Origin of the sequence: uncultured Sphingosinicella sp., assembly GCF_963974575.1 — a bacterium.
Lineage (GTDB): Bacteria > Pseudomonadota > Alphaproteobacteria > Sphingomonadales > Sphingomonadaceae > Sphingosinicella.
Genome location: NZ_CAXBBQ010000009.1, coordinates 55327 through 112997 on the forward strand (window position 1 = coordinate 55327; position 57671 = coordinate 112997).

Consider the following 57671-nt stretch of genomic DNA (forward strand, 5'->3'; position numbering starts at 1 on the left):
TCATTGCAAGGTTGCTCATGGGGGATAACCCAAAGCCGTTCCGGCATGGGCTTCGACTATGGGGGATCACCCAACATTTGGCTTGGACCGGCGGCCGATCGCCCCGACTATTGTTCGCGGATACTCGTTCGCAAGTATCGGTTGCACATAAAAAGGGGGAATATGATGGATACCGTACGAACGCGGATTCTGGCGGCCGTTGCGGTGGCCGGCCTGCTTGTCGCCGCCACGCCGGTCGTCGCTGCCGAGCACGAGCAGAGCGAAATTGTCATCACGGCACGCAAGCGCGCGGAAAGCCAGATCGAGGTTCCCGACGCCGTCACCGTGTTCACGGCGCAGACCATCGAGAACGCCGGCATCAACGACGTCACGGACTTCGCCAATCTCACGCCCAACATGTTCTTCACGCCGACCTTCAGACCGGCGGAAATGCAGATGACGATCCGCGGTATCCCGACGGCGCAGGGAGGAGAGGCGCCTGTCGCAGTCGTGATCGACGGTGTGCAGGTCTCGCATCCCACCTTCGTAAACCAGGAACTGCTGGATATCGAGCAGATCGAGGTGCTGCGCGGTCCGCAGGGCTCGCTCTACGGCCGCAATGCCATCGGCGGCGCGCTCAACATCACGACGCGGCGCCCGACCAACGAACTCGAAGGCATGGTCCGCGCCTCCTACGCCAGCGGCAACGACATTCGCGTCGGCGGTGCCATCTCGGGTCCGCTCGTCAAGGACAAGCTGCTGTTCCGCCTCGCCGCTTCGATGCGCGACTACGAGGGGCAATTGCGCGACCAGACCGCGCGCGACGGCGACCGCAAGGCGGATTACGACGAGAGCTATCTCGTGAAGGCCGGTCTCATCTTCACGCCGACCGACCGGCTGGAGATTAACCTCAGGGGCAATTACCTGCATCAGCGCGCTGGCGCCCCGTCGCTCGAGATCGTCGGCAACGCCAATTTCGACGACTACGATGCGTCGCTCATCAATCGCAATGTCCTGACATTCGATAAGCGCGAAATCTACGATCTTTCGCTGAAGGCCGACTATGATTTCGGCGCCGCGATGCTCACATGGATCACCGGCTACAGCCGCAGCGACGCGCGTCTATTCGGCGATGCGGACTTCTCGCCGACACCGTTCCTGCTCCAGGATCTCGATCTGACCGTAAAGGCGTTCACGCAGGAGCTGCGGCTGTCTTCGCAGGGTGATGGCTGGCTGCGGTGGCTCGTCGGCCTCTATTATCAGAAGCGCGATACAGACAACTTCCTGCTCATTCCCTTCGACGATGGCACGGGCCAATCGAACGGCACCTTCGCCATCCAGAGCTTCGATGCGGGTACAAGCAAGTCGATCGCGGCGTTCGGTTCGGTGAGCGCGGATGTCTCCGATGACCTCGAACTGACGCTTGGTATGCGCTACGATCGCGACAAGCGCCGGTCTGTGGATACGGCGATCGGCGCGGCCTCGGAGGCTGGCGATACGTTCGAGGCCGTTCAGCCGAAGCTGCAGCTGAAATACAAGGTCGCCGACGATCTCAACGTCTTCGCGAGTTACGGGCGCGGCTTCCGGTCCGGCGGCTTCAATGCATTCTTTGCCGCCGGCGCTGATCGCCAGTTCAGCAAGGAAACCTCTGACAGCTTCGAAATCGGCATGAAGGGTGATTTCCTGGATCGCCGCCTGACGTTCTCTGCATCGGCATTCCACATCAAGTTCGACAATCAGCAGTTCTTCTTCATCACTGTCAGTCCGCCGTCGCAGAACGTCGTGAACATCGGCAAGGTGGATATTTCCGGCCTCGAAGTTGAACTGGCTGCCCGCCCGACGTCACAGCTTACCATCAACGCGGGCTTTGGTCTTTCGGATGCGACGATCAAGCGGTTCAGCGATGCCGCGCCCGCGCTTTACAAGGACAATCGCGCCCCGCAGAGTCCAGCGTACACGGCGAGCCTCAGCATGGATTATGTGATCCCGCTGGCGGATGAATTCGACGTTCGCTTCAACGGCAGCTTCGTACGGCGCGGCTCGATCATGTGGGATGCCGCCAACACGCTGCGGACGCCCGCGAAGAACCTCATCAACGCCCGTCTGTTCGTCGAGCGCAGCGGGTTTTCGATCGGTGCTTACGTCGATAACCTTACGAACGCGCGATATCCGACGCAGGCACTCGCCAATTCCTTCGGAGACGGCTTGCATTCACGCATTCCGAGCCCGAAGCGGCAGTTCGGTGTTCAGGGTTCCTACAAGTTCTGATTTCCAGGCCCGATCATGGTGCCTTCGCTGCAAGCGTGGCGGAGGCACCATTCGTTTCCACCGGATGCGGAAGGTTCCTTGACCATGCATGAGGGCCGGGACGTCCGCATTTTCGGCGCGGACGATGTGTGGTCACATCTTACCTACGAAGCCTGTATCGCGGCGATGCGAGATGCCATGGTGGCGTTCTCCGAAGGGCGTACGCCCAGTGTGCCGCGTACCTTTCTCGATCTTGCGGGCGGCAACATGTTCGGCGCGATGGTGGGCAGCCTTGGCGAAGGTGACATGTTCGGCGCCAAGCTGATCAACCTGTTTCCCGGCAACGTCAGACATGGCAAGCCCTCACACCTTGGCCTCGTCGCATTGTTCGATCCTGCTGACGGTAGCCTCTCCAGCCTCATCGACGCTGCGGCGCTCACGGCGATCAGGACGGCTTCGGCGAGCGCTGCCGCAACCGACGCTCTCGCCCGGCCGGATGCCCGAACGCTTGCGGTGCTGGGATACGGTGAGCAGGCCGAGACGCATATCCGCGCGATCCTCACCGTGCGTCCGATCGAGCGCGTCCGCGCGTGGGGCCGTGATCCGGAACGCTGCGCGCGCTTTTCCGACCGCATCGCGGCGTGCGGTGTTTCGTGCACGCCCGTTGTCGATATCGCGGGCGCCGTTGCCGGCGCAGATATCGTCTGCACGACCACGGCGGCGGTCGAACCCATCCTCTACGGCCGCTGGATCGTGCCCGGCACCCACATCAATGTCGTCGGCTTTGCTGGAAGTGATGCGGCGGAGATCGATGCGGATCTTGTGCTCCGCGCGCGCTATATCGCCGATAGCCGCGCGTCCGTTTTCGCCGAAGCTGGCGAATTCCGTTCGCTGCTCCGAAACGGCGTGATCACGGACGCGCACATCGTTGCCGAGATCGGCGACGTTTATTCGGGCCGCGCGACAGGCAGAATATGTGATGACGATATCACCCTGTATCGCTCGCTGGGCCACATCGTTCAGGATCTCGCGGCGGCACGCGCGCTTGTTGATCTGGCGAGCGGGACGGCGCTTCGAAGCGTCCGTCTGTGAAGGCTGATGCGAAGGCGCCTATACCTGCCATTCAAGATGCAGCGCCGTCGGCTGCCGGAATTCGAAGCCGCGAACTTCGGCAAGGTGATCAGCCGAAAGGCGGATATCCGGGCAACGTTCCAGGATATGCCGGATGGCGGTGATGGCTTCGAGGCGTGCGAGATTCGATCCCAGGCAGAAATGCGGGCCGAGTGCGAAGCCCAGATGCTTCCGCACGTTCGTCCGGTCCAGCCGGTACGCGGTGGGCTCATCGAAAACGCGCGCATCTTGATTGGCCGCGCCGAGCATACAGTTGACGATGTCGCCTGCGCGAAAGGTAGATTCGCCGAGCGTGAAATCCCGAACGACGTGGCGCGTGGCGGATTGTACCGGCGAAAGCCAGCGCAGCGTTTCCTCGATAGCTTGTGGAATGAGGGCCGGGTCTCGGCGCACGCTGGCGAGCGCATCGGGATGCGTGCACAGGGCATAGAGACAGTTGAGGACAACGGCTTCCACTGTCGAGATACCGCCGAAGAAGATGATGGACGCGTTCCGGCAAATCTCTGCGTCATCCAGCCGGTCGTCGCTCAGGTCGTTGACGACCTGGCTGAGCAGGCTGTCGTCGGGCGCTGCCCGTACCCGCGCGATGTGGTGCCGGATGAGCGCATGGAACTCGCCGACGTAACCCTGCGCCCGCGCTCGAACGTCCTCGCGCCACGCAAAATTCGAAAGTGCCCCTTCGAAGCCATCATACCAGAGGCGCAGTTTCGCTTCCTCTTCGAAAGGGATGTCGAACAGCGAAAGGATCGAGAGCACGGGCAGCCGGCTGGCGTAGGCGGCATGAAACTCGGCTTTGCCGTCGTTCACGAAGCGGTCGATGAGCAAACGCGAACACGCATCCGTCCTCTCCTCCATGGAAGCACGGATGCGAGCCGGGCCGAACGCCCCACGGAACCGGGATTTGAATCGTTCATGCTGTTCCCCTTCGGCAGTCAGCATGTGTTCGCCGAACGTGTCGAAAATCAGCGAATCCCGCGTTCCGGTCACGAAATCGTCTGTGTTGCGAAGGATGGTCTCCACGTCCCGGTAACCGGCGACGAGCCACATGCTGAGATCCGGCACCCAGCCCACGGACGACCCCGACTGCAGCGTCCGGAAGGTCGGATACGGATCGCGATCCAACGCTTCCGCCGTGATCTCAAGGCAGGGTGTTCGATCGTATGTCATCGCGGTGTGTGGTCCTCATCCCGTTGTTTCAGTGAGATTAGGAGGCATGGATTGAAGAGTCTCGCCAGATATGCCATGATTTTTTTACATTTCGGATAGTTTGGATCAAGTAAGTCTCATAAATGACGAAAATGACCATAACGCTCGACGTGCGTGACCGGAAAATTCTGCGGGAGCTGCAGCGGAATGCGCGGCTCAGCAATATCGACCTTGCAGCGCGCGTCGGCATGTCCCCGTCCACGTGCCTGCGCCGCACACGCGCACTCGAAGAGGCGGGGATCATCAGCGCCTATGTTGCGGTCGTCGATCCGGCCGCGCTCGGCCCCAGCATTTCGCTCTACATCATGATCGATCTCGATCAGCGCATCGAAACCGACGCCAGGATGTTCTTTGACAGGATCGCCCGCGACGATCGCATTGTCGAATGCGTTGCGCTTACCGGAAACCACGACATACTGGTCCGAGCGGTGGTCCGCGACATGGCAGACATGGCCCAGTTGACGATGGATACGTTGCTGAAGCTACCGAGTGTGCGGAGTCTCACGTCGAGCATCGTGATGCGGTCGATCAAACGGGCAGCACCGCGCTCGCCGTGAAGGGGGAGGAATGACGATCCATGGCGCGTTTGGCACCAACCGACGCCCCGGCGGCATGAAATTCCTGCCGCTCGGAACCGCTTCGGATGCGGTTGAGAGAATGCGGCTGATCGAACTTGCACTGCGGGGTGCACCGGCAGCGGCCGGCTCCACGATCATCACGGCACCGGCGGGATACGGCAAGACGACGCTGCTCGTGCAGATCAGAGACGAGCTTCAGCCGTTGGGCTTTCACTCCGCGTGGCTCAACTGCACCGCTGATCATGTTCAACCTGCGGCGTTTCTGGTCGACCTCGCGGCGAGTTTTCAGCGTGCTGGCATGTTTCCGTCGATGTCGGAATTTGGCCTCAGCGACATTGTCTCATCGATTTCCGGTTGTGGCCCTGTCTCGATCTTCATCGATGAGTATGAGTGCGCGAGTTCGGATGAGACCGACAATTTTCTTGAACTCTTCATCCGTATGCTGCCGCCGAACTGCAAGCTGTTCGTGGCGACTCGCGAGCTTCCAAAGATCAGCCTTTCAAAGCTACTCGTCGATGCACGAACGCGGCTTCTGAAAGCAAATGAGTTGCAGTTCAACCCGGAGGAAACCCGCCTTCTCATGGCCGACACGGGAGACATGGATCAATACGGAGGTCTGCTGGAGCAATGTGATGGTTGGCCGGTGATCCTGCAGCTGCTGCGCCTTGAAGGGCAGTCATTGCAGAAAACGGGTATACCGCCGATCGCGGGTCAGCATCGGGCCAGTATCTTCAATTACATTGCCGAGCAGGTGCTGGCGCGACAGGAGCAGGAGCTGCAGGAATTCCTGTTGCAGATATCGATCCTTTGGGATGTCGATGTGGCGTCCGCGTGCGCCGTTACGCAGAACGAGACCTCGGAGAGAGTCCTGCGCGCCGCGCTCAATCTCAGCCCCATCGTCACCCCGCTTTCCGAAGCACCGCTTTCGCTGCGCCTGCACCCGCTGTTCAGGGATTTCCTGCGTCAGGAACTCGCCGTCAGGATGCCGTCCGCGCCCAACGCGCTGCACGAAAGAGCCGCGGTTCATTTCGCCGCTGCGCACGATCTGCAAAGGGCGGTACACCACGCAAGCCTGTCGGGTCAGAACGATTTGACCGTCAAGATTCTGGAGGACGCAGGGGGTACGCTTCTCGTGATCAGCGAGGGGATTGCCGCGGCTGGAGCGTTTCTCGCTACACTTCCTGCGAATGTGGTGACGGCACGGCCCAAGCTGCGTCAGTTGCGTGTGATACAGCAAGCGATGGAAGGTACTTCCGCCGACTGGCTTGGCGATTTCGAGCGGTTGGACTGTCTCTGCGGGGCCACGCACGCTGCGTTTGCGGACGATACGTACGTGTTCATCACGGACCTCATAAGGGCGATCCGCAACTGCTCTGAAACACGTTACGCCGTACTCAGCGCACCTTGGGCAGAACTCGCGAAGCTCAGGGAAAAGTGCCTGGCCTTGCGATATGAGGAACCTCGCTATCTCGGCATCTGCCTGCCTGCGGAGCAAATTCTGCTCTGCGACTATGGGTCGGTCAGCCTCGCCGAAAGACGGACGCAGGAATTGCAGGCGCTTTTCGAAACCGAGCATTATGCGCCCAACACGGTATGGATCACCAATCACCTGTCTTTCATCGCCGTCACCAAAGGGCAATCCCGCGACGCGGAGCATTACTCGCGTGTCGTTCTGGAGCGCCTCGCGGACGCCGGCGAGATGCGCAACACCTTCATGCGGCGGCATTGCACGGCCATTCTCGGCCAGAGCTTTTTCGAGCAGAACATGGTCGATGTCGCGCTGGCCCACTTTGATGCGGTGCCGAGGCAGATAGCCTATTCGCTGCTGAGCACGCAGGTGTACGCAATCTGTACGCGCGCGCGCTGCCTCGTTCTTGCTGGCGAGATTGATCAGGCACTCTCTGATCTCGACGATGACTATCAGTATGCGCTGGAGGAGGCCCTGCCGCACATGTCCGTCATCGCGCCAGCTGTGGGTGCGGAGTTGCGGCTGGCGGCGGGGGATATGAGTGGGTGCGAGCAGCTGATAAGGTCTGCGAAGCTTGATGCTCTGCTTGATCAGCACCGCACATGGTTTGTCCGCCCATGGCTGGAAACGGAATCGCTGGTGCGGCTGTTCTCCCGCTATTGGCTGCGGACGGACGAAGCCGACCGTGCCTATAATCTTGCGCATGAATTCGCCGTGCGCGCATCGCAAAGCGGGCGTCTTCTGATGGGGGCCGGCGGGTTCCTGGACGCCGCCGCCGCCGCGCTGGCCGCTGGCCATCGTGGCAGAGCTGATGCCGCGATCGGTCAGGCCGTGAAGCAGGTGGAAGGGAGCGGCGCAGTTCGGCTCTTCCTTGATGCCCATGAAGATGTTCAGGCCTTGCTTCAGGAGAAACTGCAGAATGAACGGGGGCATGAAATCCTCAGCCTCCTCTCCGCGCGCGTCGCTCAGGATGTCGACCGCGGCGGTCTCGCCAAGCTTCTTAGCCCGCGCGAACAGGAGGTGATGGCCGAACTCTGCCTCGGGCACCCCACCAAGCTCGCCGCCCGGCATCTCAATCTTTCGTACGAGACCGTGCGGCATCATCTGAAACGAATCTACACCAAGCTGCACGTCCACACCCGGCAACAGGCTGTCGAAGCCTGGAAGCGGCAAGCCGATACCCCTTGAGCGGAGAACCGCGACGTTCAGGTCTCGTTGGGGGTAATGGTGGAGGGGGCTGGATTCGAACCAGCGTACGCTATGCGGGCAGATTTACAGTCTGCTGCCTTTAACCACTCGGCCACCCCTCCACAGGGCGGGCGGCCCGGCAGTGGAGCCGGGCGCGGCAAGGCGGGCTAGATGGCGAATGGCTGCGGCGATGTCAACGCGTGATGTGCAGCTTCACGCAACGAGTCCCGAAGCCCAGCGGGCGAAGGCGAGCCAGCTCTCGGTTTCCCAGATGAGGACACGCAGGATTTGCGAGCTCACGAGCAGCAGCCCGCCCCACAAGGTGGCGCGGTGGACGCGGCCCATGGTCATCAGGTCGAACAGCACGAGCGCGAACAGAAAGAGGTCCGGCAGCACGAAGATCGCCACCGGGCCCACGAAGGGCGGGGGCAGAGGCATCCGTCCGATCGCGGGGCTCATCATGCCGATCATCGCGATGAACATCAGCCGCTTGTGCATCTGGGGCGTGCGGCGGTTGGCGAGCGCCCCGCCGATCAGCAGCGCGAACACCGGAATGTCGAGTAGCGGCACAGCAAGGAAGGTGAGCGGCGGGATCATCGGCGGACCGGCTGCGCGGTGGACGCTATGGAGCGCGGAAACCGTCGCGATCACGATCATCGCCGGCAGCATCACGAAGCCGATCATGCCGAGCAGGCGGTGCAGATCGGTGCGCCGCCACGCCACAAGCTGCGTCTGCAGAACGAACAGCAGCATCCAGCCTGAAAAGAGCAAGGCGTGGACGTGAACGAGCGTCGTTGCAGGTTTCAGCCCCGGTGGCGGCTCCACGATCCCGGAAAGATAGTAGCTCGGTGCAAAGCCGATGAAGACGAGCCCAAGCATCAGGAGCGCCGTCGATGAAAAGAACCAGCGGTCGGCGTGGGCGGCCGGGTGCCGCGATGCCAATGTTGCCATGGAAGCCCCCATCCCTTTGACGCGCCGAACATACCGCAATCCGTCGACACCGAACAGAGGGTTGGAGTGGGGAGACGCGCGGGCTAAGGAGCCGCAAGGACGCGCGCAGCGTCGCGGTGAAACGGGAAGACGGCGATGGGTAGACGGGGCAAATCCGGCAAGGCGAAGGGCGGCGGTGCATTCAAGTACCCGCGCTTCTATGGAAAGCACGCGGTTGAGGCGGCGCTCGGCAACCCGGACCGTGTTCCGCGCAAGCTGTGGGTGACGAGCGACATCGCGCAGAAGTTCCACCTGCCTGAGGGCCTTCCGGTGGAGATCGGGCAGGCAGCGGACCTCGCGCGGCTTGTGCCCGCCGATGCGCCGCATCAGGGGCTGGTGCTGGAGGTGGAGCCGCTCGACGACCTTCATATAGAGGATGTAGTCGGTCTCGATGGGCCGATTCTTGTGCTCGATCAGGTGACGGACCCGCACAATGTAGGCGCCATACTGCGCTCTGCGGCGGCGTTCGGCGCGGCGGCGGTGGTGACGCAGGACCGCCATGCGCCGCCTGAATCGGGTGCTTTGGCGAAGGCGGCATCGGGTGCGCTGGAAGTGGTCCCCTGGGTGCGGGTGACGAACCTGTCACGGGCGCTCGAGGAGCTGGCGAAGGCGGGCTACTGGCGGATCGGGCTCACCGGCGATGCGGACAAGGTGCTCGCGGATACGCTCGCCGACATGCCGATGGTGCTCGTGCTCGGGGCCGAAGGGCCGGGGATGCGCCAAAACGTCGGCGCGCATTGCGATGTGCTCGCGAAACTGCCGATCTCGAATCGTGTCGAGAGCCTCAACGTCTCGAACGCGGCGGCCGTGGCGCTTTATGCGGTGACGTCGCGCTGATCAGCGCACGCGCTTGATGAAGACGGTGCCGTCCTCGCGGCGCTCGGTGACGAAATTCGGTACGGCCTCGACCAGCTCCGAGAGCCGCTTGAAGCCATAGTTGCGCACGTCGAAGGACGATCGATTGCCAGCGATCTTGCCGACCTCGGCAAGGCGCGCATAGCCCTGCTCGTCGCGCTTCACGGCGTTGTAGGCATCGATCAACAGGTCGATGAGCTGGTCATCGACCTCGCCTTTCGGCGCCTTGTCCGCAACCGGCATCAGCGCATCGACATCGATGAAGCGTGTGCACGCCTGCCGGAACGACTCGGGCGTGCTGGCGCGGCCGAAGCCGTAAACGGGCAGCCCGTTCTGCCGGATGCGCATGGCGAGCGGCATGAAGTCGCTGTCCGACGACATCAGGCCGAAGCCGTCCACGCGGCCGGAATAGAGCAGGTCCATCGCATCGATCGCCATCGCCATGTCGGTGGCGTTCTTGCGCTTGGCGATATCGAACTGCTGCATCGGCATGATCGCGTAGGAATGGAAGACTGGTTCCCACGTGCCGAGTTCGGGCTTCGACCAATTGCCGTAGGCGCGGCGGATGTTCACCGTGCCGAGTTCGGCGAGCACGGTGAGCACCGCATCGAGATATTTCTGGCCGCCCTGATCTGCGTCGATCAGGAGCGCGATGTTGAGGCTGCGTTCATAGCCGTTTGCCGCCATGCTCAGTCCTTCGCGAACAGGTTTTGGGGCGCGCGCATCGCCTTGAATTCGAGCGCATTGCCGCTGGGATCAAAGAAAAACATCGTCGCCTGCTCGCCGACTTCGCCCGCGAAGCGGATGTGCGGCGCAATCTCGAAGTGGACACCAGCGCCGCCGAGCCTTTCGGCAAGCGCATGAAAACTGTTCCAATCCAGAACGATGCCGAAATGCGGCACGGGCACCTGGTCGCCATCCACGGGATTGCGGTGGATGCTGCCCGGCGGGGCGAGGTGTGCGACGATCTGGTGGCCGAAGAAGTCGAAATCCACCCAGCTGTCGGACGAGCGCCCCTCGGGACAGCCCATCAGATCGCCGTAGAAGCGGCGGGCGGCGGCAAGATCATCGACGGGAAAGGCCAGATGAAACGGCTGAAGGGTCATGGGCGCGACAGTGGCAAGCCCCTGCCGGGCACGCAAGGCCCTAGAAGGAACGCTCCAGCCGCCCGAGCAGCGCGCGTGCCGGGGAGAGCGGCACTTCGGTGGCGAACTGGTCGTCGAGGCGCTTCACGCGCTCGTAGAGGTCGCGACTCGCCTCGATGATTTCGCGGGCGCGTGGGGGAAGCTGCCCGAGACGGGTGGAATCGAGCTCGGTGTCACCGGCGCGGCCGAGTCGGCGTTCGGGCGCCTCGCCTTCGGCCTCGGTCATTTCGCCTGCCGCCACGGCCTTGCGGACGAGGAGCCATGAAACGACATGCATCAGCCGTGTCGTTACGCGCAGAGACTCGCACGAATACGCGACGCGCAGCACAGGATCGAGCGCTGCGCGCTCCAGCTGACCTTCGGAATCGAAGTAGCTGCGTGCCTCGTCTGCAAGCAGCATCGCCTCCGTATAGAGGGCAGCCACCAGCTTCGCTGTGATCGGCGTGTGTTCGTTCATCATCGTTGCCGCGAGTGAATCGCGCCTTGTCGTTCCCGGGTCAACGGACATCTTGAAACAAAAGGGGTTAACAACCACCTCATCAGCGCCGGCGAAGGGATGCCCGAGATGGGGTCCGAGCGTCCGGCAAGGCCCAGCCATATGGTGGGCTGAAGGAACGCATATTGCTTTGAATTGAAAGGATATGGACATGCGTACATTCGATCTGACCCCGCTGCTTCGCTCGTCGATCGGCTTCGAAAACCTCAGCCGGCTCGCGGAATTCGCCGCGCGCGGCGACGAGGGCGGCGGATACCCCCCCTACAACATCGAAAAGACCGGCGAGAGCCAGTACCGCATCCAGATGGCGGTGGCGGGCTTCGCGGAGAGCGAACTCGACATCACCGTTCAGGAAAACACGCTGATCGTGACGGGCAAGACCGCGGAGACGGAGAACGGCGACCGCCAGTTCCTGCACCGCGGCATCGCCAAACGCGCGTTCGAGCGGCGTTTCCAGCTCGCCGACGTCATCAAGGTGACGGGCGCGAACTACGAGCACGGCCTCCTCAACATCGATCTCGTCCGCGAGATTCCCGAGGAGAAGAAGCCGCGCAAGGTCGTGATCGGCGGCGGTGAGGCGCCGCAGGTAATCGAAGGCGTGCGCAGCGCCGCCTGAAGCGCCTGAGGACTGAAACGAAGGGCCGGAGGTTCGCCTCCGGCCCTTTTTTCATGCAGCGGCGCGCGCCGCCGGATCGCTGAGGGCGGCCACGAAATCGTCGCGCCAGGCAATGACATCCTCGTCGCGGACCGACCGGATCATGCCCTGCCAGCGGCGGATGCGCTCCTCCCTCGGCATCTCGAGCGCGGCGGCGATCGCCTCGCCCACCTCCTCGCTGCTGTGCGGGTTGACGAGCAGCGCATCGGAAAGCTGCAGCGCGGCGCCTGCGAAGCGCGACAGGATGAGAACGCCGGGGTCCTCCGGGTCCTGCGCCGCGACATATTCCTTGGCGACGAGGTTCATGCCGTCGCGCAGCGGCGTGACGAGCCCCACGCGCGCGGCGCGGTAGAAGCCCGCCAGCTCGGCGCGCGAATAGCCCTGGTTCACATAGCGGATCGGCACCCAGTCGATATCGGCATGGGCGCCGTTGATGTGCCCCGCCGAACGCTCCAGCGCGTTGCGGATATCCTGATAGGCGTGGACGTCCTCCCGCGAGGGTGGCGCGATCTGGAGCAGCACGACATCCTTCGCCGCCTCCGGGTGGTCGGTGAGGAAGCGGTGGTAGGAATCGAAGCGCTCGACGAGGCCCTTCGAATAATCGAGGCGGTCGACGCCGATGATGACCTTCTTGCCGTCGGCGCTGGCGCGGAGGCGATCGTGCGCGCGGTGCGCCACGTCCGTCTGCCCGGCCGCCGTGAATTCGGCGTAGTCGATGCCGATGGGGAAAGCGCGGGTAACGATGCTGCGGCCTTCCCATTCGACGGTGCCGCCGTCCGCCGCGACGCGGCCGCCAAGTTCCTTCTCGACATAATGGCAGAAGGATTCGTGCCACTCGCGCGACTGGAAGCCGATGACATCGTAGTGGAGCATGTGCTCGACCAGCCGCTCGTGGAAGGGCAGCGACACGAACAGGCGTGTCGGCGGCCACGGGATGTGCAGGAACAGGCCGATGCGGTTGCGGATGCCCTTGTCCTGCAGGAATTTGCCGAGCGGCAGCAGGTGATAATCGTGGACCCAGACGAGGTCGCCCGGCTCGATCAGCGGCGTGACGCTGTCGGCGAAGCGGCGGTTCACGCGCTCATAGCCCTCGCCGAAGCTGCGCTCATATTCGGTGAGGTCGACGCGGTGGTGGAACAGCGGCCACAGCGTGCGATTGGCGTAGCCGTTGTAATATTCGTCGATGTCCTGCGGTTCGAGATCGATGGTGGCGGTGGTGACGCCGTGCTGGCGCTGCATGTCGAGATGGCCGGTGAAGGTCTCCGTTTCGTTGCCCGACCAGCCGAACCAGATGCCGCGATGCTCGCGCAGCGCAGCACTTAGCGCGACGGCGAGGCCGCCCTGCGCGCCGCTGCCGTTTTCCGCTTTCGGTACCGAAACGCGGTTCGAAATGACGATCAACCGGCTCATCGAATCGTGCTCCACGGGCGGGATAACAATCCAGCGCAGTTAATGATCCCGACAAGCGAATAGGTCTGCGGATAGTTGCCCCAAAGCTCGCCCGTTTCGAAATCCATGTCTTCGGAGAGCAGGCCGGCCTGCGTGGCGTGGCCGAGCATACGCTCGAACAGCGCGCGCGCCTCCTCGCTGCGCCCTGCGACCTGCAGCGCCTCGATCAGCCAGAAGGTGCAGATGTTGAAGGCCGTCTCCGGCCTGCCGAAATCGTCCTCGCTGGCGTAGCGCAGCATGTGCTCGCCGCGCCGCAGCGCCTTCTCGACCGCGGCGAAGGTGGCGACCATGCGCGGGTCGTCGGCGGGCAGGAAACGCAGATCGACGAGTTGGAGCAGACTGGCGTCAAGCTCCTCGCCGCCGAAGGATGCGCCGAAATGGCCGACGTTCTCCGACCATGCGCGGGTCTCGATCGCCTCGCGGATGGCGGCGGCGCGGCCCGCCCAGTACCGCTCGCGCTCCTCGAGGCCGAGGATGCGTGCGGCGTTTTCCAGCCGGTCGCACGCGGCCCAGCTCATCACCGCGCTGTAGGTGTGGACGGCGGTGCGGGTGCGGAACTCCCAGAGGCCGGCATCGGGCTTGTCGTGCATACGCCACGCCATTTCGCCGATCGCCTCCAGGCTGTGGAAATCGTCGAGATTGGCCATGCGCAGCAGGCGCCGGTCGATGAAGGCCTGAATGTTGGGCAGCACGATCTGGCCGTAGACATCGTGCTGGACCTGAAGATAGGCGGCGTTGCCGACTCGCACCGGGCCCATGCCGCGATAGCCGGCGAGGCCGTCCGCGACGGATTCATCGAGCGCGCGCGCGCCCGACACGGCATAGAGAGGCTGAAGGCTGCCATCGGCGTCGTCGACGATGTTGCGCAGATAGGCGAGATATTTTTCAAGGACGTCGAGCGCGCCGAGCCGGTTCAGCGCCTGCACCGTATAATAAGCGTCGCGGATCCAGCAGTAGCGATAATCCCAGTTCCGGCCCGAATTGGCGGCTTCCGGGATCGAGGTGGTGAGCGCGGCGACGATGGCGCCCGTCTCCTCGTGCTGGCAAAGCTTCAGCGTGATGGCGGCGCGGATCACCTGATCCTGCCATTCGAGCGGCGTGGCAAGGCCGCGCACCCAGTGTTGCCAATAGCTCTCGGTACGTTCGAGCATGGTGGCGACCTCGCGCGACACATTGCCGGCGAAGGGTTCGTCGGGGCCGAGGAAGAAATGCGCGGGACGCTCCAGCCGGAACGGCCGGCTGTCGATGACGTGGCCGACGGGCGCGTCCGTGGTGAGCCGCAGCGTCTGGTCGCCGAGCAGGAAGCGGATGTGGTTGGTGCCGTTGGTGCGCGGCGCCACCTCGCGGCCGTAGCCGCGCATCGGCGCGAGGTGGACGCGAAGGCGCGGCGAGCCCGACACGGGCTGCACAATGCGCACCCACGCCACCGGGCGGTACATGCGGCCGGTGCGTTCGAAGCGCGGGCAGAAGTCGATGACATCGACCGCGCCGCCCTCCGCATCCTCCAGCCGGGTGACGAGGATGGGCGTGTTGCGGCGGTAGGCCTGACGCGCCGAGACCTGGCCTTCCAGCGAGACCATCCAGGCGCCGGGCACCGGGCCGCCATCGTCGTTGTTCAGCAGCGCGCAGAACACCGGGTCGCCATCAACACGCGGCGCGCAGCCCCAGACGAGGCGGGCTTCAGTATCGATGAGGCCGCTGACCTGGCAATTGCCAATCGGCCAGAGTTCGAGCGAACTCACAGTGCGCCGAGCCAGGCATGGACCGCCGCGACATCGGGCAGGGCGGCCCCTGCAGCGGTGGGGCGGTGGGCGCCGACGAGCACGCCGAAGCCGCCGGCGGCGGACGCGGCGCCGAAGCCGTCCTCGTCGGTGACGTCGTCGCCGATGAAGACGGGGGTGGTGTTCCGGAATGCGGGCATGGCCATGAGTGTTGCTACGATCTTTCCTTTATCGATGCCTGGCGGCATCAGTTCGGTCACCATCTTGCCGGTCTTGACGGCAAGGCCGTGGCGGCCGCCGAGCGTGTCGGCGAAGGCCTGCACGGCGCCGCCGGCATCGGGGGCCTGCCGGTAATGAAGCGCGAAGCCGAGCGGCTTGGCTTCGACAAAAACGCCGTGCGCGGCGGCGAAGGCCAGCGCCTCCAGATGCGCGGCCTTGGGGAATGTCGCGGCCGACGGCGCGTTCGCGGGGGCCGCGGCGAGGCGGAGTTCGCCGCCGTGCGAGCCGGACAGCGTGAGCGCGGGGGCGGGGAGATAATGATCGAGATCGGCGAGGGCGCGGCCGCTGACGATGGCGAGGCGGCCCTGAAGACGCCGGCCGACGCTTTCCAGCAGGGAGATGAGATGCGGAGCGACCCGGATGGCATCGGGCTGCGGCGCCAGATCGACGAGCGTGCCGTCGAAATCGAGGAAGAGGGAAGGGTGATCCATCGTCGCCAGCGATGGGGGCGGCGGCAGCGACGGCGTGCGCGCTCGATCCGCGGTCTGGAAAGAATCGGGGTCCATGCGATGTGTGATATCAACGTCTCCCGATTGTCTCCGGTTCCGCCCTTGTGCCCGGATGCAGCGCCCCGGATCAACCCCGGATCAAGCCGCGCGAGCCCGCCAACGATAGGACTTGCACCGCCAAAGGCCCCCGATTATAGACGCGGCTCCCGGGCTCTAGGAGTGTAGCTCAGTTGGTAGAGCATCGGTCTCCAAAACCGAGGGCCGTGGGTTCGAGTCCCTCCACTCCTGCCAGTCTTCGATAGGCGAGCGGTTTTGGGGCTCGGGAACGAGTAGAGGTTCACCAGTCAACCGGCGCCGCCCGGAAGAAAAGGGCGCTGCCGGTCGGCTGTTTTTGTTTGGGAATTGAGCGCGTTAGATGGCTAAGATGACCAATCCGGGCACGTTCGTGCGGCAAGTGCGTCAGGAGACCGCGAAGGTGTCCTGGCCGACGCGTCGCGAAACGATCGTGACCACGATCATGGTGCTCATCATGACCACCATCCTGTCGCTGTTCTTCCTGGGCGTTGACCAGGTGCTGGGCCGAATCGTCCAGTTCCTGCTCGACATCGCGAAATAACGGGAAGGTTCGAAACAGGCATGGCCGCGCGCTGGTACATCATTCACGCCTACTCGAACTTCGAGAACAAGGTCCGCGATTCGATCCTCGACGAGGCGAAGCGCCTGGGTCTTGAGGCGCTCGTCGAGGAGGTCGAGGTGCCCACCGAGACCGTGACCGAGATCCGTCGCGGCAAGAAGGTGCAGGCCGAGCGGAAGTACTTCCCCGGCTATGTGCTCGCCAAGCTGCACATGACTGACGACGTGTTCCACCTTGTGAAGAACACGCCGAAGGTGACGGGTTTCCTCGGCGCGAGCGGCAAGCCCTCGCCGATCAGCGAGGCGGAAGCCGCGCGCATCCTTTCGACCAAGGGTCACCACATCGAAGCGCCGAAGGCGAAGATGAAGGTGAACTTCGAGATCGGCGACGAGGTTCGCGTGCTCGACGGTCCGTTCGCCAGCTTCAACGGCCTCGTGGAAGAGATCGATTACGATCGCGCCCGCGTGAAGGTTTCGGTGTCGATCTTCGGGCGCGCGACGCCTGTCGAGCTCGACTTCGAGCAGGTCGAGCGGACGAAGTAGTTTTTTACCCCTCGCCGTTACGGGGAGGGGCGTTGCCTGCGGGAGGCTGCCTTCGGGTGGCCGTCTGGACCGCTAAACTTGAAAGAGAGTGAGACCAATGGCCAAGAAGATTACCGGCTATATCAAGCTGCAGGTGCCGGCTGCCGCCGCCACCCCGTCGCCGCCCCTCGGGCCGGCGCTCGGTCAGCGCGGCGTCAACATCATGGAATTCTGCAAGGCGTTCAACGCCCAGACGCAGGAAATGGAAAAGGGCGCTCCGGTGCCGACGGTGATCACCGTCTATGCCGACCGCAGCTTCTCCTTCGTCACCAAGACACCGCCCGCCACCTTCCTTCTGAAGAAGGCCGCGAACCTCAAGTCCGGCTCCAAGACGCCGGGCAAGGCGAGCGCCGGAACGATCAAGCGTTCCGCCGTTCGTGAGATCGCGCAGGCGAAGATGGTCGATCTGTCGGCGAACGACATCGACGCGGCAATGAAGATCATCGAAGGCTCCGCCCGCTCGATGGGTCTCGAAGTGGTGGAGGGCTGAACATGGCCAAGCTGACGAAGAAGGCCAAGGCGCTGGCCGGCAAGGTCGACCGTGAGAAGCTCTACGGTGTCGATGAAGCCATTGCGCTCGTGAAGAGCCTCGCAAGCTCCAAGTTCGACGAGACCGTCGAGGTCGCGCTGAACCTTGGCGTCGATCCGCGTCACGCCGACCAGATGGTGCGCGGCGTCGTCCGCCTGCCGAGCGGCACGGGCAAGGACGTTCGCGTCGCGGTGTTCGCACGCGGTGACAAGGCCGAGGATGCTCGCAAGGCGGGTGCCGAGGTTGTCGGCGCCGAAGACCTGATGGAAGAAATCCAGGGCGGCCGCAGCGATTTCGACCGCGTCATCGCGACGCCCGACATGATGGGCATCGTCGGACGCCTCGGCAAGGTGCTCGGCCCCAAGGGCCTGATGCCGAACCCGAAGCTCGGGACCGTCACGCCGAACGTCGCCGAAGCCGTGGAAGCGGCCAAGGGCGGCCAGGTGGAGTTCCGCGTCGAAAAGGCCGGCATCATCCACAGCGGCATCGGCAAGGCGAGCTTCGACGACGCGGCGCTGCGGGCGAACTTCGACGCCTTCGTCGACGCCATCGTCAAGGCGAAGCCGTCGGGCGCCAAGGGCAAGTACGTTCGCAAGATCGCCATCAGCTCCACGATGGGGCCGGGCGTGAAGATCGATACGGCGACCGCAGGCGCGGCCGCCTAAACAGCATCGCGGGGCGGGCCGGAAACGGGTCGCCCCAAGATACCGTCCGAGATTGCAGGCGTTTCCGAGAGGAAACTCAAAACGCCAGCCTGCATGAGACGGGGACAAGTTTTACCGGTTGCAGCCGTGCGATGGCGAACCGGGTCTGCCGAAGGGCTCCTTTCGCCCGCACGCAGACGACGACCCCGCGGACGGGCCGAGACCCCCGGAATGGTCCGGGATTTCGGCTCAACCGTTCCGAAGGCGAGTGATCGCCCAAGGGACAAACCAGGAGTGAAGCATGGATCGCGCTGAAAAAAAGGCGCTCGTCGCATCGCTCAACCGCGTCTTCTCGGAGACCGGGGTTGTCGTCATTACGCGCAACCACGGCCTTACCGTCGCCCAGGTGACGGCTCTCCGCGGCAAGATGCGCGATGCGGGCGCGGGCTATAAAGTCGCGAAGAACAAGCTCGCCCGGATCGCACTGGAAGGTACGCCGTACACGGGGATCAGCGACATGCTGGTCGGTCCGACGGCGCTGGCAACGTCGAGTGATCCCGTTGCCGCCGCCAAGGCTGCCGTCGATTTCGCGAAGACCAACGAGAAGTTGGAAATCGTCGGCGGTGCCATGGGGGATACCATCCTCGATGCGAACGGCATCAAGCAACTGGCAACGCTGCCGTCGCTTGACGAACTGCGCGCCAAGATCATCGGCCTCATCAATGCGCCGGCGACCAAGGTGGTTCAGATCGTCCAGGCGCCCGCGGCCCAGCTTGCGCGTGTCATGGGTGCTTATGCGGCCAAGGACGCCGCCTGAGCCTCATCCGGACAGGTTCTTTCTCGATACACACATGATGATGGGCCGACGTGCCCGAATGGAGACTTAAAATGGCAGACCTTCAGAAGATTGTAGACGACCTTTCGGCGCTCACCGTTCTCGAAGCCGCGGAGCTTTCCAAGCTCCTCGAAGAGAAGTGGGGCGTTTCGGCCGCCGCCGCGGTTGCGGTTGCGGCAGCTCCGGGTGGCGGCGGCGACGCCGCTCCGGCCGCTGAAGAGAAGACCGAGTTCGACGTGATCCTCACCGGCGACGGTGGCAAGAAGATCAACGTCATCAAGGAAGTCCGCGCCATCACCAGCCTCGGCCTCGGCGAAGCCAAAGCGCTCGTCGAAGGCGCTCCGAAGGCGGTGAAGGAAGGCGTGAACAAGGAAGAAGCCGAGAAGATCAAGAAGCAGCTTGAAGAAGCCGGCGCGACCGTCGAGATCAAGTAAGCTTCACGGCTTTACGAATGAAGGGGCGGTTCCGAAAGGAGCCGCCCTTTTTTCATGCGCGCATAAGCGGCTGATTCCAAAGCCGTGCGTTTGATGTATGGTGCGAGCGAAAAGGCCGGACGGCAGCCATGCGGAAGATCGAAGACAGAACCTTTCTCGCCCTCATCGTTGTCGTCTCGCTGGCATTTGCATGGGTGCTGCTGCCGTTCTTCGGCGCGATCCTGTGGGCGCTCATTGCCGGCATCCTGTTCGAGCCCTTGAACCGGCGCGTGCTTGCGCGGTTCCCGGGGCATCCGAACCTCGCCGCGCTCCTGACGCTGCTGGTCATCGTTGCGATGGTGATTCTGCCTGCGATCACCATCGGGATTTTCCTGCTGCAGGAAGCGACCGCGATCTATGCGCGCATCGAGGGCGGGCAGATCGACGTCGGCGGCTATTTCCGGCAGGTGCAGGCGTTGCTGCCGGACTGGGCAATTTCGATTCTGCGCCGGCTCGGGCTCAGCAATATCGGCGCCATCCGCGAGAAGATCGCGGACGGCGTCGCCGACAGCTTTCAGGTGCTCGCCGCGCAGACCGTCGTGATCGGGCAGCGGACCTTCGGCTTCCTCGTCGGGCTCGGCGTGATGCTGTACCTGATCTTCTTTTTCCTTCGCGACGGCGACGCGCTCGTCGACAAGCTGCGCGGTTCGATTCCCCTGCATCCGGCGCAGCGCAACGCGCTCATTGCCAAGTTCGTGACGGTGATCCGCGCGACTGTGAAAGGCAGCATCGTCGTCGCCATCCTTCAGGGCGCGGTCGGCGGGGTCGTATTCTGGAGCCTCGGCATCCACGGCGCGCTGCTGTGGGGCGTGCTCATGGGCTTCCTGTCGCTGCTTCCGGCGGTGGGCACGGGGCTCGTGTGGGTGCCGGTCGCCATCTATCTGCTCGTCACCGGCTCGATATGGCAGGGTGTCGTGCTGGTGTTCTGCGGTTTCTTCGTCATCGGGCTCATCGACAACATCCTGCGCCCGATCCTCGTCGGCCGCGACGCGCGGATGCCCGACTATATCGTGCTTGTCTCCACACTCGGCGGCATCGAGCTGTTCGGTCTGAACGGCATCGTCATCGGACCCGTCATCGCAGCGCTGTTCATGGCGGTGTGGGAGATCGTCGCGGCGGGCCGCCGGTCCGGCTGGACCACGGCATGACGCTTCAATCTTCCAGAATGCGGCTGTGCGTGCGCGTGTCGCGCATCCGGAGGTACACAATCAGCGAAAGGCCGATCATCACGGTCACGTACCAGTAGAAGCCCTGTTCCATGCCTTCCGCCTTGAACCAGAGCGCGACATATTCGGCGGTGCCCCCGAAGATCGTGTTGGCGAGCGCGTAGGGCAAGGCGACGCCGAGCGCGCGGACGTGCGCCGGGAACAGCTCCGCCTTCACCACGGCATTGATCGAGGTGTAGCCGGTGACGATGATGAGCGCGCCGAGCACGAGCGCGAAGGCGACGAGCGGGTCGCGCGTCGTCTCCAGCGCCGAGAAGATCGGATAGGTGAAGAGCACGCCCGCGATCCCGAAGCCGACCATCAGCGGCTTGCGCCCGATCCGGTCCGACAGCGCGCCCGCGAGCGGCTGCAGCAGCATGAACACAAAGAGCGTCCCGGCGTTGATCTGCGATGCGACCTCGCGGCTGAAACCCGAGGTGTTGACCAGGAACTTCTGCATGTAGATCGAGTAGGCATAGAAAGCGAGCGTCCCCCCGGCGGTGAGCAGCATCACCACTGCCGCCTCGCGCGGATGACGCAGGAACAGCTCGCCGAGGCCGGAAACGGCGATGCCTTCCTTTTTGGCGTTCGTGAAGCTCTCGGTCTCGGCAAGGCCGCGCCGGATGTAGAACACGACGATGGCCAGCACGCCGCCGATCGCGAAGGGGATGCGCCAGCCCCATTCATCGAGCGCGGCTTCCGGCATCACGTTCTGAAGCACCAGAAGCACGCAGATGGCGAGGAGTTGCCCGGAAATCAGCGTCACATACTGAAAGCTGGAGAAGAAGCCGCGGCGCTGCTTCCCCGCCATCTCGGAAAGATAGGTCGCGCTCGCGCCATATTCGCCGCCCACGGAAAGCCCCTGCAACATGCGGGCGAGGACGAGAAGGGCGGGGGCGAACACGCCGATCGCCTCATAGTCGGGCGTCACTGCGATCAACAGCGAGCCCGCGCACATCAGCGTGACGGAGAGGGTAAGCCCCGCCTTGCGGCCGTGCCGATCGGCATAGATGCCCATGATCCACGCCCCGACCGGCCGCATCAGGAAACCGACCGCGAAAACGGCCGCGCTGTTCATCAGCTGCGCGGTGCGGTCGCCCTCGGGGAAGAAGTGCGGCGCGAAATAGAGCGCGAAGGCGGCGTAGACATACCAGTCGTACCACTCGACGAGGTTGCCTGTGGCCCCGCCGATGATGGATTTCAGGCGGTGGCGGCTGTCTGCGGCCTTCGGATCGGTCATGCGGCTGTTGTCTCCCCCTCTACGATGCCGCATCTGTTAGGGGAGCGAGGCGCAGACCGAAAGGGACTCTTGCGACAGGGGTTTGACAGCGCCGCCTGCGGCTCCTATATCCCGCTTCCTTCCACAGCCGTTCGGGAAATGATGTGCCTTCGCGCAGCGCATCGCAAGAATGGATCGGCTGCGGTTTGATGCGGAAAGCTGCGGTTCTCCCGGATGCGGGGGAGCCTGCGGCTTTTTTCGCGTCAGCGCCTGACGAATTTTGAAGAGCAAGGGCGACAAACAGCATGGCCACCCAGGCGAAATCCTTCACCGGTAAAAAGCGTATCCGCAAGGTCTTCGGGCACATCACCGAAGTCGTGCAGATGCCGAACCTCATCGAGGTGCAGCGCGAATCGTACGAGCAGTTCCTGCGCTCCGATCCCTCGCGCAATTATGTTTCGGGCCTCGAGAAGACGCTGCGGTCGGTGTTCCCGATCCGCGACTTCGCCGGCACCGCCGAGCTGGATTTCGTGAACTACGAGCTGGAAGCGCCCAAGTACGACACCGATGAGTGTCGCCAGCGCGGCATGACCTACGCAGCGCCGATGCGCGTGACGCTGCGCCTGATCGTGTTCGAAATCGACCCCGATACGGAAAGCCGCTCCGTGCTCGATATCAAGGAGCAGGACGTTTACATGGGCGACATGCCGCTCATGACCGAGAACGGCACGTTCATCGTGAACGGCACCGAGCGCGTGATCGTTTCGCAGATGCACCGTTCGCCGGGCGTGTTCTTCGATCACGACCGCGGCAAGACGCACAGCTCTGGCAAGTTCCTGTTCGCCGCGCGCGTCATTCCGTACCGCGGCTCGTGGCTCGACTTCGAGTTCGACGCCAAGGACATCGTGAACGTCCGTATCGACCGCAAGCGCAAGCTGCCGGTGACGACGCTGCTCTACGCGCTCGGCATGAACAGCGAGGACATCCTCAACCAGTTCTACGGCCGCGTGACCTACAAGCGCGCCGAGGGCGGCTGGAAGGTGCCGTTCCTGGCCGATCAATGGCGCGGCAACAAGCCGATGTTCGACATCGTCGACGCCAAGTCCGGCGAGATCGTCTTCGAGCAGGGCAAGAAGATCACGCCGCGCGCCGCCAAGAAGGCGGAGAACGACGGCCTTTCCGAGCTGCTGATCCCGACCGAGGAAATCTTCGGCCGCTATTCGGCGTTCGACCTTGTCAACGACAAGACCGGCGAGATCTACATCGAGGCCGGTGACGAGGTGACGGAGGAAAATCTCGCCAAACTCGACGGCGCGAATATCTCCGACATCGACCTGCTCGACATCGATCACGTCAATATCGGCGCATGGATGCGCAACACGCTGATGGCGGACAAGGTCGAGGAGCGCGATCACGCGCTCGCCGAGATCTACCGCGTCATGCGCCCCGGCGAGCCGCCGACGCGCGAGACCGCCGAAGGCATGTTCGCGGGCCTGTTCTTCGATCCCGAGCGCTACGACCTTTCGGCCGTGGGCCGCGTGAAGATGAACATGCGCCTCGACCTCGATGCCGAGGACACGGTGACGACGCTCCGCAACGAAGACATTCTTGCGGTTGTGAAGACGCTCGTGGAGCTGAAGGACGGCAAGGGCGACATCGACGACATCGACAATCTCGGCAACCGCCGTGTGCGTTCGGTCGGCGAGCTTCTGGAAAACCAGTACCGCGTCGGCCTGCTCCGCATGGAGCGCGCCGTGAAGGAGCGCATGTCGTCGGTCGATATCGAAACGACGATGCCGAACGACCTCATCAACGCGAAGCCGGCGGTTGCGGCGGTGCGTGAGTTCTTCGGGTCCTCGCAGCTCTCGCAGTTCATGGACCAGACGAACCCGCTCTCCGAAGTGACGCACAAGCGCCGCGTTTCGGCGCTCGGGCCGGGCGGTCTCACCCGCGAGCGCGCGGGCTTCGAGGTTCGCGACGTTCACCCGACGCACTATGGCCGTATCTGCCCGATCGAAACGCCGGAAGGCCCGAACATCGGTCTGATCAACAGCCTCGCGACGTTCAGCCGCGTCAACAAGTACGGCTTCATCGAAACGCCGTACCGCAAGGTCGTGGACAACAAGGTGACGAACGACGTCATCTATCTGTCGGCGATGGAAGAAGCGAAGCATACGATCGCGCAGGCGAACGCCGAGCTGAACGACGAGCGCGGTTTCGTGGAAGAACTGGTTTCAGCCCGCGAGGCCGGCGAGTTCCTGATGGCGCCGCGCAATCATATCACGCTGATGGACGTGAGCCCCAAGCAGCTCGTTTCGGTCGCCGCATCGCTCATTCCGTTCCTGGAAAACGATGACGCCAACCGCGCGCTCATGGGATCGAACATGCAGCGTCAGGCCGTGCCGCTGCTCCGCGCCGAGGCGCCGTTCGTCGGCACCGGCATGGAAGGCACCGTGGCGCGCGATTCGGGCGCCGCGATTGCTGCACGCCGCACGGGCATCATCGATCAGGTCGACGCGACCCGTATCGTTATCCGTGCGACGGAAGAGAGCGACGCCGGCAAGTCGGGCGTTGATATCTATACGCTGCAGAAGTTCCAGCGTTCGAACCAGAACACCTGCATCAACCAGCGTCCGCTGGTGAAGGTGGGCGACATTGTCCAGCGCGGCGACATCATCGCCGACGGTCCTTCGACGCAGCTTGGTGAGCTGGCTTTGGGCCGGAACGTGCTCGTCGCGTTCATGCCGTGGAACGGCTACAACTACGAGGACTCCATCCTCATCTCCGAGCGGATCGTGAAGGACGACGTCTTCACCTCGATCCACATCGAAGAGTTCGAGGTGATGGCCCGCGACACCAAGCTCGGGCCGGAGGACATCACGCGCGATATCCCGAACGTCGGTGAGGAAGCGCTCCGCAACCTCGACGAGGCGGGCATCGTCTACATCGGTGCCGAGGTCGAGCCGGGCGACATTCTCGTCGGCAAGATCACGCCGAAGGGCGAAAGCCCGATGACGCCGGAAGAAAAGCTGCTCCGCGCCATCTTCGGCGAAAAGGCGTCGGACGTGCGCGACACTTCGCTCAAGCTGCCGCCGGGCGTTGCCGGCACGGTCGTCGAGGTGCGCGTGTTCAACCGTCACGGCATCGACAAGGACGAGCGCGCGCTCCAGATCGAGCGCGAGGAGATCGAGCGTCTCGAGAAGGACCGCGACGACGAACGCGCCATTCTCGATCGTGCGACCTACGCGCGCCTGAAGGACATGCTCATCGGCCAGACCGTTGCGGCGGGCCCGAAGGGCGTCAAGAAGGGCGCCGTCATCGACGATGCGATGCTCGCCGAGCAGCCGCGCCGCGAATGGTGGAAGTTCGCCGTGGAGGAGGACAAGCTCCAGTCCGATCTCGAAGCCGTCAAGGGGACGTGGGAAGAGGCGCTGAAGAGCCTCGACCGCCGTTTCGCGGAGAAGGTCGAGAAGCTGCAGCGCGGTGACGAGATGCTGCCGGGCGTGCTCAAGATGGTGAAGGTCTTCGTCGCGGTGAAGCGCAAGCTGCAGCCGGGCGACAAGATGGCCGGCCGTCACGGCAACAAGGGCGTCATCAGCCGCATCCTGCCGATCGAGGACATGCCGTTCCTCGACGACGGCACGCATGTGGATATCGTGCTCAATCCGCTCGGCGTGCCTTCGCGCATGAACGTCGGTCAGATTTTCGAAACCCACCTCGGCTGGGCCGCGCGCGGTCTCGGACGTCAGATCAGCGCCATGCTGGAAGACATCCATGCCAAGGCGCAGGGTCTCGACAAGGAAGACGCCAAGGGTTTGCGCGACAAGCTGAAGGCCATCTATGGCCAGCAGTACAATGCGGAGATCGACGGCCAGTCCGACGACGAGCTCATGGAGCTTGCCACCAACCTCGCTTCGGGCGTGCCGATGGCGACGCCGGTGTTCGACGGCGCCCGCGAGGCGGACGTGTCGAACATGCTGGAACTCGCCGGTCTCGACCGGTCGGGCCAGGTGGAGCTGTACGACGGCCGCACCGGCGAGATGTTCGATCGCAAGGTGACTGTCGGCTACATCTACATGCTGAAGCTGCACCACCTTGTGGACGACAAGATCCACGCGCGTTCGATCGGGCCGTACAGCCTCGTCACCCAGCAGCCGCTGGGCGGTAAGGCGCAGTTCGGCGGTCAGCGCTTCGGTGAGATGGAAGTGTGGGCGCTGCAGGCTTACGGCGCGGCGTACACGCTGCAGGAAATGCTGACGGTGAAGTCGGACGACGTCGCCGGCCGCACCAAGGTCTACGAGGCGATCGTCAAGGGCGACGACACGTTCGAGGCCGGCATCCCCGAAAGCTTCAACGTGCTCGTCAAGGAAATGCGTTCGCTCGGCCTCAACGTCGAACTGCGCAACAGCGAGGACGACGAAGCCGAGGCGAAAGCCATTGCGGCGGAATGAATGATCTCTCCCTCTCCCGCGTGCGGGAGAGGGTCGTGAGGACCGGAAGCGGTATCCTCATCCGCCTGCGCCGGTTGGCGCGGGGCAGAAATTCGGAGGCGGTATGAACCACGAACTGATGAACTTCTACAACCCGGCGGCGAAGCCGGAGACCTTCGACCAGATCCGCATCGGTCTGGCGAGCCCGGAGCGGATCCGCTCGTGGTCGTTCGGCGAGATCAAGAAGCCGGAGACGATCAACTACCGGACGTTCAAGCCCGAGCGCGACGGCCTGTTCTGCGCCCGCATCTTCGGTCCGATCAAGGACTACGAGTGCCTGTGCGGCAAGTACAAGCGCATGAAGTACAAGGGCATCGTCTGCGAAAAGTGCGGCGTCGAGGTCACCGTCTCCAAGGTGCGCCGCGAGCGCATGGGCCATATCGAGCTGGCCGCGCCGGTCGCGCACATCTGGTTCCTGAAGTCGCTGCCGAGCCGCATCGGCATGTTGCTCGACATCCAGCTGAAGCAGCTGGAGCGCGTGCTCTATTTCGAACAGTTCATCGTCATCGAGCCGGGCCTCACGCCGCTCGAGAAGTATCAGCTGCTCACCGAGGATGAACTCCTCGAGGCGCAGGACGAGCATGGCGAGGACGCATTCACCGCCGGCATCGGCGCCGAGGCGATCCAGAAGCTGCTCGAAAGCCTCGACCTCGAAGGCGAGAAGAAGATTCTCCTCGAAGAGCTCGCGGTCACCAAGTCCGAGCTGAAGCCCAAGAAGATCATCAAGCGCCTGAAGGTCATCGAGAGCTTCCTTGAATCCGGCAACCGTCCGGAGTGGATGATCCTGAACGTCGTTCCGGTGATCCCGCCCGAACTGCGCCCGCTCGTCCCGCTGGACGGCGGCCGCTTCGCGACGTCCGACCTCAACGACCTCTACCGCCGCGTCATCAACCGTAACAACCGCCTGAAGCGGCTCATCGAGCTGCGCGCGCCGGACATCATCGTCCGCAATGAAAAGCGTATGCTTCAGGAAGCGGTCGATGCGCTGTTCGACAACGGCCGCCGCGGCCGCGTCATCACCGGCGCCAACAAGCGTCCGCTGAAGTCGCTCAGCGACATGCTCAAGGGCAAGCAGGGCCGCTTCCGCCAGAACCTGCTCGGCAAGCGCGTCGATTATTCGGGTCGTTCAGTCATCGTCACGGGTCCGGAGCTGAAGCTCCACCAGTGCGGCCTGCCGAAGAAGATGGCGCTCGAGCTGTTCAAGCCGTTCATCTACTCGCGCCTCGACGCCAAGGGTCTCTCGATGACCCTGAAGCAGGCGAAGAAGTGGGTGGAGAAAGAGCGCAAGGAAGTCTGGGACATCCTCGACGAAGTCATTCGCGAGCACCCCGTTCTCCTGAACCGCGCGCCGACGCTCCACCGCCTCGGCATTCAGGCGTTCGAGCCCGTGCTGATCGAGGGCAAGGCGATCCAGCTGCACCCGCTCGTCTGCTCGGCGTTCAACGCCGACTTCGACGGCGACCAGATGGCCGTGCACGTTCCGCTGAGCCTTGAGGCGCAGCTGGAATGCCGCGTCCTGATGATGTCCACGAACAACATCCTGTCCCCCGCCAACGGCAAGCCGATCATCGTGCCGTCGCAGGACATGATCCTCGGCCTCTATTACCTCTCGATGGAGCGCAAGGGCGAGCCGGGCGAGGGTATGCTGATCTCCGACATGTCGGAAGTGCATCAGGCGCTGAACGCCAAGGCGGTCACGCTGCACTCCAAGATCATCAGCCGCGTTCCGCAGACGTCCGAGGACGGCAAGACCTACATGAAGCGGGTCGAAACCACGGCGGGCCGGATGCTGCTCGGCGAGTGCCTGCCCAAGAACCACAAGGCGCCGTTCGAAATCGTCAACCGCCTCCTCACCAAGAAGGAGATCGCCGACGTCATCGACACCGTCTACCGCGAATGCGGACAGAAGGAGACGGTGCTGTTCGCCGATGCGATCATGGGGCTGGGCTTCCGCCACGCCTGCATGGCCGGCATCAGCTTCGGCAAGGACGACATGGTCATCCCCGACGAGAAGGAAGCGATGGTCGACGAGACCCGCAGCCTCGTGAAGGACTTCGAGCAGCAGTATCAGGACGGCCTGATCACGCAGGGCGAGAAGTACAACAAGGTCGTCGATGCCTGGGCACGTTGCGGCGACCGTGTCGCCGATGCGATGATGGCGCGCATCTCCGCGCGTCCGGTCGACGAGAACGGCCGCGAGATGCAGATCAACTCGATCTACATGATGGCGCACTCGGGCGCCCGTGGTTCGCAGGCGCAGATGAAGCAGCTCGCGGGTATGCGCGGCCTGATGGCCAAGCCGTCGGGCGAGATCATCGAAACGCCGATCATCTCGAACTTCAAGGAAGGCCTCACCGTCCTTGAATACTTCAACTCCACGCACGGCGCCCGCAAGGGTCTCGCCGACACCGCGCTCAAGACGGCGAACTCGGGTTACCTCACCCGCCGTCTCGTCGACGTGTCGCAGGATTGCGTGGTGATCGAGGACGATTGCGGCACCGACAACGCGCTGACCATCAAGGCCATCGTCGAAGGCGGCACCACCATCGTCTCGCTCGGCGAACGCATCCTCGGCCGTACGCTGGCCGCGGACGTCGTCGACCACAAGACGAACGAAGTCGTGATGCCGGCCGGCACGCTGCTGACCGAAGCCGAGACGGCGATTGTCGAGGCGGCGGCACCGCAGTCGGTGCTTATTCGTTCGCCGCTGGTCTGCGAGACGCGTCAGGGCGTCTGCGGCGCCTGCTACGGACGCGATCTTGCACGCGGTACGCCGGTTAACATCGGCGAGGCCGTGGGCGTTATCGCGGCGCAGTCGATCGGTGAGCCGGGCACGCAGCTCACGATGCGGACCTTCCACATCGGCGGTGCGGCGCAGGTCTCCGAGCAGTCGACGCTGGAAGCGAGCTTCGATGGTACGATCGAGCACCGTAACCTCGATACGATCACCGACAGTCGCAGCCGCCACATCGCGATGAGCCGCAACGGCGAACTCGCGATCGTTGATATGGATGGTCGCGAGCGTTCGGTGCACCGTATTCCGTACGGTGCGATCCTTGCGAACGCGCCGGGGCATATCGTTTCCAAGGGCGATCGTCTGGCCGAGTGGGATCCGTACACGCTGCCGGTGATCACCGACAAATCGGGTACGGTGAAGTATCAGGACCTGATCGAGGGTGTCTCGCTGACGGAGAACGTCGACGAGGCCACCGGCATCACCAACAAGATGGTGGTCGACTGGCGCAGCCAGCCGAAGTCCGGCGATCTGCGTCCGCGCATCACGCTGCTCGACGAGGCCTCGGGCGAAGCCGGCCGCTACATGCTGTCGGTCGATGCCATTCTCTCGGTGAACGAGGGCCAGAAGGTGGAGGCCGGCGACGTCATCGCGCGTATTCCGCGCGAGGCGGCGAAGACCCGCGACATCACCGGCGGTCTGCCGCGCGTCGCTGAGCTGTTCGAGGCGCGCAAGCCCAAGGACAATGCGGTCATCGCCCGCTGCGACGGTCGCATCGAGTTCGGCAAGGACTACAAGACCAAGCGCCGCATCATCATCCACCCGGAAGACGGTTCGGACGCGGCCGAGTACATGATCCCGAAGGGCAAGCACATCTCGGTGCAGGAAGGCGACTTCGTGCGTCGCGGCGACTACCTGCTCGATGGCAATCCCGATCCGCACGACATTCTGGACGTGCTGGGCGTGGAGGCCCTCGCCGAATATCTGGTCTGGGAGATCCAGGAGGTCTATCGGCTCCAGGGCGTGAAGATCAACGACAAGCACATCGAGGTGATCGTTCGCCAGATGCTGCAGAAGGTCGAGATCACCGATTCGGGCGGCACCACGCTGCTCGTCGGCGAACAGATCGACGCCGAAGAGCTGAACGAGGAAAACATCAAGGCCGCGAAGGAAAAGCGTGATCCGGCGGTGGGCAAGCCCATCCTGCTCGGTATCACCAAGGCATCGCTGCAGACGCGGTCGTTCATCTCGGCCGCCTCGTTCCAGGAAACGACGCGCGTGCTCACCGAAGCTTCGGTGCAGGGCAAGTCGGACACGCTGATGGGTCTCAAGGAGAACGTCATCGTTGGCCGCCTGATCCCGGCCGGCACCGGCGCCGCGCTCGCCCGCGCGCGCATTGCGGCATCGAGCCGCGACGCGCAGCTCCGGGCCCGTCAGAAGCGGGTGCTGGATGCGGCGCAGACTGCGGCCGGCGAAACCGTCGACGCCTGACGCGTCTTTTGATGATGAAAGGGGGCCTCGCCGGGAAACCGGCGGGGCCTCTTTCGTTTTCGGCGTCGGCGCTCTTTACACCGGTGTCAGGAGTCGCTCTGCCCTGCGAACCGGAAAGACCGGATTTCCGCCCTCCCGCCAGGATGGCACGATCCGTGCTTGTCCCATCGCGGGACAGTGAGGGAGATGGGCCGATGCTCTGGTGGGTCGCGGGCGTAGTTGGTGCGTTGCTCCTTGCTGCGCTGTTGGCGCCGCCGGCGCCGGGCCGCCGATCACTCGGCCGGATAGATTTCGGCGACGAGCCCACCGACACCGACGAGAACCAGCGGCAGGGCTGAACGCCGCGCTGTTGCGCGCATCCCTCACCGGTAGGGGTTCCGGCATTGGCGGGATATCGATGTGACTTTCGGGGTTGCATCGGAGGCGGCGAGGCCCGAAAGGCGGGGCCAATGCTGCCGGAGCCTGTTGAAGTCCATGGACGCCTGTTGGAATTTGCTCCGCGGATCGACTAACGTCCGGCGCTTTCACAATGCGGAGCGTCATATTGCCTAACAGCGATCTCAGGGTCGCCCTGTTCTCGGGCAACTATAATTATGTGAAGGACGGCGCCAATCAGGCGCTGAACCGGCTCGTCGGCTACCTGCTGCGGCAGGGCGTCGCGGTTCGCGTTTACTCGCCGACCATCGAAAACCCGGCATTCGCGCCGACGGGTGACCTTGTTTCGATTCCGTCCGTACCGATCCCCGGACGCGGCGAGTATCGGCTCGGGCTCGGCATCGGCGGCGTAAAGGCGGACCTCAAGGCCTTCGACCCGCACATCGTTCACATCGCTTCACCCGACATCATCGGCCACCGCGCCGTCGGGTGGGCGCGGGCGCGAGGCAAGCCGGCGGTGGCGTCCGTCCATACGCGCTTCGAAACCTATTTCCGCTATTACCGGATGCACTGGATGCAGACCGTGATCGAGGCGGTTCTGCGCCGTCTCTACAAGCGCTGTGTGGAAATCTACGCGCCTTCCGAAAGCATGGCGGCGGTGCTCACCGACCAGCGCATGAGCCGCAACGTCCATATCTGGAGCCGCGGTATCGACGGCGACCTCTACCGCCCCGATCGGCGCGACATGGAATGGCGGCGGAGCCTCGGCATCGCGGACGAGGACGTGGTGATCCTGTTCGTGGGACGCCTCGTGCTCGAGAAAGGCCTCGACACCTTCGCGGCGACGCTCTCGGAGCTGGATGCGCGCGGTGTGCCCTACAAGGCGCTGTTTGTCGGAGACGGCCCGGCACGGCCGTGGATCGAGGCGCAGGCGCCGCAGGGCATCTTCCTCGGCTTCCAGTCGGGCGATGCGCTGGCGCGTGCCTATGCGTCGGCTGATGTGATGTTCAATCCCTCGTCGACCGAGACGTTCGGCAACGTGACGCTGGAAGCGATGGCGAGCGGCCTTCCCGTGGTGGCGGCGCGCGCGACCGGCAGCCTCAGCCTCGTCACGCCCGGCCTCAACGGGCAGCTGACGACGCCCGACGACATCCAGGAATCGGCGGATGCGCTCGCAGCCTATATCGCCGATTCGGAAAGCCGCACGGCGGCTGGAAAAGCGGGCCGCGAGATCAGCAAGCGCTTCGACTGGGACACGATCAACGGCGCGCTGTTGCAGCGCTATCGCACCGTTGTTGCACGCAGCTCTTCAAAAGCCCGACGTTAGCCCTTATATGGGTGTTGCCGTCTTCGGGCGGCTATGGCGATAAATGATGCCGTGAAATAGGTACAGCGGACCCGGGGGCGGTACCCGGCGGCTCCACCAGTTTCGCCGGACGGGCTATAACGGCCTGTCCGGACATGGGGCCGAACTAGGATCGACGTGTGCTGAAAGACGGTTTTCTTTGCCCGGCCTGAATGCGCCGTAAAACCGTTCAAAACCTACAAATGCCAACGATAACGAGGCATTCGCGATCGCCGCGTAACTAAAGCCCTTCGGGGAATAGGTTACAAAGCTTAGCGCGGTTCGGGCCGCACCGGGCAACAGAAGCGGACACCAGCGGCACGGGGAGCGCCGGGCAACAGAAGCTCCCCACTTTCACCGTTCATCCAGAGTCGGACTTGACCGCGCGGCGGCGCCGCGCCACCAAGTGCCCTTGTGATAAAGAGGGCCGCATGAACGCCGAAACACCGGAAAGCCTGATCCCGTATGACGAGATCGTGCAGGATGCGCTGCGCGGCGTCGTGTTCGGCGTTCTGAAGCGGGTGGAGAGCGATGGGGGCCTGCCCGGCAACCACCATTTCTACATCGCCTTCAAGACCGGCGCCCCCGGCGTCGAGATGCCGGCGCACCTGCGCCAGCGCTATCCCGATGAGATGACGATCGTCATCCAGCACCGCTACTGGGAGCTGAAAGTCGATCGCGAGCACTTCGAGATCGGCCTTTCGTTCAACCAGGTGCCGACCAAGCTTTCGATTCCCTATACGGCGATCACGGGCTTTCACGACCCCTCGGTGGAGTTCGCGCTGCAGTTTCCGACACCCGAGGGCGTCGCGCCCTCCACACCGGAGCCAGAACCCGAGCCTACGCCACCCGAAAGCGGTGACGGGTCGAACGTGGTGACGCTCGACGCCTTCCGGAAAAAATGAGCGCTACGCGCATCGAAACGGATAGCTTCGGGCCGATCGATGTGTCGGCCGCAGCTTACTGGGGTGCGCAGACCCAGCGTTCCATCGGCAATTTCCCCATCGGCGGCGAGCGTATGCCCGTGCCGCTGGTGCGAGCACTCGGCCTCATCAAGCAGTCGGCCGCCTATGTGAACGCCGAGCTTGGCGTGCTCGACAACAATCTCGCACCCGCGATCATCGAGGCTGCGGCCGAGGTGGCGGGCGGCAAGCGTGACGACCAGTTCCCGCTCGTTGTCTGGCAGACCGGTTCGGGCACGCAGAGCAACATGAACGCCAACGAGGTGATCGCGGGCCGTGCCAACGAAATCCTGACCGGCACGCGCGGCGGCAAGGTGCCGGTGCATCCGAACGATCACGTCAATGCGTCGCAAAGCTCCAACGACACGTTCCCGACCGCGATGCACGTCGCGGCGGCGCGCGAGGTGAACGAACGACTGATTCCGGCGCTCCGGCACCTGCACGCCGCGCTCGCCGCGAAAGCGGAAGCCTTTGCCGATATCGTGAAGATCGGCCGCACGCACCTTCAGGACGCGACGCCGGTGACGCTGGGGCAGGAGTTTTCCGGTTACGCGCAGCAACTCACGGATGGCATCGCGCGCGCCGAGGCGGTGCTGCCGCGGCTCTACCGGCTGGCGCAGGGCGGCACGGCAGTCGGCACCGGGCTCAACGCGCCCGAAGGCTTCGCCGAGGGCATCGCGAAGGAACTCGCGCGGCTTTCCGGTCTGCCGTTCGAAACCGCGCCCAACAAGTTCGAGGCGCTCGCCACGCACGACACGATGGTCGAGCTGTCGGGCGCGCTCAATGTGCTTGCGGTCAGTCTCAACAAGATCGCGAACGACATCCGCCTGCTCGGCTCGGGGCCGCGCTCCGGGCTCGGCGAGCTTTCGCTCCCGGAAAACGAGCCGGGCAGTTCGATCATGCCGGGTAAGGTGAACCCCACGCAGGCCGAGGCGCTGACGATGGTGGCCGCGCAGGTGATGGGGAATCACGTCACCGTCACCGTGGGCGGCGCGCAGGGGCACATGGAGCTCAACGTCTTCAAGCCCGTGATCGCCTATAATGTGCTCCAGTCGATCTGCCTGATTGCCGACGCATCCGTGAGTTTCGCGGATCGCTGCGTTGTAGGGATCGAGCCTAACCGCGAGCGCATCGCCGATCTCGTCGAGCGCTCTCTGATGCTGGTGACGGCGCTCGCGCCCGAGATCGGCTACGACAATGCCGCGGCCATAGCCAAGCACGCGCACACGCACGGGCTGACGCTGCTCGAAGCAGCAAAAGCGCTCGATCTGATCGATGAGACGCGGTTTCGCGCGCTCGTCCGTCCGGAGACGATGCTGGCGCCGGGGCGTTAGGCGGCGCGCTCTTCGGCCTCGGCGGCGCCTGACGTATACGCCTCGTCGTAGTGGATGCCGAAGCGGTCTTCCTCCACCCACCGCACGATGCCGGAGCGGGGCTGTTGGCCTTCCACGAAGGTCGTGACCCGGTCGTCGGGCTTCGGCAGCCAGCGCGCTTCGAACATCGCACCCGTATCGGAGGTATTGCGCAGCCGGGCGTTGCGCTTGCGGCCGTTGTGCAGGATCGTCGCGCGTCGCAGCATGGCGATACGGCGGGGCCGGTTTGACTTCACGCCGTTCGGTGCGATCGGCGCTTCGGAGCGCGCAAGAATGCCTGCCTCGGCCCAAGGTACGGCCTTGCCGAAGATGAAGCCCTGCACCTGCGTACAGCCGATGCGGCGGATGATATCGAGATCGTCGTGCGTCTCGACGCCTTCGGCCGTGGTGATCATGCCGAGACTGTCGGCGAGCGCGACGATCGCCTTCACGATCGCGGCCTTCTGCCCGCCCCGCTCGGCCGCGCCGGAGACGAACGAGCGGTCGATCTTGATCTTCTTGAAGGGCGCCTTGGTGAGATAGGAGAAGCCCGAATAGCCGGTGCCGAAATCATCGAGCGTCAGCCGCACGCCGATCGCGCCGAGGCGCTGCAGCGTGGCGCGTGTCGCGGGGTTTTCCTCGAGGAAGACGCTTTCGGTGATCTCAAGCTCCAGCCGCTCGGGCGCAAGACCGGCCTGCGCGAGCGCGTTGATCACCAGCGTCGGCAATTCCGGGTTCGTCACCTGGATCGGCGAGAGGTTGACGGCGATGCCGATGTGCTCGGGCCACTTCGCCGCGACCATGCAGGCGTTCCGCAGCACCCATTCACCGATGCCGTCGATAAGGCCGGTTTCCTCGGCGATCGGAATGAAGGTCGCCGGCGAGATTTCGCCGTGGCGCGGATGGTGCCAGCGCACCAGCGCTTCGAAGCCGACGAGCTTTTCGCTGGCCGTTTCGACGAGCGGCTGGAAATTGAGCGACAGCCCGTTGCCGACGAGCGCGCCGCGCAGGTCGTTTTCGATCTGCCGGCGCGTCTCGGCATTGCGGTGCATCCCGCCTTCGTAGAAACGATGCTTGCCGCGCCCGTCCGATTTCGCGGCGTAAAGCGCGAGGTCGGCGTTCCGCATCAGCGCGTCGATGCTGTGGCCGTTGTCGGGACCGATGGCGATGCCGACGCTCGCGCCGATGGTGATTCGGTGGCCTTCCACGGTGTAGGCCGCCGAAAGATAGTCGATGATGCGCTGCGCAAAGGCGGAAAGTTCGCCCAGCGTTTCGGCATCGCGCACGACGATCGCGAACTCGTCGCCGCCGAGCCGCCCGACACGGCCGTCCGCCCCGACCAGCGTGCCGAGCCTGTCGGCGACCTGTTCGAGCAGCTTGTCGCCCACCGGATGGCCGAGCGTGTCGTTCACCGATTTGAAGCGGTCGAGATCGAGCAGCAGCAGCGCGCAGCGCTGCGGCACGCCGCCGCCGTGGCTGAGAAGCGCGGTTTCCAGCGTCTCGCGGATGGTGATGCGGTTCGCAAGGCCGGTGAGCGGATCGAAGCGCGCAAGGCGCATGGCGCGGTCTTCGGATCGACGCACATCGGTAAGATCGCCGCCGATCCCCGTGAAGCCCTCGAAATGGCCATGCTGGCTGTAGATCGGCGTGCCCGCGATCGACCACCACTGGATGCCGAGCGGGAACAGCACGGGGATGACCACGTCGTGAAACGGCAGCTTGCCTTGCAGGTGAAATTCCAGCGTTCGAAGCGAAGTTGCCGCCTCGTCCTGGTCTTCCACCTCAAGCGAGATGATGTCTCCAAGCGGGCGCCCGATCAGCCGGTCGTTCGTGGTGCCGTGCGCCGCGCCGAACGAGGGCGAGATATAGGTGATCCGTCCGTCGGCATCGGTTTCCCAGAACCAGCCGTTGCCGCAGGTCTCGAATGTCGCGCAGAGCCTGCGCACGCGCTGATCGCCGATATCGCGCATCGATCCCTCGACGCGTTCGATGAGCGTGCGCCGCCCGGCTAGGTAGAGCGTCAGCGCGCCCGACAGCACCACGACCGCCGCGGCGGACGAGGCGAAGCCATCGAGCCGGGTGACAAGCGTGACCGCGAACGCGACCATATAGGCCATCGCCGCGAGCGGCATCGGCGACAGGGCGACAATGCCGAGCACAAGCATCGAAATGGACAGAACGAGCGCGAACGGTATGTCGCTGATGACCGGAAGCGTGCTCCAGAGAAGCCCCGCCGCGGCGCTCAGCGTCACGAGGCCGCGCGCCGTATCGGCGACCTCCCCCGCCTTCGGCTGGGCTTCACGCAGCCCGAACACCGCGAACAACGTCGTCAACACGCCGCCCGCCGCAAGCCATGCGCCCTGGATCGAGGCGGTGAGCGGCACGTGCCAAAGCGTAACGCCGGCCCAGATCAGCGCGCCGACGATCGCGAACAGCGGTATCGTGGGGCGGAGATCGAGCAGCTGCCGGTGTGTGTTGGCAATCTCGCTGCGCGAGCCGAGGCGGGGCAGCGCGACACCGGCCAGCCAGTTCCGCGGCTCGCGAAGATTGGCGGCAGGATCGGCGCCTACAGCATCGCGAATCGGTTTGGCGGGACGGCTGGGCATATCACGCTGCGGTGGCTACCGATGGGTCATCGGGCCCGGCGGCAGGGACATGCCGGTCGCGTCCGGTCCTCTTCGCCTCGTAAAGCGCTGCGTCGGCGCGCCGGTAGACCTGCCGCCATGTGCGGTCGTCGGCAATGATGCCCGATGCGGAGCCGATGCTGACAGTGATGCGGATGCCGTCCGTCATCGGCGTCGCGCGGAAGGCGCGGAGAATCGTACCGGCCGTGTCGTCGCGTTCGGTGTAGGGCACGATAAGCCCGAATTCCTCGCCGCCGAGGCGTCCGGCAACACCGTTCGCGGGTGAAATGCTTTCGAGCAGTCGCCCGGCCTCGCGCAGCACGCGGTCACCGAACTCGTGTCCGAAGCCGTCGTTCACGGTCTTGAAGTGATCGATGTCGATCAGCAGCAGCCGTGATTTCAGCTTACCCTTGCCGCTCCTGCGGATGCCGTATTCGATAAAGGCGCGGCGGTTGAGAAGGCCGGTCAGCGCATCGGTTTCGGCAAGGTAGGTCAGCTCGATCTCGCGGGCGCGCGCCTCGTCACGCTCGGCGCGAATGTTGGAGATGCGGTAGGCGATGCCGATCATGCTGAGCACGCATTCAAAGCACATCGCGTAGAAATAGCTGTCTTCGATGAAGGCGCTCGTCTCCATGAAGCCGAGCGCGACGAGGATGCGGGCGAAGGCTCCGGCAAGCGGCACGGCCCAGGCCACCGTGTAGATGAGGATGATGCGGCTGCCCCGGCGCCATGCGATGATCGCCAGCGGGAAGATCAGCGCCATGGTGAGCGCACCGAGGATGTTCACCGCGGCGAGCGGGATATGAAGCAGTGCTGGCGCCTGGAACAGCGTGATGAGCGCGATGACGCCCGCGCCGACCTGCAATGTCGCGAGCGCGATGCCCGCGATGCCGAGCCGCATGTGCACGGTGCCGCGTTCCAGCAGCGTGATCGTGAAGACGACCGCGAACCACAGCATCACCGGCAAAATGGCCTCCGCGGCCACGTTGCCGAGCATGGGCGGCAACCCCGCAGGAAGCAGCCGCATCAGGATGCCGGATGCGGCGATGCCGTAGAATAACGTCGCGGCGGTCATGCCGCAGTAGAAGAAGAGGAACGCGTAGCGCAGCCAGACGAGCAGGACGAGATTGAAGAACAAGGTGGCCAGGATCACGCCGCCGAACAGCCCGTAGGTCAGCGATTGCCGCTCGATCTCAATGGATTCCGCTTGGGGGGTCTCCACCGCAGGGCGAACGAAGGCACCGCGCGGGTCGACGACCTTCTCAGCGTGCAGCGCGATGGTTTCGATCGTTCCCGGCCGCCATGGAATGCGCAGCCGGAACATGCCGCCGAGTTCGGTGTGGCGTGCGGCGGAGGCGGCGTCGTGGCGCGTCGTCCAGACGGTGCCGTCGGCATAGCGGACGTAAAGCGTAACCTCTTCGAAAAGCGTCTGTTTGAGGTGGACGGACAGGGGCTCGGCAGGCTTCTGCGCGAGGGCGAGGCCGGATTTCACCAGCCAGCTGTTCCGCATCTCGCCCGTCGATAGCCTACCCGGGCAATCGCCGCGCGCAGCCCTCTTCATCGCGCCGGCAAGGTTGAGATCTTCGTGATCGGGGAAAATGCACGCGGTGGTGCTGATATCGACCCCGATCTGCGCGTTCGCCGCTGATGAAATGGTCGACGCACAGAAAAGCAATGCCGCAAGCAAGAGCAGCCCGCGCCGTGCGAACATGGCGGTTATGCCGAAAAAACCATGCATACGCTTTAGGTTAACGCAGCGGATGATAACGATTCGCTAATTACGTTCTTCTTTGCGCAATCTTGACCACGGCTCGCCTTGCTTTATGTGCGGCGCGCATGGACGCACGGACAGACAAGGCCGGAAAAATCGAGCGGCGCGGTATCCTTTTCGTGCTGTCTTCCCCTTCGGGCGCGGGAAAAACCACGATGGCGCGGCGTCTGCTCGCGGCGGAACCGCAGATGGCGGTTTCCGTGTCGGCGACGACGCGTGCCAAGCGCCCGGGCGAGGTGGACGGCATCGACTATCACTTCCGCACCGAGGCGCAGTTCGCGCGCATGGTCGATGCCGGCGAGTTCCTGGAATGGGCGCACGTGTTCGGCAACCGCTACGGCACGCCGCGTGCCGCCGTGGAGACCGCGCTTCGCATGGGCCGCGACGTGCTGTTCGACGTGGACTGGCAGGGCACGCAGCAGCTCGCGCAGTCGATGGGCGACGATGTCGTCTCCATCTTCCTGTTGCCGCCGACGATGGCCGAGCTGGAACGCCGCCTGCGCGCGCGCCGCACCGACAGCGAAGAGGTGATCGAGGGCCGCATGTCGCGCGCTGCCGCCGAAATCAGCCACTGGCCCGAATATGACTATGTGCTCGTCAACGAGGACATGCACGACTGCTTCGAGCAGATTCACACCATCGTTCACGCCGAGCGGCTGAGGCGGCAGCGCCGGGGCGCATGGCTTACCGAATTCACCCGCGAGATGGTGGGAAAACAAGGCTGACCGTGCGCGGGGCAGGGGGTTAACGCCTGCGCCCAGCGTACCTATGTGATTGCCGGAAACATCACGGGACGAACGATGAAAGCGAACCGATCACTCTGGCTGCTGGCCGCGGGCGCAATCGCGGGCACGAGCTTCGCCATGGCCATCGACAAGATCGAGCCGCAGGCCTCGGCGCAGCAGGTGGCGCAGCTTGCTGCGGCTGCAGCGCCCCCGGAAACGCCGCGCCGCGTTCCCACCAGCAATGCCGAACTGATGCTCTCCTACGCGCCGCTGGTGAAGGCGAGCGTGCCGGCCGTCGTCAATGTCTACACCGCGCGCGTGAACCGGACGCGGCGCGATCCGTTCTGGGATCTTTTCTTCGGCGGAGGGCGCATGACGCCGCAGCCGCGCGTCGAGCAGTCGCTGGGATCGGGGGTCATCGTCGACGGCTCCGGCCTCATCGTCACCAACAACCACGTTGTCGAGGGCGCGGACGAGATCAAGGTCGCGCTCGCAGACCGGCGCGAGTTTCCGGCCAAGCTGATGTTCACCGACAAGCAGCTCGATCTTGCGCTGCTGAAGGTGGACACCGGCGGTGCGGCGCTTCCCGTCGTTCCGCTCGGCGACAGCGACAGCGCAGAGGTCGGCGATGTCGTGATTGCCATCGGCAATCCCTTTGGCGTCGGCCAGACCGTGACGCACGGCATCGTCTCGGCGCTCGCGCGGACGGGCGTCGGCATCAGCGACTATCAGTTCTTCGTGCAGACGGACGCGGCCATCAACCCCGGCAACTCGGGCGGCGCGCTCATCGGCATGGACGGGCGGCTCGTCGGCATCAATACGGCGATCTACTCGCGATCGGGCGGTTCGAACGGCATCGGCTTCGCGATTCCTGCCAACATGGTGCGCCAGTTCATCGCGGGCGCGAAGACCGGCAAGGTTTCACGGCCCTGGCTCGGCATGGCGGGCCAGCCGGTGACATCCGAGCTCGCCCGAGCTTCCGGCCTCGATCGGCCCATGGGCGTCGTCATCAATGAGGTGAACAAAGGCTCTCCTGCGGACCGTGCCGGTGTGCAGGTGGGGGACATCATCTATGCCGTGGACGGCAAGGACGCGTCGGACCCAGACACGCTGCGCTACCTCGTCGCCAGCAAACCGGTGGGCGACACTGTGAAGCTCACGCTGCTGCGGGGCGGCAAGGCGGAGAATGTGGCCCTGAAGCTTGTCGCGCCGCCCGAGGTGCCCGCGCGCGACACCACGCTGCTCGGCGGCCGATCGATCCTTGCAGGCGTCACGGTTGCGAACCTGTCGCCCGCGCTGTCTGCGGAAATCGGTGGCGGGCTGCCTGATAAGGGCGTCGTCGTCATGGGCGCGGACCCCCGCGCGCCGGCGCTGCGCTTCGGGCTCGTCCAGCCCGGCGACATTATCGAAACGGTGAACGGCCGGGCCGTGGCGAGCGCCAAGGGGCTGCAGGCGCAGGCGAACGAGGCGCAGGCGGAAATGACGCTCCGCATGAGCCGCGGCGGTGCCACGCGCGAATGCTATTTCCGCGCGCCGTCCTCGCTGCAGTGCCGGGGCTGAGGAGCCCTATTCGAATTCCATGATGATGGCGTCGACAGCGAGGCTATCGCCCGCCTTGGCGTTCACGGACTTCACCACCGCCGTCTTTTCGGCGCGGAGGATGTTTTCCATCTTCATCGCCTCGACGACCGCGAGCGCCTGACCCGGCTCCACCGTGTCGCCCGCCGCCGCTGAAACCGAGACGACGAGGCCCGGCATCGGGCAGAGCAGGAACTTCGAAAGGTCGGGCGGGATCTTCTCGATCATGTGCCCGGCAAGTGCGCTTGCGCGCGGCGTGAGCGCGCGGACGTTGTGGGCCGAGCCCTTCACCGTCATGCGGTAGCCCACGGGCTTCAGCGCCAGCTTTACGGCAACGCTACGGCCGTCCACGTCGGCGAGGAACACCGGCTCGCCCGGCTCCCACTCCGTCGCCACGTTGTGCGCGTGCGTGCCGCCTTCGAACGTGTGCGTCACGATCCAGCCGCTGCTCGTTTCCTCGGCGTGCACGCTGAACGGCTTGCGGTCGATCTCGATCACCCAGTTCGGGCCGAACTGCGCGCCGTGGCCGTTCAGCTGGCCGTCGATGAACTGCGCGCGCTGCACGGTGATGGCGTTGATGACGGCGGCGGCGATGATGAGGTCGTCGCGCTTCTCGTCCGTAAAGGGCGCGCCCTCGAAGCCGTCCGGATACTCCTCGGCGATGAAGCCGGTGGTGAGGCGCCCGTCGCGGAAACGCTGGTGCTGCATCACGGCGGAGAGGAAATCGATGTTGTGGCCGATGCCGTCGATCCGGTAGCGGTCGAGCGCGGCGACCTGCAGGTCTGCCGCTTCCGCGCGCGTCGGCGCGTGGGTGATCAGCTTGGCGATCATCGGATCGTAGAACATCGAGATTTCGCTGCCCTCTACGACGCCGGTATCCACGCGCACGGTCGTTTCGCCGTTCGTCTCCTCGGGCGGCGCATAGCGCGTCAGGCGGCCGATCGAGGGGAGGAAGTTGCGGTAGGGGTCTTCGGCGTAGACGCGGCTTTCGAGCGCCCAGCCGGAAAGCTTCACGTCGTCCTGCGTGAAGGCGAGTTTTTCGCCCGCCGCGACGCGGATCATCTGCTCGACGAGGTCGAGGCCGGTGATGCACTCGGTGACGGGGTGCTCCACCTGCAGACGCGTGTTCATCTCCAGGAAGTAGAAGCCCATGCCGGTCGTGTCCGCGCCGCTGACGATGAGTTCGACCGTGCCCGCGCTGTAGTAGCCGACGGCCTTCGACAGCGCGACGGCCTGCTCACCCATGGCTTTGCGCATTTCGGGCGTGACGAAGGGCGAGGGCGCCTCCTCGATGACCTTCTGGTGGCGCCGCTGGATCGAGCATTCGCGCTCGCCGAGGTAGAGCACATTGCCGTGCTGGTCGCCGAGCACCTGGATCTCGATGTGACGCGGCTCGACGATGAACTTCTCGATGAACACGCGGTCGTCGCCGAAGCTCGAAAGCCCCTCGCGCTTGGTCGCCTCGAAGCCCTCGCGCACGTCCTTCTCGGAGTAAGCGAGGCGCATACCCTTGCCGCCGCCGCCGGCCGAGGCCTTCATCATCACCGGATAGCCGATTTCGTTCGCGATGCGGACGGCGTGCTCGGTGTCCTCGATCTCGCCGACGAAGCCGGGGACGACGTTGACGCCTGCCGCCTTGGCGAGCTTCTTCGATTCGATCTTGTCGCCCATCGCGGCGATGGCATTGGGCGGCGGGCCGATGAAGGCGATGTTCTCTTCGGCGAGCTTCTTCGCGAACCATTCACGCTCCGAGAGGAAACCGTAGCCGGGGTGTACCGCTTCGGCGCCGGTCGCCTTGCAGGCCGCGATGATCGCGTCGCCGAGCAGGTAGGATTCAGCGGCGGGCGGCGGGCCGAGCCGCACGGCCTCGTCCGCCATCTCCACGTGCAGCGCACCGGCGTCTGCATCCGAATAGACCGCGACCGTCTTGATACCCATGCGCCGCGCCGTCTTGATGACACGGCAGGCGATCTCGCCGCGGTTCGCGATCAGGATTTTTTTGAACATGAAAGGCGCCGCCCCCCGAAACCAATGACGCGGACCTTCAAGCGGTGAAGTGCGGCGGCGTCAAGCTTTGAGCGTGGTGGAGAAAGGGAGGAGACAAGTCTCAATACCGTGGTCGACCGCCCGTGCCGATTAAGATGTGCGGATATTTCTTGCGGCATTCTTCAGGGCTTGCCGGAAAAAAACGTCGAAATTCTGCGTCCGCAAAGCCGGACCCGCTGGCCTGGAGCATTGCGTAGCCGGGGTGCGTATTGAACTCGACAACGACCGGACCCGTGGGCGTGAACGCGATATCCCAACCGAGAATCGGCAGGCCGAACAGGGCGCTCTGGCCGAGCCGCACGATGTCGAGAGCGCGTTGCCAGTCCGGCAGTTGGAAGCCTTTTATCGTCTCGCCCGTGTCAACGTGTTTGTCGGTTTTCTGAAGCGACAGGCCGAGGCCGACATACATTTCGCTGAGCGTTCCAGTTTCGATGTCGATGTTCGCAAAGCCGTTTCCTCCGGCGCCGAGATTGAAATTGTCCGTGACGTTGCGGCCCACCGGAATCCGGAAGGCGGCACGGTGGATTCGGATGTCTTCATCGGAAGCGATCGTGACGATGCGCGCTGTAGCAACACGCCTGCCGATCCTTGTCGTGATGTCGGGGTGCGGCGTGATGATGTCTTGCAGCAAGAGCCCGCCCACATCCTTGCCGCCGCGCCGCTTAACGAAATCGGAGACAGGCAGATGTTCGCCGGAGATGGTGACAATGCTGTCCGTCGCCGGATCGAATGCTTCCCCGTAACAACTATCGAGGCCGAACGCACCGGCGACGGGTTTCGCGAAAAAAGGGTAGTTTCCGGCGTCGCGAAGCCAGTTTTCGAAATCTTCCGGTGTTTTCAGAAGCCGGACGCCGGGATGAAAACGCCTCGTCTGATAAATGGCCTTGAGCGGTGGTACGGGCAGCCCGAAGCTTTGGAGCAAAAGGTAGGAGAGGGCCTTGTCGTTGCCGACCCCATACCACTGAGGGTCTTGTGCCATGTAGACGTCGCCCTTGGCCCACGCGCCTACAAACGTCTTTTTATGTTCAAAGGTGAAGGCGGAATCAAAAAGCCGATAATCGTAATATTCTTTGGCGGATAACTTTCCTTTTCCAAGGCGTAGGTGAGCGATTTCAGATATCTGACCTATTATTGATTTTCCGCATAATCTCTTCGTTTCTTTAAGATTTTTGATGATTTGCGGAACGCTCATTCCGATAATCATTTGTTTTCAGGCCTCCGAAGCGCGCCTCAAAAAACAGTCGAAACAGCAGTGGCTACTTTGCTGTTGTTTTTTACTCAATGATATAGGGGAATAAACGCTATTGGGATGGAGCGTGTATTTTTTGACATGACATCAGCAGCGAATGCGGCTTGCCGTTTTTCGCCGGTTGGTGTGCCGATCGGCCGACTTGGGACGTGCTCAGCGGATTCGGCGATTCTCGTAAAGTTCGAGAAACCGTGGGGTGGCGAGGCCTCGATTGGCGACAGTCTGCACAAGAACAAGATCGCCGTTCGGATTGTCTTCGATCAGCATTGGTCCCGTATCAGTGAAGGCAACGTCCCAATTGTGAATTTTCAGGCCGGGCACAAGGCGGCTGGCGCGCAACACGAGATCGATCGCCTGCTGCCAGTCCGGCATTGCAAGACCTGCGAAAGGCGCGCCCGTATCGGGATGATGGTCGGCGGCCCGCCAATCGAGCCCGATAGCGGAAAGCACGTCGACAACCGCGCCGGTTGCAATGTCGAGGCGCGCCAGCATGTTGCCCGAAGCGCCGCCGCGAAAATTGTCGACCATGCTCGCCCCGGCCGGAATCCGCAGCCCGGCTCTGAAGATTTCCGGTTCCGGGCGGTCGTTCAGAACCATGACACGCGCCGTCGCCAGCCGCTGACCGATCGTGGCGGCAATCAGCGGGTGGGGAGCGATGACATTCTGGAAAATCAGCGTCGGCTTTCCCGGCGCGCCGTGTTTTTCAGCGAAACTGTCGATCGTTTCGGTGCGCCCGTCGCCGTACAGTATCTCGCCGGTATCGCGCGTGATCGACGTGATGAGCGTGTTCCCATAGCCGCGATAGCTGACGGACGGCTTGGAGAAGAGCGGGAACGGCGCGCGATCGAGCAGCCACGTCTTGAGCTCGGCGGGCGATCGTAAGGCGACGACGCCGGGAATGTCGATGTCCGGGTGCGTGGCCGCAAGAATCTCGGGGGAGGCGATGGCATGTTCGCGGAAGAAGGCCAAGGCTCTCAGCTTGTCGGAGAACAGCGCGACGGCTTTCGGATCCTGAACCCTGTAAATCAGCGGCTTGATCCACGAGCCGACATATTCTGCTTTCTGCCGCCACGAAAGACCCGGCTCGAAAAGGCGCATGTCGTAATAGATATCGGGCATTATGCCGTGACCGAGGAGGCGAAGTCGCAGGATATCGACGAGCTGACCCGCGATGCTCCGTCCCGTCTGCTGTTTCGCCCGTCGCGCGGATCGAACGATATCGCCGACCGACATTCCAGCTGTCATTTGGTCTTCCTGCGTAATGCGCGAAGCTCGTTTGCCGCGAAGCGTCCGAACTCCCGGAAATACAACGCCCTATCCCCGGGAAAGTTTAAATCGGCATGAATGCGGGGATCGAAGAATCGCCCGGTGAACGCGGCGAGCGTCGCCGCCTTGCTGCCCGGGCGGCGCAGCGTGTTCGCCAGCCACGCGAATTCGCCGGGGAAGGTGTCGCGGCAGACGATGCCCTGCCTGGGGCGGATCGGTGGCGGGATGCGTCCTTCGAGGAACCATTCGGCTGCAAGCCGCGGGAAATCGACGCCTGCGTGTAGATCAAGGTGCAGATACTGCCAGAAGCGCGCGTTCACCTCGATGACGTGGAAATCGCCGCTGTCGTCATCGCGCCGGTATTCCACCATCGCGCAGCCGATCCAGCCGAGCGCGGACAGGCGGCGCACGGCGTCGTCGTAGATGTCCTGATGCCATTCGCTGCGGCGCAGCGACATCGTGCCCTTGCTGTGCGGCTCGGCGTGGCAATCGACGATGACGTTGCCGGCAAGCGCGCCATCCGGCCCCATCAGCAGGCTGACGCCCACCTGCCGCCCGGTGACGCCGCCCTGCACGAGAACGCTCTCGTAGCCCGCGGCGAGCGTGCGGCGGATGGCATCCTCGGCCGCGTCCATGCTCCGGCACTGGTGGAAGCCGACACCGACGACCTCGCCGTCCGCACCGCGTCCGCCCTTCACGTAGATCGGCAGCGGAAAGCAGGAAAGGTCCGGGGTTTCGTCCGCGCGGACCACGAGCGTTTTCGGATGATGATCGAGCAGGCCCGCAGCACGCCAGCAGTCGTAGGCCGCGATCTTGTCGCCGCCCGCGTAGACGATCGCGGGATCGGTGGAGACGGGGAGGAGCGGGCTGAATTCGGCGAAACGCTCGCGCACGGCGGAGAGTAGCCCGCCTGAAGGCACGATCATGCGGATGCCGTTCGCCTTCACATAGGCGGCGAGCCAGTCGCAGAAGGCCGCATCGCCGTAGCGCGGGTGCGTCGCTGTGTGTCGAGCAAAGGTCGATCGCAGGCCCATCGCCTGCGGGTCCGCCGCCACGGCGTGCGTTTCGTAGCCCGCACGGCCGAGCGAACGCAGCGCGGCGAGCTGCGCGCGGGTCTGGACATCGGGGACGAGGATCGCGGGCTTCACGCGGCGTCCACGAAGCGGGCGTCGAAGGTGGGGTCGATGCGCTCCGCAGTCATGCGCGCCATGCCGAGCCGTCGCCGTGTGCGAAGCAGCGCGACCGGGCGCACGCCGGACTTCCGGGCGCTCGCCAGAGCGGCAAGGTTTGTGCTCACGACACCGCTCACCACCCAGCGCATACCGAGGTCCGCGATCAGATACCGGATGCGCGCAAGCTGCAGTGCGGCGTGAAGGCCGCGCCCGCGCGCCATGGGATGCACGTAGCCGCCATAAAGCGTCGCCGTGCGCTCCGGCCACACCACGCGCTGGCCGACATGCGTGTAGGTCGTGTCTTCGGAATTCGGATGGGCAAGGCCATAGCCGAGCAGGGGGCCATCGGCGGCGGCGACCGTGAACAGCAGCGTCTTGCCTTCCGCAAGGCGTCGCTCCGCCGCGGAAACGAAGGCCTCGCGCGTCTGCCAGGGCACGGTCTGCTCGAAGCGGTGGACATGGTTCATGTCGTTCACGCGAACGTCGAGATCGGCGGGCGCGCCGGCGCCGGGCGCGTCGGCCGCAAACAGATGCAGCGCATGGTCGCTCCACAACCGCGCAACCACTGGTTGCCGGGCTATCTTCGAAAGGATGCCGTCGCCGCTCATGCGCGCCTGTCTATCGGGGGCGCGTTGCAAATGCGCTAATATTCAGACGGTTGCAATCTCGGGTGCGGCCAATTCCATCGGGTGGACGCCAAGGCGTGCAAACAGTGCCGCATCCTTGCTGTCGCCCGCGTTCGGCGTGGTCAGCAACCGGTCGCCGGTGAAGATGCTGTTCGCGCCCGCCATGAAGCACAAAGCCTGCGCGCTATCCGACATGCTCTCGCGGCCCGCCGACAAGCGCACCATGCTTTCGGGCATCAGGATGCGCGCAACGGCGACGGTGCGGACGAACTCGATCTCGTCGATCTTGGCGAGCGGCGTGTCGGCCAACATGTCCCCGAGCACGGTGCCCTTCACCGGCACGAGCGCGTTGATCGGCACGCTTTCAGGATGATGCGGAAGCGTGGCGAGCGCGTGCAGGAAGCCGACGCGGTCGCTGCGCGTTTCGCCCATGCCGACGATGCCGCCCGAGCACACGTTGATGCCCGCGCCGCGCACGTTTTCCAGCGTTTCGATACGATCCTCGAAGGTGCGCGTGGTGATGACGTTGGCGTAGTTTTCCGGCGAAGTGTCGATGTTGTGGTTGTAATAGTCGAGACCGGCCTCGGCGAGCTGGCGGGACTGTTCGGCCGAGAGCATTCCGAGCGTCATGCAGGTTTCGAGCCCCATGGCGCGGACGCCCTTCACCATCTCAACGATCGCGGGCATGTCGCGGTCCTTGGGGCTGCGCCACGCCGCGCCCATGCAGAACCGGCCGGAGCCCGCGTCCTTCGCGGCGCGCGCCTCGGCAAGCACGGCGTCCACATCCATCAGCTTCTCGGCCTTGAGGCCGGTTTCGGCGCTCGCGGACTGGCTGCAATAGCCGCAATCCTCGGGGCAGCCGCCGGTCTTGATCGAGAGCAGCGTCGAGAGCTGAACCGCGTTCGGATCGAAGTGCGCGCGGTGCACGGTCTGCGCCTCGAACATCAGGTCCGCGAACGGCAGGTCAAAAAGGGCGGCGACCTCGTCGCGCGTCCAGTCGGTGCGGATTTCGCGGGCGATGGGATTGTGGACGTTCATTGGCAAGTCCCTTCTAGAGCGGGATGTTGTCGTGCTTCTTCCACGGGTTTTCGAGGCTCTTGGTGCGGAGCTTTCGAAGACCGATGGCGATGCGCCGCCGCGTCGAGTGCGGCATGATGACCTCGTCGATGAAGCCCTTGGACGCCGCGACGAACGGGTTCGCGAAGCGTGCCTCATACTCGCGGGTGCGCTCGGCGATCTTTTCGGGGTCGCCGATGTCCTTGCGGAAGATGATTTCCACCGCGCCCTTCGCGCCCATCACCGCGATCTCGGCGGTCGGCCACGCGTAGTTGAGGTCACCGCGCAGATGCTTCGACGCCATGACGTCGTAGGCGCCGCCGTAGGCCTTGCGCGTGATGACGGTGATCTTCGGCACGGTCGCTTCGGCATAGGCGAACAGCAGCTTGGCGCCGTGCTTGATGATGCCGTTGTGCTCCTGCGCGGTACCGGGGAGGAAGCCGGGCACATCGACGAAGGTGACGATCGGGATGTTGAAGGCGTCGCAGAAGCGCACGAAACGCCCGGCCTTCTTCGCCGAGTTGATGTCGAGCACGCCCGCCAGCACCATGGGCTGGTTGGCGACGATGCCGACGGTGGTGCCCTCGACGCGGGCGAAACCGATGATGATGTTGCCCGCGTGGTTCGGCTGAAGCTCGAAGAACTCGCCCTCGTCCGCCACTTTGCGGATCAACTCGTGCATGTCGTAGGGCTTGTTCGCGCTGTCCGGGATCAGCGTGTCGAGGCTCATCTCCAGGCGCTCGGGATCGTCCTCCGTGGGGCGGAACGGCGCGGGCTGGCGGTTGCTCAGCGGCAGGAAGTCGAAGAAGGCGCGGGTGCGCAGCAGCGCGTCGACGTCGTCCTCCATCGCGAGGTCGGCGACGCCGGACTTGGTGGTGTGCGTGACCGCGCCGCCAAGCTCGTCCTGCGTCACGACCTCGTTGGTGACGGTCTTCACCACCTCCGGGCCGGTGACGAACATGTAGGAGGAGTCTTTCACCATGAAGATGAAGTCGGTCATCGCCGGGCTGTAGACCGCGCCGCCCGCGCACGGCCCCATGATGAGGCTGATCTGCGGAATGACGCCGGACGCGAGCACGTTGCGCTGGAACACCTCGGCATAGCCGCCGAGCGAGGCGACGCCCTCCTGGATGCGCGCGCCGCCCGAATCGTTGAGTCCGATGACAGGCGCGCCGACCTTCATGGCGGTGTCCATCACCTTGCAGATCTTCTGCGCGTGACGTTCCGACAGCGAACCGCCGAACACGGTGAAGTCCTGGCTGAACACATAGACGAGGCGGCCGTTGATCGTGCCCGATCCGGTGACGACGCCGTCGCCGGGGATCGTCTGCTCGGCCATGCCGAAATCGACGCAATTGTGCTCGACGTACATGTCGAGCTCTTCGAAGCTGCCGGGATCGAGGAGGATGTCGAGACGCTCACGCGCGGTGAGGCGGCCCTTTGCGTGCTGCGCATCGATGCGGACCTGTCCGCCGCCTAGCTTCGCGGCATCGCGGCGGCGTTCGAGTTCAGCAAGCACCTTCTGCATCGGCAAGTTCCCCGGTCCGTTTGTCGATTCGTCACCGCGCTTAGCGGGGTGGCGCGGCGATGTCACGCCCGCGCGAGATGTGCTACGTTCGCGCCCGGCGGCCAAAGGCCCCCGCCCGCGCCGCCTGAACGAGGGGAGGGAGATATGGGCAGACTGCTCGTCGGCAGCCTCGTCGCTGCCGTTGCAATGTTCCTGATCGGCTTTGTGTTCTACGGTACGCCTTTGTTCTCAAACGCCTACAAGACGGCGCCATTTGAAACGCAGATGGCGGTGCAGGACGCGCTGAAGGCGCTGCCTGCGAGCGGCACGTATTTCATTCCTATGGGCGCGGACGAGGCGGCGATGGCGGCGCACCGCGCCGGACCGACCGCGATGCTGCGCGTGAACCTGCAGGGCTCCGAGATGATGGACCCGATTGGGATGGTGAAGGGCTTCGTCCACATGGTGGTCTCGGCGTTCCTGCTCGGGCTCTTGCTGCTGCGCGTCGCGCCCAAAATCTGGAACTTCGGCGAACGCATGGCGATCGTGGTGACGGCGAGCCTCGCGGTGATCGTCTTCTCCCGGCTGGGCGAGCCGATCTGGTTCGGCGCGGACTGGCCGTTCACGCTCTATGTGGCGGTGGTGGACCTGATTTCGCTCAGTGTCGCGGGGTTCATCCTCGCGAAGTGGTTCCTGCCGAAGTCGTACCCAGCAGGCTGAGAAAGCGGGCGGCGTCGTTGAATGCGGCGCGGCGCGCGGTGCGTGCGGCCGTCGCTTCGGCGTCGTCACCCCATTTTTCGACCTGATACAGCTCGTCGAGATGCCCCGCGGCAAACGCCGCGTCCGCATCTGCTTCGCCTTCGGCGAGCGCCAGCGCGATGACGAGTGAGCCTGCGATGGTGACGAGCGGCTGCATCGCCGCGAGCTTCCAGGCATCCATGCCCCGAAGCGCGGCGGCGAGGCGCTGCACCGCCGCCGTATCCTGCGCGACGTGCGTGATGCTGTCCGTCACGCGGAGCGCCGCGTCGTAGCGTCTCAGTGCGTAGGCGACGAACGGATCCCACGCCTCAGCCTGCCGCGCCGCGAGGTCGGCGGGCGCATCGGCGCGGTAGCAGACGAGGTCGGATTCCGCATAGGCGGCGAGGCTCACCGCGAACGCCTGTGGGTCCGGCTGCACATGATCGATCGCGGCGTTCGCGAGCCCGGTCATCGGCATCGTCGCGGGCAGGATTTTATCGCCCTGAGCGTCCCACTCCTCCGCGACCGCAGCAGCGAGTGCGGTGGTCGGCAGGGTGAGGGACGCGCGCTTCGGCGTCCGCACCGGCCGCCCGTCGAGCGTGATCCGCCACGCGCCGTCTTCGGGAACGGCGGCAACCGCCGTGTAGAACCGCCTCACCTGCCGCCTGTATCCTTGCTGCGCCACGCGCGGCGCAGCATGGCGGGAATGATCAGCGTTTCAAGGAGGCCGATGAGGAAGACGGCTTTTCCGATCATCTCGTCCTGAAAACCGCCGATGCCCTTGCGCCAGATGAGCAGCCCGATGGCCATGAAGATCAGCCCGCCGATACGCATCGCATTCAGCAGAATCCAGCGGCTCTTTGCGGGATCGCTCATGCGTGCTTTTCCAGCTCGGCCAGCAGCGCGTCGAAATCGGTGGCGACATGGCGCGCGCCTGCAGCCGTGAGTTCCTCCGGCTCGTGATAGCCCCAATCGACGCCGATCGCATGGGTACGCGCCGCCACCGCCATTTCCATGTCGAACACCGTGTCGCCGATCATCACGGTATTTTCCGGCCGCGCGCCGGTTTCCGCCATCGCCGTCTGGATCATCGACGGGTGCGGCTTCGATGGATGCCGGTCCGCCGTCTGCAGCGTGACGAAGCGGCCGTGAATCTCGTGGTGCATCAATGTGAGCGCGAGGCCCCGATCGGACTTTCCCGTCGCGACGCCGAGCAGCCAGCCGCTGCGTTCAAGCTGGATGAGCCCGTCGCGAACGCCGGGATAAAGTGGTTCAGCAGCAAGTCCGCCATTCGCCCGCCGGCCCTGAAAAGCGAGCTTGTAGTCTTCGGCGAGCCGGTCGTGAAAATCCGCCTCCGCCTCCGGCAGCAGCACGGCCATCGCCTGGGCGAGCGACAGGCCGACGACGCGCCGCACGGCGTGCGTGTCCGGCGCTTCAAGGCGGTGCTTCACGAACGTATCCGCCATGCAATCGATGATGTTCGCCTGGCTGTCGACGAGCGTGCCGTCGCAATCGAAGATCGCGAGGCGGAGGGTCATTTCTTGCTCCGTGTCGGCGCTGTGCGTCCGCTGCCCCGGCGGTTGCGGTGCGAATCGCGGCGTTCGCGGCGGGCGTCGCGTGCCTTGTGGCGCGCCTTGCGCTCTTCGGCGCCCGGATCGACGAGTTCCTCCTCAAGCGGCAGATCGCCGATCGAGGCATCGAAGCCGATGGTGGCGAGGGTCTCCGCGAAGTGCGGCGCGGGCTCGGCCTTGATGTCGAGGGTCTTGCCGCTCGGTAGCGCGATCACCAGCCGCCGCGCGTGCAGGTGCAGCTTGCGCGAGACGCTGCCCGAAAGGAACGCTTCCTTGCCGCCGTATTTCGCATCGCCGACGATGGGATGGCCGATCGCGGCGGCATGAACGCGAAGCTGGTGCGTGCGGCCAGTCAGCGGCTGCATCTCCAGCCATGCCGCGCGGCTGGCGGCGCGCTCGATCCGCCGATAGCGCGTCACGGCACGCTGCCCCCCGGCTTCATCGATATGCATCTTCTCGCCGCCGGTGCCGGGCTGCTTGCTGATGGGCAGATCGATCATGCCGTCGCGAATCTCGGGCACGCCCATCACGATTGCCCAGTAGAGCTTCCTGGCGGTGCGGCCGGCGAACGCCTTCGAGAAGTGCGCTGCCGCGCGCGCCGTCCGCGCGAGGAGCAGCACGCCGCTCGTGTCCTTGTCGAGCCGGTGCACGAGTTTCGGCCGGTCGGTGCGATCGAACATCAGCGCGTCGAGCAGCCCGTCGACATGCTCGGTCATCTTCGTGCCGCCCTGCGTGGCGAGGCCAGCGGGCTTGTTGAGCACGATGGCGTATTCGTCACGGTAAATGACGAGGCTTTGCGCGAATTCGATCTGGTCGTCCGTCAGCACGGGGCGTTCCGGTTTCTTCACCGACATGATCATCGGCGCCGCAGCCTCGGCCGGGGGTACGCGTATGCTCTGTCCGCTTTCGATGCGGTCACCGGGCTGCGCGCGCTTGCCGTCCAGCCGGAGCTGGCCGGTACGCGCCCACATGGCGACCGTTGTAAAGCTGGTGTCGGGCAGGTGCCGCTTGAACCAGCGGTCGAGCCGGATGCCGTCGTCGTCCTCGCCCACGGTGAACTGGCGGACGCTGTCGCTGTCGTTCTGGCTCATACCAGCGCCTTTCCGATGAAAAGCGCGGCCACAGAAACCACAACGGAGGCCGTCACGTAACCGATCGCGGTCAGCGCCGCGCCGCGCTCCATCATCGCCACGACATCGAGCGAGAAGGCCGAGAAGGTGGTGAACCCGCCGAGTATGCCGACGCCGAGCAGCAGGCGCAGCGGCTCGCTGCCGCCGCGCTCGGCAAGGATGCCGACAAGCAGCCCCATCAGCAGCCCGCCGACGATATTCACGGCGAGCGTACCCCACGGGAAATTCGGGCCCATGAGGCGCAGCGAGGCCATGCCGACGCCGTGCCGCAGCATCGCGCCCACGGCACCGCCCGCACCCACAAGGAGAAAATGTCCGATCATCGGCGGTGTCATGGCTCAGCGCACGCCGAACGTCCAGCCTTCGGTGCGTGCGACGGCATGGTCGAGACCGGCTGGATGCCAGTAATCCGCGTCGTCCGCGATGCGCCGAAGACCCGCGGCGGTGATGAGAACATCGGTTTCGTGATCGGCAAGCCATCGATCAGCGGCAAACGGAAGGGAATTGAAACCTGCGAGCGCCGCGTTGAGATCGGCAAGACTGCGCAGCTTGAGCCCGCGCCCGCCCGAGAGGCGGATGAAGGCGCGGCAATAGATTTCGACGAGGAGCGAGCCTTCGGCGGGCGGCGGATCGAACGGCCACACCGGCACGCGCCCCGACAGATGATGCAGCAGGCGCATTCCCGCGAAGCTCGCCTTCGCGACCTGCGCCGCGCCGATCGCGTCGAAGACCGTGGAGGGCTTGCCGCCGCCGGACGCATTGAACGCCGCCTCGCATTCGCGAAGATGCATGAAGTCCGCCTTCGTGCCGTCCGCCTTGCCGAAGTAGAAATGCCGCCGGAAGCTGTGTTCGAGGAAGGATGCGGCGCCGAGGTCTTCATCCTCGCAGGCGGCATCGACGAAGGCCCAGAAGGCCCGCGCGTCATCCGGCGCGCCATCGCCCGGCAGATAGGCGCCGCGCGCCACGAACGGCGGCGCGAAGCTGAAATCCATGCCGACGAGTGTCGGTGGGCCATCGGCAAGTGCGGCGATCCAGTCCAGCACCTCCGTGCGCGACCAGACATGGCCGGGCTTCACCAGACGCGGGGCGGCATCGCCCGTGTCAGCGACCGCCACCGCGATACCCTTGTGGCGGCCACCCTTCGCGCCGGACCAGTCGATCGCGGCAAAGCGCGCGAAACGGCCCTTCAAGCGCGCATCGCTACTTCAGCGTCTTCAGCACGGATGCGACAAAGTCCGCGATGTCGAAGCGCGTGCCTGCGTGATCCTCGCCGCGGCGCACGATCACGATGTTGCGGCTCGGCACGATCACGATGAACTGGCCGCGGTTGCCGAAGGCACCGAACGTGTCCTTGGGGATGTCGTCCCGCGCGTTGAGCAGCCAGAAGGTCGCGCCGTAGCTGACGCCCTCTTCGGCCGGCTGCGGCCCGGACGGTGTGCTCACATAACGCGCCCAGCCTTCGGGCAGCAGGCGCTCGCCGTTCCACACGCCGTCGTTCAGGTAGAGGAGGCCGAGCCGAGCGAAATCGCGCGCCGTAGACCAGACCTGCGAGGAGAGGATGAAATTGCCGCGCCAGTCGGTTTCCGCGAACGTGTGCGTCATGCCGATTTTCCAGAACAACTCGGTGAACGGGAAGGCATTGTATTTGGCGTCGTCGCCGATCGCGGCGCGCAGGGCATAGGCGGCGAGCAGCGTGTCGTTGTTGGCGTAGCGGAAGCGCGTGCCCGGCTTTGCCTCCAGCGCCTGCCCCGGGACGTTTTCGCCGACGTGCGTGCCGCCGAAATAGATCGCATCGGTACGGTTGCCGGCGAAGTCGCTGTGCAGGCCGGAGGCCATGCGCAGCAGATTGTCCGTGGTGATCACGGCGCGCGGGTCACCGGGCGTCTGCCATTCGGGGACGGGCGCGGGCTTCGCGGGGTCGATCAGGCCTTTGTGCGCCGCGACGCCGATCAGCGTGCCGGTGATGCTTTTGGCAGCGGACCATGTGCGCTGCGGGACGTGCTGTCCGAAACCGTCGGCGTATCTCTCGGCGACGATGCGGCCGCGCTGCACGATGACGACGCCGGTCGTGTTCGATTCCACGAACGCCGCATCGATCGCGGCGGTGAGCGCCTTGGCGTTGCCCTTCGGTTTCGCCTCGGCGCCGACATCGCCGTAGGGCCAATCGGGTGCGCGGATGAATTGCGGCGGGGACACGGAGAGCGTCGGCAGCGTCACGGTGGTCGCGCCGATGGGGAGGCCGCTGCAGCCGAGCCACGGACGCCATGCCGCGATGCGCGGCGGCAGGGTGGGGTCGAAGCTCACGGAGACGGTTTTCGCCGTTTCGTCGATGCGCGCTTCGAGATCGGCGAGCAGCGGCGCGACATTCTCCTGCGTGCCGGCAAGCTCATGTTGGTCGATCGCCTCGGGCGTGCGCCCGGCATTGAACACGCCGCTGCAGGTGAACTGCGCCTTGTATCCGGCGGCGAGCGCGCGGGTGTAGGGGTCGGCGTCCGCTGCAGCCGCCGCGCTGCTCAGCAGCATCAGCGCTGCGACAAGGCTATTTCCGTTCACGGCGTTCCTCCCACCAGGCCAGCCGCTCGCTGACGCGCTTTTCGAAGCCCCGTTCGGTGGGGCGGTAATAGGTTTCGGGCCGCATCTCTTCGGGCCAGTAATTGTCGCCTGAAAAGCCGCCTTCGGCGTCGTGATCGTAGGCATAGTCCTTGCCGTAGCCGATGTCTTTCATCAGCTTGGTCGGCGCGTTCAGGATGTTCGCGGGCGGCATCAGCGATCCGGTTTCGCGCGCGCTGCGCCACGCCGCCTTCTGCGCCTTGTAGGCCGCGTTCGATTTCGGCGCGGTCGCGCAGTAGAGGCAGGCCTGCACGATGGCGAGTTCGCCTTCGGGCGGGCCGAGGAAGTCGTAAGCGTCCTTCGCGGCCATGCACTGGACGAGCGCCTGCGGGTCCGCGAGGCCGATGTCTTCGCTCGCGAAGCGGACAAGGCGGCGGAGCACGTAGAGCGGTTCCTCGCCCGCTGTCAGCATCCGCGCGAGATAATAGAGCGCCGCCTGCGGATCGGACCCGCGCATCGATTTGTGAAGCGCCGAGATGAGATTGTAATGCCCCTCGCGGTCCTTGTCGTACACGGCGACGCGGCGGTGCAGCAGGTCGCGGAGCCCCGCGGGATCGAGCGGTGCTTCGAGGTGCACCGACATCAGCGTTTCGATCTGGTTGAGCAGGAAGCGGCCGTCGCCGTCCGTTGAATGGAGGAGCGCCTCGCGCGCTTCGGGGGTGAGGGGCAGGGGGCGGCCGAAATCGGCTTCTGAACGGTTCAGCAGCTCGGCGAGTGCCGCTTCGTTCAGCCGGTGGACGAGTAGTACCTGGCAGCGCGAAAGGAGCGCGGCGTTGAGTTCGAAGCTGGGGTTCTCGGTGGTGGCGCCGACGAGCGTCACCGTGCCGTCCTCCACGAAGGGCAGGAAGCCGTCCTGCTGCGCGCGGTTGAAGCGGTGGATCTCGTCCACGAACAGCAGCGTCTTCTGCCCGATCTTCGCGTATTCGCGCGCCTCCGCGAACGCCTTCTTCAGATCGGCGACGCCCGAGAACACCGCCGAGATCTGCACGAAGCGCAGACCCACGGCATCGGCGAGCAGACGTGCGATCGTGGTCTTGCCGGTGCCCGGCGGCCCCCAGAAGATGATGCTCGAAAGCTTCCCCGCCGCCACCATCCGGCCGATCGCGCCCTCGGGCCCGGTCAGGTGTTCCTGCCCGACGACATCGGCAAGCGTGCGCGGCCGCAGCCGCTCTGCAAGCGGCGCGTCCGCGGCGGGCGCCGCATCGGTTTTCGGAGAATCCTTGGCGAAGAGATCAGGCATGAGGCGCGGACTTTAGTCGTCTCGGGCGCAGCGCAAAAGCGTCTTGCTTTCGATATT

48 protein-coding genes, 2 tRNA genes and 1 other RNA gene are annotated in these 57671 nt (G+C 64.5%); 24 read left to right on the forward strand and 27 right to left on the reverse strand.

The genetic code is table 11. The features are described from left to right. Positions 1-165: 165 nt before the first annotated feature. Entirely contained in the window at positions 166-2247 is a 2082-nt protein-coding gene (locus AAC014_RS15545) for a TonB-dependent receptor (RefSeq protein WP_339710196.1), read from the forward strand. Between the two features lie 84 nt (positions 2248-2331). Further along, complete coding sequence (locus AAC014_RS15550) at positions 2332-3318, forward strand: ornithine cyclodeaminase family protein (RefSeq protein WP_339710384.1); 987 nt, start codon at positions 2332-2334, stop codon at positions 3316-3318. 18 nt (positions 3319-3336) lie between these two features. On the opposite strand, the gene AAC014_RS15555 is transcribed toward AAC014_RS15550, so the two are convergent. Continuing rightward, on the reverse strand, positions 3337-4524 hold the full coding sequence (locus AAC014_RS15555; RefSeq protein ID WP_339710198.1) for a cytochrome P450: 1188 nt from the start codon (positions 4522-4524) through the stop codon (positions 3337-3339). 122 nt (positions 4525-4646) lie between these two features. Between AAC014_RS15555 and AAC014_RS15560 the strand changes: the two genes are divergently transcribed. Both AAC014_RS15560 and AAC014_RS15565 read left to right on the forward strand, forming a co-directional pair. Beyond that, a complete protein-coding gene (locus AAC014_RS15560; RefSeq protein WP_339710200.1) occupies positions 4647-5120 on the forward strand; it encodes an Lrp/AsnC family transcriptional regulator in 474 nt (157 codons plus the stop codon). Positions 5121-5130: 10 nt separating this feature from the next. Further along, positions 5131-7797 carry a LuxR C-terminal-related transcriptional regulator gene (locus AAC014_RS15565; protein ID WP_339710203.1) on the forward strand — a complete coding sequence of 889 codons (2667 nt, stop codon included), beginning with the start codon at positions 5131-5133 and terminating at the stop codon, positions 7795-7797. Positions 7798-7834: 37 nt separating this feature from the next. On the opposite strand, the gene AAC014_RS15570 is transcribed toward AAC014_RS15565, so the two are convergent. Then, positions 7835-7919 (reverse strand) — tRNA-Tyr (locus AAC014_RS15570). A 91-nt stretch (positions 7920-8010) separates the two neighbouring features. Beyond that, positions 8011-8748 carry a hypothetical protein gene (locus AAC014_RS15575; RefSeq protein WP_339710205.1) on the reverse strand — a complete coding sequence of 246 codons (738 nt, stop codon included), beginning with the start codon at positions 8746-8748 and terminating at the stop codon, positions 8011-8013. Between the two features lie 135 nt (positions 8749-8883). Here AAC014_RS15575 and rlmB point away from each other — a divergent pair, with 135 nt between their 5' ends. Then, positions 8884-9624, forward strand: a complete 741-nt coding sequence (gene rlmB / locus AAC014_RS15580; protein WP_339710208.1) for a 23S rRNA (guanosine(2251)-2'-O)-methyltransferase RlmB — start codon at positions 8884-8886, stop codon at positions 9622-9624. Here the strand turns inward: rlmB and AAC014_RS15585 are convergent, their stop codons facing one another. Genes AAC014_RS15585 through AAC014_RS15595 form a run of 3 tightly spaced genes read right to left on the reverse strand, consistent with a single transcriptional unit; the run spans position 9625 to position 11247 of the window. Continuing rightward, positions 9625-10329 carry an NYN domain-containing protein gene (locus AAC014_RS15585; RefSeq protein ID WP_339710211.1) on the reverse strand — a complete coding sequence of 235 codons (705 nt, stop codon included), beginning with the start codon at positions 10327-10329 and terminating at the stop codon, positions 9625-9627. A gap of 2 nt (positions 10330-10331) precedes the next feature. Continuing rightward, positions 10332-10748 carry a VOC family protein gene (locus AAC014_RS15590; protein WP_339710214.1) on the reverse strand — a complete coding sequence of 139 codons (417 nt, stop codon included), beginning with the start codon at positions 10746-10748 and terminating at the stop codon, positions 10332-10334. A 40-nt stretch (positions 10749-10788) separates the two neighbouring features. Then, positions 10789-11247 carry a DUF1465 family protein gene (locus AAC014_RS15595; RefSeq protein WP_121049634.1) on the reverse strand — a complete coding sequence of 153 codons (459 nt, stop codon included), beginning with the start codon at positions 11245-11247 and terminating at the stop codon, positions 10789-10791. A gap of 187 nt (positions 11248-11434) precedes the next feature. On the opposite strand from AAC014_RS15595, the gene AAC014_RS15600 reads away from it, so the two are divergent. Continuing rightward, positions 11435-11899, forward strand: a complete 465-nt coding sequence (locus AAC014_RS15600; RefSeq protein WP_339710219.1) for an Hsp20 family protein — start codon at positions 11435-11437, stop codon at positions 11897-11899. A gap of 51 nt (positions 11900-11950) precedes the next feature. Here the strand turns inward: AAC014_RS15600 and otsA are convergent, their stop codons facing one another. From otsA to otsB, 3 genes are read right to left on the reverse strand one after another with little or no spacing between them, the layout of a single operon-like run. After that, on the reverse strand, positions 11951-13348 hold the full coding sequence (otsA, locus tag AAC014_RS15605; protein ID WP_339710221.1) for an alpha,alpha-trehalose-phosphate synthase (UDP-forming): 1398 nt from the start codon (positions 13346-13348) through the stop codon (positions 11951-11953). Next, positions 13345-15129 (reverse strand): glycoside hydrolase family 15 protein, encoded by a 1785-nt coding sequence (locus AAC014_RS15610; RefSeq protein ID WP_339710224.1) that lies wholly within the window; start codon positions 15127-15129, stop codon positions 13345-13347. The genes otsA and AAC014_RS15610 overlap by 4 nt, the downstream gene beginning before the upstream one ends. Then, complete coding sequence (gene otsB / locus AAC014_RS15615) at positions 15126-15893, reverse strand: trehalose-phosphatase (protein ID WP_339710226.1); 768 nt, start codon at positions 15891-15893, stop codon at positions 15126-15128. Before otsB ends, AAC014_RS15610 begins: the two co-directional genes overlap by 4 nt. A gap of 158 nt (positions 15894-16051) precedes the next feature. Between otsB and AAC014_RS15620 the strand changes: the two genes are divergently transcribed. The 8 genes from AAC014_RS15620 (at position 16052) to AAC014_RS15655 (ending at position 20680) form a co-directional block, all read left to right on the forward strand. Next, positions 16052-16127: transfer RNA gene (locus tag AAC014_RS15620), tRNA-Trp, on the forward strand. Positions 16128-16251: 124 nt separating this feature from the next. Continuing rightward, positions 16252-16452: a preprotein translocase subunit SecE gene (gene secE / locus AAC014_RS15625; protein ID WP_293782108.1), complete on the forward strand. Its 201-nt coding sequence runs from the start codon at positions 16252-16254 to the stop codon at positions 16450-16452. 20 nt (positions 16453-16472) lie between these two features. Then, on the forward strand, positions 16473-17012 hold the full coding sequence (gene nusG, locus AAC014_RS15630; protein ID WP_184066239.1) for a transcription termination/antitermination protein NusG: 540 nt from the start codon (positions 16473-16475) through the stop codon (positions 17010-17012). Between the two features lie 97 nt (positions 17013-17109). After that, positions 17110-17541 carry a 50S ribosomal protein L11 gene (gene rplK, locus AAC014_RS15635; protein ID WP_121047503.1) on the forward strand — a complete coding sequence of 144 codons (432 nt, stop codon included), beginning with the start codon at positions 17110-17112 and terminating at the stop codon, positions 17539-17541. Positions 17542-17543: 2 nt separating this feature from the next. Next, on the forward strand, positions 17544-18245 hold the full coding sequence (rplA, locus tag AAC014_RS15640; RefSeq protein WP_339710238.1) for a 50S ribosomal protein L1: 702 nt from the start codon (positions 17544-17546) through the stop codon (positions 18243-18245). A gap of 280 nt (positions 18246-18525) precedes the next feature. Continuing rightward, positions 18526-19041: a 50S ribosomal protein L10 gene (gene rplJ / locus AAC014_RS15645; protein ID WP_339710241.1), complete on the forward strand. Its 516-nt coding sequence runs from the start codon at positions 18526-18528 to the stop codon at positions 19039-19041. Between the two features lie 71 nt (positions 19042-19112). Continuing rightward, a complete protein-coding gene (rplL, locus tag AAC014_RS15650; RefSeq protein WP_339710244.1) occupies positions 19113-19493 on the forward strand; it encodes a 50S ribosomal protein L7/L12 in 381 nt (126 codons plus the stop codon). Positions 19494-19621: 128 nt separating this feature from the next. Next, entirely contained in the window at positions 19622-20680 is a 1059-nt protein-coding gene (locus AAC014_RS15655) for an AI-2E family transporter (protein WP_339710247.1), read from the forward strand. A gap of 4 nt (positions 20681-20684) precedes the next feature. On the opposite strand, the gene AAC014_RS15660 is transcribed toward AAC014_RS15655, so the two are convergent. Further along, complete coding sequence (locus AAC014_RS15660; RefSeq protein ID WP_339710250.1) at positions 20685-21977, reverse strand: MFS transporter; 1293 nt, start codon at positions 21975-21977, stop codon at positions 20685-20687. 284 nt (positions 21978-22261) lie between these two features. Between AAC014_RS15660 and rpoB the strand changes: the two genes are divergently transcribed. The 7 genes from rpoB to fumC all read left to right on the forward strand — a co-directional run bounded on the left by rpoB (position 22262) and on the right by fumC (position 34687). Continuing rightward, entirely contained in the window at positions 22262-26407 is a 4146-nt protein-coding gene (rpoB, locus tag AAC014_RS15665) for a DNA-directed RNA polymerase subunit beta (RefSeq protein ID WP_339710252.1), read from the forward strand. A gap of 103 nt (positions 26408-26510) precedes the next feature. Continuing rightward, entirely contained in the window at positions 26511-30671 is a 4161-nt protein-coding gene (rpoC, locus tag AAC014_RS15670) for a DNA-directed RNA polymerase subunit beta' (RefSeq protein WP_339710254.1), read from the forward strand. A gap of 194 nt (positions 30672-30865) precedes the next feature. Beyond that, on the forward strand, positions 30866-31009 hold the full coding sequence (locus AAC014_RS15675) for a hypothetical protein (protein ID WP_339710257.1): 144 nt from the start codon (positions 30866-30868) through the stop codon (positions 31007-31009). Between the two features lie 206 nt (positions 31010-31215). Beyond that, complete coding sequence (locus tag AAC014_RS15680) at positions 31216-32373, forward strand: glycosyltransferase family 1 protein (RefSeq protein WP_339710260.1); 1158 nt, start codon at positions 31216-31218, stop codon at positions 32371-32373. Beyond that, positions 32351-32705: a transfer-messenger RNA gene (ssrA, locus tag AAC014_RS15685) on the forward strand. The genes AAC014_RS15680 and ssrA overlap by 23 nt, the downstream gene beginning before the upstream one ends. Positions 32706-32822: 117 nt before the next feature. Beyond that, on the forward strand, positions 32823-33296 hold the full coding sequence (locus tag AAC014_RS15690; RefSeq protein WP_339710262.1) for a ClpXP protease specificity-enhancing factor SspB: 474 nt from the start codon (positions 32823-32825) through the stop codon (positions 33294-33296). Next, the gene (gene fumC, locus AAC014_RS15695) at positions 33293-34687 is read left to right on the forward strand and encodes a class II fumarate hydratase (protein ID WP_339710265.1); all 1395 of its coding nucleotides are present in this window, start codon (positions 33293-33295) and stop codon (positions 34685-34687) included. The genes AAC014_RS15690 and fumC overlap by 4 nt, the downstream gene beginning before the upstream one ends. Here fumC and AAC014_RS15700 read toward each other — a convergent pair. Together AAC014_RS15700 and AAC014_RS15705 are read right to left on the reverse strand one after the other, a co-directional pair. Then, complete coding sequence (locus tag AAC014_RS15700) at positions 34684-37311, reverse strand: EAL domain-containing protein (protein WP_339710268.1); 2628 nt, start codon at positions 37309-37311, stop codon at positions 34684-34686. The two genes, fumC and AAC014_RS15700, sit on opposite strands and share 4 nt — an antisense overlap. Before the next feature lies 1 nt (position 37312). After that, positions 37313-39040, reverse strand: coding sequence for a diguanylate cyclase (locus AAC014_RS15705; RefSeq protein ID WP_339710271.1), 1728 nt, complete (start codon positions 39038-39040; stop codon positions 37313-37315). 125 nt (positions 39041-39165) lie between these two features. Between AAC014_RS15705 and gmk the strand changes: the two genes are divergently transcribed. Together gmk and AAC014_RS15715 are read left to right on the forward strand one after the other, a co-directional pair. Further along, entirely contained in the window at positions 39166-39825 is a 660-nt protein-coding gene (gmk, locus tag AAC014_RS15710; protein ID WP_339710274.1) for a guanylate kinase, read from the forward strand. 75 nt (positions 39826-39900) lie between these two features. Next, positions 39901-41385, forward strand: a complete 1485-nt coding sequence (locus AAC014_RS15715; RefSeq protein WP_339710277.1) for a Do family serine endopeptidase — start codon at positions 39901-39903, stop codon at positions 41383-41385. A 6-nt stretch (positions 41386-41391) separates the two neighbouring features. Here the strand turns inward: AAC014_RS15715 and AAC014_RS15720 are convergent, their stop codons facing one another. The 7 genes from AAC014_RS15720 to AAC014_RS15750 all read right to left on the reverse strand — a co-directional run bounded on the left by AAC014_RS15720 (position 41392) and on the right by AAC014_RS15750 (position 50346). Beyond that, complete coding sequence (locus AAC014_RS15720) at positions 41392-43410, reverse strand: acetyl/propionyl/methylcrotonyl-CoA carboxylase subunit alpha (RefSeq protein ID WP_339710280.1); 2019 nt, start codon at positions 43408-43410, stop codon at positions 41392-41394. A gap of 100 nt (positions 43411-43510) precedes the next feature. After that, on the reverse strand, positions 43511-44653 hold the full coding sequence (locus AAC014_RS15725) for a sugar-transfer associated ATP-grasp domain-containing protein (RefSeq protein ID WP_339710283.1): 1143 nt from the start codon (positions 44651-44653) through the stop codon (positions 43511-43513). 198 nt (positions 44654-44851) lie between these two features. Continuing rightward, complete coding sequence (locus AAC014_RS15730; RefSeq protein WP_339710286.1) at positions 44852-45943, reverse strand: sugar-transfer associated ATP-grasp domain-containing protein; 1092 nt, start codon at positions 45941-45943, stop codon at positions 44852-44854. Next, entirely contained in the window at positions 45940-47112 is a 1173-nt protein-coding gene (locus tag AAC014_RS15735; RefSeq protein WP_339710288.1) for a hypothetical protein, read from the reverse strand. The genes AAC014_RS15730 and AAC014_RS15735 overlap by 4 nt, the downstream gene beginning before the upstream one ends. After that, positions 47109-47744 (reverse strand): GNAT family N-acetyltransferase, encoded by a 636-nt coding sequence (locus tag AAC014_RS15740; protein WP_339710291.1) that lies wholly within the window; start codon positions 47742-47744, stop codon positions 47109-47111. The genes AAC014_RS15735 and AAC014_RS15740 overlap by 4 nt, the downstream gene beginning before the upstream one ends. 42 nt (positions 47745-47786) lie before the next feature. Then, positions 47787-48800 (reverse strand): biotin synthase BioB, encoded by a 1014-nt coding sequence (gene bioB, locus AAC014_RS15745; RefSeq protein WP_339710294.1) that lies wholly within the window; start codon positions 48798-48800, stop codon positions 47787-47789. Between the two features lie 13 nt (positions 48801-48813). Then, complete coding sequence (locus AAC014_RS15750) at positions 48814-50346, reverse strand: acyl-CoA carboxylase subunit beta (protein ID WP_339710297.1); 1533 nt, start codon at positions 50344-50346, stop codon at positions 48814-48816. Positions 50347-50490: 144 nt separating this feature from the next. Between AAC014_RS15750 and AAC014_RS15755 the strand changes: the two genes are divergently transcribed. Next, positions 50491-51045 (forward strand): hypothetical protein, encoded by a 555-nt coding sequence (locus AAC014_RS15755; RefSeq protein ID WP_339710300.1) that lies wholly within the window; start codon positions 50491-50493, stop codon positions 51043-51045. Here AAC014_RS15755 and AAC014_RS15760 read toward each other — a convergent pair. From AAC014_RS15760 to AAC014_RS15795, 8 genes are read right to left on the reverse strand one after another with little or no spacing between them, the layout of a single operon-like run. Next, positions 50999-51721, reverse strand: coding sequence for an ATP12 family chaperone protein (locus AAC014_RS15760; RefSeq protein ID WP_339710303.1), 723 nt, complete (start codon positions 51719-51721; stop codon positions 50999-51001). The two genes, AAC014_RS15755 and AAC014_RS15760, sit on opposite strands and share 47 nt — an antisense overlap. After that, positions 51718-51939: a hypothetical protein gene (locus tag AAC014_RS15765; protein ID WP_339710306.1), complete on the reverse strand. Its 222-nt coding sequence runs from the start codon at positions 51937-51939 to the stop codon at positions 51718-51720. The genes AAC014_RS15760 and AAC014_RS15765 overlap by 4 nt, the downstream gene beginning before the upstream one ends. After that, positions 51936-52601 (reverse strand): HAD-IA family hydrolase, encoded by a 666-nt coding sequence (locus AAC014_RS15770; RefSeq protein ID WP_339710309.1) that lies wholly within the window; start codon positions 52599-52601, stop codon positions 51936-51938. Before AAC014_RS15770 ends, AAC014_RS15765 begins: the two co-directional genes overlap by 4 nt. Continuing rightward, positions 52598-53725, reverse strand: coding sequence for an RluA family pseudouridine synthase (locus tag AAC014_RS15775; protein WP_339710312.1), 1128 nt, complete (start codon positions 53723-53725; stop codon positions 52598-52600). The genes AAC014_RS15770 and AAC014_RS15775 overlap by 4 nt, the downstream gene beginning before the upstream one ends. Beyond that, on the reverse strand, positions 53722-54087 hold the full coding sequence (crcB, locus tag AAC014_RS15780; protein WP_339710315.1) for a fluoride efflux transporter CrcB: 366 nt from the start codon (positions 54085-54087) through the stop codon (positions 53722-53724). Before crcB ends, AAC014_RS15775 begins: the two co-directional genes overlap by 4 nt. A gap of 15 nt (positions 54088-54102) precedes the next feature. Then, positions 54103-54954 (reverse strand): hypothetical protein, encoded by an 852-nt coding sequence (locus tag AAC014_RS15785; RefSeq protein ID WP_339710317.1) that lies wholly within the window; start codon positions 54952-54954, stop codon positions 54103-54105. A gap of 10 nt (positions 54955-54964) precedes the next feature. Further along, positions 54965-56317 (reverse strand): serine hydrolase, encoded by a 1353-nt coding sequence (locus AAC014_RS15790; protein ID WP_339710319.1) that lies wholly within the window; start codon positions 56315-56317, stop codon positions 54965-54967. Further along, positions 56304-57614, reverse strand: coding sequence for a replication-associated recombination protein A (locus AAC014_RS15795; RefSeq protein WP_339710321.1), 1311 nt, complete (start codon positions 57612-57614; stop codon positions 56304-56306). The genes AAC014_RS15790 and AAC014_RS15795 overlap by 14 nt, the downstream gene beginning before the upstream one ends. Between the last annotated feature and the right edge of the window lie 57 nt (positions 57615-57671).

Coding starts and splice junctions, on each gene's coding strand:
- AAC014_RS15545 (WP_339710196.1), top strand. CDS start 166: ATGGATACCGTACGAACGCGGATTCTGGCGGCCGTTGCGGTGGCCGGC.
- AAC014_RS15550 (WP_339710384.1), top strand. CDS start 2,332: ATGCATGAGGGCCGGGACGTCCGCATTTTCGGCGCGGACGATGTGTGG.
- AAC014_RS15555 (WP_339710198.1), bottom strand. CDS start 4,524: ATGACATACGATCGAACACCCTGCCTTGAGATCACGGCGGAAGCGTTG.
- AAC014_RS15560 (WP_339710200.1), top strand. CDS start 4,647: ATGACGAAAATGACCATAACGCTCGACGTGCGTGACCGGAAAATTCTG.
- AAC014_RS15565 (WP_339710203.1), top strand. CDS start 5,131: ATGACGATCCATGGCGCGTTTGGCACCAACCGACGCCCCGGCGGCATG.
- AAC014_RS15575 (WP_339710205.1), bottom strand. CDS start 8,748: ATGGCAACATTGGCATCGCGGCACCCGGCCGCCCACGCCGACCGCTGG.
- rlmB (WP_339710208.1), top strand. CDS start 8,884: ATGGGTAGACGGGGCAAATCCGGCAAGGCGAAGGGCGGCGGTGCATTC.
- AAC014_RS15585 (WP_339710211.1), bottom strand. CDS start 10,329: ATGGCGGCAAACGGCTATGAACGCAGCCTCAACATCGCGCTCCTGATC.
- AAC014_RS15590 (WP_339710214.1), bottom strand. CDS start 10,748: ATGACCCTTCAGCCGTTTCATCTGGCCTTTCCCGTCGATGATCTTGCC.
- AAC014_RS15595 (WP_121049634.1), bottom strand. CDS start 11,247: ATGATGAACGAACACACGCCGATCACAGCGAAGCTGGTGGCTGCCCTC.
- AAC014_RS15600 (WP_339710219.1), top strand. CDS start 11,435: ATGCGTACATTCGATCTGACCCCGCTGCTTCGCTCGTCGATCGGCTTC.
- otsA (WP_339710221.1), bottom strand. CDS start 13,348: ATGAGCCGGTTGATCGTCATTTCGAACCGCGTTTCGGTACCGAAAGCG.
- otsB (WP_339710226.1), bottom strand. CDS start 15,893: ATGGACCCCGATTCTTTCCAGACCGCGGATCGAGCGCGCACGCCGTCG.
- secE (WP_293782108.1), top strand. CDS start 16,252: ATGGCTAAGATGACCAATCCGGGCACGTTCGTGCGGCAAGTGCGTCAG.
- nusG (WP_184066239.1), top strand. CDS start 16,473: ATGGCCGCGCGCTGGTACATCATTCACGCCTACTCGAACTTCGAGAAC.
- rplK (WP_121047503.1), top strand. CDS start 17,110: ATGGCCAAGAAGATTACCGGCTATATCAAGCTGCAGGTGCCGGCTGCC.
- rplA (WP_339710238.1), top strand. CDS start 17,544: ATGGCCAAGCTGACGAAGAAGGCCAAGGCGCTGGCCGGCAAGGTCGAC.
- rplJ (WP_339710241.1), top strand. CDS start 18,526: ATGGATCGCGCTGAAAAAAAGGCGCTCGTCGCATCGCTCAACCGCGTC.
- rplL (WP_339710244.1), top strand. CDS start 19,113: ATGGCAGACCTTCAGAAGATTGTAGACGACCTTTCGGCGCTCACCGTT.
- AAC014_RS15655 (WP_339710247.1), top strand. CDS start 19,622: ATGCGGAAGATCGAAGACAGAACCTTTCTCGCCCTCATCGTTGTCGTC.
- AAC014_RS15660 (WP_339710250.1), bottom strand. CDS start 21,977: ATGACCGATCCGAAGGCCGCAGACAGCCGCCACCGCCTGAAATCCATC.
- rpoB (WP_339710252.1), top strand. CDS start 22,262: ATGGCCACCCAGGCGAAATCCTTCACCGGTAAAAAGCGTATCCGCAAG.
- rpoC (WP_339710254.1), top strand. CDS start 26,511: ATGAACCACGAACTGATGAACTTCTACAACCCGGCGGCGAAGCCGGAG.
- AAC014_RS15675 (WP_339710257.1), top strand. CDS start 30,866: ATGCTCTGGTGGGTCGCGGGCGTAGTTGGTGCGTTGCTCCTTGCTGCG.
- AAC014_RS15690 (WP_339710262.1), top strand. CDS start 32,823: ATGAACGCCGAAACACCGGAAAGCCTGATCCCGTATGACGAGATCGTG.
- fumC (WP_339710265.1), top strand. CDS start 33,293: ATGAGCGCTACGCGCATCGAAACGGATAGCTTCGGGCCGATCGATGTG.
- AAC014_RS15700 (WP_339710268.1), bottom strand. CDS start 37,311: ATGCCCAGCCGTCCCGCCAAACCGATTCGCGATGCTGTAGGCGCCGAT.
- AAC014_RS15705 (WP_339710271.1), bottom strand. CDS start 39,040: ATGTTCGCACGGCGCGGGCTGCTCTTGCTTGCGGCATTGCTTTTCTGT.
- gmk (WP_339710274.1), top strand. CDS start 39,166: ATGGACGCACGGACAGACAAGGCCGGAAAAATCGAGCGGCGCGGTATC.
- AAC014_RS15715 (WP_339710277.1), top strand. CDS start 39,901: ATGAAAGCGAACCGATCACTCTGGCTGCTGGCCGCGGGCGCAATCGCG.
- AAC014_RS15720 (WP_339710280.1), bottom strand. CDS start 43,410: ATGTTCAAAAAAATCCTGATCGCGAACCGCGGCGAGATCGCCTGCCGT.
- AAC014_RS15725 (WP_339710283.1), bottom strand. CDS start 44,653: ATGATTATCGGAATGAGCGTTCCGCAAATCATCAAAAATCTTAAAGAA.
- AAC014_RS15730 (WP_339710286.1), bottom strand. CDS start 45,943: ATGACAGCTGGAATGTCGGTCGGCGATATCGTTCGATCCGCGCGACGG.
- AAC014_RS15740 (WP_339710291.1), bottom strand. CDS start 47,744: ATGAGCGGCGACGGCATCCTTTCGAAGATAGCCCGGCAACCAGTGGTT.
- bioB (WP_339710294.1), bottom strand. CDS start 48,800: ATGAACGTCCACAATCCCATCGCCCGCGAAATCCGCACCGACTGGACG.
- AAC014_RS15750 (WP_339710297.1), bottom strand. CDS start 50,346: ATGCAGAAGGTGCTTGCTGAACTCGAACGCCGCCGCGATGCCGCGAAG.
- AAC014_RS15755 (WP_339710300.1), top strand. CDS start 50,491: ATGGGCAGACTGCTCGTCGGCAGCCTCGTCGCTGCCGTTGCAATGTTC.
- AAC014_RS15765 (WP_339710306.1), bottom strand. CDS start 51,939: ATGAGCGATCCCGCAAAGAGCCGCTGGATTCTGCTGAATGCGATGCGT.
- AAC014_RS15770 (WP_339710309.1), bottom strand. CDS start 52,601: ATGACCCTCCGCCTCGCGATCTTCGATTGCGACGGCACGCTCGTCGAC.
- AAC014_RS15775 (WP_339710312.1), bottom strand. CDS start 53,725: ATGAGCCAGAACGACAGCGACAGCGTCCGCCAGTTCACCGTGGGCGAG.
- crcB (WP_339710315.1), bottom strand. CDS start 54,087: ATGATCGGACATTTTCTCCTTGTGGGTGCGGGCGGTGCCGTGGGCGCG.
- AAC014_RS15795 (WP_339710321.1), bottom strand. CDS start 57,614: ATGCCTGATCTCTTCGCCAAGGATTCTCCGAAAACCGATGCGGCGCCC.